Genomic DNA, 57,671 nt, shown 5'->3' on the forward strand with positions numbered 1-57,671 from the left:
ATTTTTGGTAAAAGTCCGTATCGCAGTAAGTCTTTTTTAATTTCTTCATAATCTCCGCCGTAGTGTATTAATGTATGGCTGAAATCAAAGGTAATTCCCCAATTTTCATTGTTTCCCCAGCGTTGAACAAGAGGTTCAAAATCTTTAAGATCTGAACCAAAACATCCGCCGTGAATTTCGCCGCAAACCGTTTCGATATTAACTATTACGCCGTTATCTGCGGCTATAGGTAGTACTTGTTCAAAAATTTTTCCTATTTGCAAGGTATTGTCGTCAAAAGATTTTTTTCTTCTGCCCAAGTGAATAGTGATAATTGCCGGTTTATCGGTACCAGGAGAGACGTCTTTTAGCCGGCGTAAAAATTTTATTTGTTCAATCAGTAATTTAACCCCGTCTTGCGGGTTGGCTAGATAATCAACTTGATTGCTGAGTAGACCAAAGGCGATTAATCCGTGCAGACGGAGTCCGTGCTCGCCGTTAGTTAGCGGCATCTTTTTTTCTTTAAAAAGATTGATTATTTTTTCCGCCGCGCCCTTTTTTAGCTCGATTTTTTTCCAATCCACCAGCGGTGGCGACAAAAAAAGCGTCGGTTCTACGCCGCTGATTTTATTTAAGGCTTCCCGTGCCGTTGGAAAAATATAGGAAAATGCCTTGAGATAACGATAAGCTGAGCTAGGAATGATGAAATTCATAAAATATAGTTTGATATATACTATTGTATTCTCTTAGGCGTAAAAAGCAATCAGGTCATAAGCAGGTTGACTTTTTTTGCTTTTAATCGATTCTATTGTTTAAAGTGCGTTGTGTTTTATTAGCTTAACAAATATGTTTGTTTCGTCAATAATCAGTAAAATATTAAGATATCAAGGTTTATTTAACTTTTTAAAGATAATAAAAAGGCTAATATTTATTTTTTTGAAAAATCTTATTATTTGGCGGAGATGTATTTTTGCCTACGCCGGAGCAAGCGTAATGGCGCGGTAAAATGCCGGTATTGAAAACAAAAGAACACCATCTGTATTGCAAAATGATGTTCTCTTTTATTGGCTCCATTCGTTACGACTGAAGCCAAACTATTATATTTCTCTCTTGTGAATTATATTAGTCTCTTGTTTCTAAAGGTCATACCAGATGCTGTCTTTAGATATTTTTCAAAATCCAAAGCCCGTTTTTTGTCATCAAAAGCGGAATAATAAAGCATTTTCCACGGCTTAAACTTATTGGTATGAGGAGATTTTCCTTTATTATGATCAGCTAACCTTTCATCAATATCTTTTGAAAAGCCAGTGTAAAACTGTTTTGGAAAATTTACGCTCTGGATGATGTAGACGTAAAACATTTGATTTGATTATTACCTATTGGCCGTGCCATCCGTAGCTCGCGACAAGAATAGCAGTGTAAACGTCAACAAAATACAGCCCTCCTTCGCTCTTCGAGCTACGGAGGATATTCTTCGCTCTAGTGAGCGAAGAATGGTGGACCCTACCGGGCTCGAACCGGTCACCTCTTCCATGCCATGGAAGCGCTCTACCAAATGAGCTAAGGGCCCCCACACCAACCTTAAACCGTCGGTAATTTGTTAAGAATAATGATTTTAACAAAACGACGTTTTAGTACTTTGAATAGTCTAATCAAAGTTGGTTTGGGGGCAAGCCCAAGAATAAATTAAGGATAAAAGTTAATCAACGAACCAAATGCTTGTCCGCCGCCTGTCTACGCGAAGTTCGCCGCGGCGAACGAAGGCAGGAAGCCCGAATGTAATGAGGGCGAAGGTGGAAGCTAATGGCCCAAAACTAAATAAAAAATTAAAAATCAAATATCAAAAATATTGTACGATGACAGTATTTTAGCAAATTGGACGAATAATGCAACAAGGTAGTTATAGTATAAGAAAACTGAATTAAAACAGCTTCGGTATTTATTTTAAATATTTTACGACTCTTGATTTTGTTTAATTTTAGATATTATTTACCACAACCACCATTTACCATCTACAAATTTGTTTCACGTGAAACATTTTTTCTTCTTAGCGAATTTGACTGGATAAAAAGATGGTAGTAATATATTATTGTCTGAACGGCTAAATTTCCTCGACCATCCTTGAGAGAGAACAGTTTTGAACAAACAGCCAGACCAGGCAGCCAGCATTTTTTTACTGCCGTTCAGACGTCAGTCAATCAGTCGGGTCTCACATGGGACCCGACTTTTTATTTTTTGCCACTACCCTTTTTATTGCTAAGGTGGCTTACTCCTTTTTGCCTCAAAAGACAAGAGGTCTAGGGAAAGGGGAGTAGTGGTAAAATATAAGAAAGTACCATAATTTTTGACAAAATCATCTGAAAAAGATAAAATAATAGCATGATTTATTCGTCGAGCAGCCATTTTTAATAGCTGCCGCAACCTTTTTGGCAACGTGTATTGGCCACGTTGGACGAATAGATTATTCCGTGAGGGGCATCCGCCTTACCGCGAAGATGATCGTTTAACGACGGAACGACCATACAAAACGACTACCAAACCTAGCCGGCCAATATAAGCAATGTCTTTTGACGCTCAGCTTTATATACGACTAGCCAAGAATGTAGTACGTCGTTCACCTACCCAATAGAACGCTTCGGCGTTCTTTTTAATTCCTTACAGGAAACCCCGCATGACCAAAGCGCCCCGAAGCTGGGCGCGAATGGAGTGCGGTGAGGACGTTGTTTACAACGAAAAACGGGGGTATTCCCCCACTGTCTTTTAAATAATTTTGACCGTGCCATTCGTAGCTTGCGACAAGGGAAAAGAAATAAGTAACTTATAGCTCTCCTTCGCTCTTCGAGCTACGGAAGACATTCTTCGCTCTAGCGAGCGAAGAATAGTGGGCATACGTGGATTTAAACCACGGACCTCTGTCGTGTGAGGACAGCGTCCCGCCCGCTTTGTCTAGCGATAAGTAATAAACTTGTTATATTTTAGAGGCAAAAAATGATATTCTGGTGGGTTCGACAGGATTTGAACCTGTGACCTCTGTCGTGTGAGGACAGCGCTCTAACCAACTGAGCTACGAACCCTCTAATTAATAGACGAAGCTAGGCGGGCGGGTATAACCAGCTGAGCTATATGTCCCGCGATAAATAAAAAGTAATTAGACAAGTTAATTATTCTTGTTCCGGGAATTTATCGGGAAAAAGACTGAAAAAAGATACTTCTCCGGTATTTTTGTTAATTTTAACACCTGGTTTCTCTAATATTTCTGATCTTGGCATATTGATCTGATGACTACTTAAAGCAACTTTTATACCTGCAGAGATAATATCACCCGCATTAAATAGCCTTATTTGGCAGTCAGAAATTTTTAAGCCGTAACTTTTAAGCCTGTATTTTAGCTGATTAATTAAATCTTCAGTAATTCCATTTTCGAGATTTAGCGAAAGATGCAACATTCCGGCTATTTTCCTTTCAGGTTTAGCCAATGTTATAATGGCACAAGATATTGGCAATGCTTCTAGATAATCGATATTATCTTTTTCTCCAATAATGTCTAAATCGTCGGTAAAAACCTCTCGTGATTTTATTTTCTCAGAAGAACAACCAATGTAGTTCTGCTTTTCCGGGTTTTTACCGGTTTTTTCTTGGTATAGCCTATCTGCTTCCAATATCCCCTTTGCCAGACATTCAAAAACAATCTTTCCGCCGGCGGAGTTGTCCCGATAAATAAATTTTTTTAATTCTTCGGTATGGTTTGCTTTTGGTTCAAATTTTTCCATAAATTTAGATATTTGGTGGACCTAGGCAGAATCGAACTGCCGCTTCTACAATGCGAATGTAGTGTCATACCACTAGACCATAGGCCCACGGTAAGTAAAAAGTTAAAAGTAAAAAAATACAGCACTCTCCCCTTTTTACTTTTTAATTTTTACTTTTAAAATTCGCCCACGGAGGGAATTGAACCCCCAACCTTTTCCTTAGGACGGAACCGCTCTATCCATTGAGCTACGTGGGCATAAAAACGTCCCCGAGAGGACTCGAACCTCTGTTACGGGCTTCGGAGGCCAGCGTCTTATCCATTGGACGACGGGGACAAATTAGTATATGGGTCTTGGTGTTTAGGTCTTAGAGCGAAACATTTGGTATTTGTATTTTTCCTATATACTATATACTAAGACCTCCATACTAATTTTTGTTTCACGTGAAACATTTTTGTAGATGGTACGCGATGCTTGGTAGAAATAAACTCTAAAATTAAACTAATTCAAGTGTCGTACAATGTATTACTAAACTTTAGAAATTTTTAATTTGCTTTTTGATAAAACTAACAACGGTGGTATAATTCTAGCTGATAATCTACTTAAAATCAATCTTTTATGGAAATAATTCTTGGAATCATAATACTCGCGCTTTTATTGGCCATTGGCATAGTTGCCTATTTGTATAGTAAAAAAGGACAAATTACCACACCGCCTGCCGATCAGAACAGTTTATTACTAATTCAGAACCAACTCAATGAATTAACTCGGACAATCGATAGTAAAATAGGAGAGTCGTCAAAAATGATGAACCAGTCGGTAATTACTCAGTTTTCCGAGTCGCAAAAATTGATAAAAGAAATCACCCAAGAGCTTTCTCAAGTAAAAGAAACTGGCAAAAGAGTGGAAGGCTTTGCTGATCAGTTGCAAAGTCTGCAAGATATTTTAAAAAATCCAAAGCAGCGCGGAATACTCGGAGAATATTATCTGGAAGCTGTGCTGAAAAATGTTTTGCCGCCGGGCAGCTATCAGATGCAATATAAGCTTGGTAAAGACGAAGGTGGAAAAGATTTGATTCCCGATGCCGTAGTTTTTGTCAAAGATAAAATCATTCCGGTTGATTCCAAATTTTCTCTAGAGAATTATAATCGCATCGTCGAGGAAAAAGATTCGGCAGAAAAATCTCGTCTAGAAAAACTTTTCGTCAACGATCTTAAAGAACGTATTGTCGAGACCGCAAAATATATTCAGCCAAGCAAGGGGACTATGGATTTTGCTTTTATGTTTATTCCGCACGAAGCGATTTATTACGATTTGATTGTAAATAAAATCGGCGCTCTCAAAGAAGATACGGAAAGTCTGATCCAGCGCGCTGCGTCGAAATATAAAGTAATTATTGTTTCGCCAACATCTTTTTTAGCTTATCTGCAAACGGTTTTGCAGGGACTGAAAGCCATGCAAATCGAAGAGCAAGCAAAAGATATTGTGAAGCGCGTTGGTGACCTGACAGTGCATCTGAAAAAATATGCAGAAAAATATGACAAGCTTGGTCGGTCGCTCAGCACGGTAGTAAATCAATACGATGATGGCGCTAGTGAGTTTAAAAAAATAGATAAAGATTTGATTCGTATTAGCCAGACCGATGAAGCATTGGGATACGAGCCGTTGAAAATAGATAAACCGAGAGGGGAGTAAAAAAATATAAAATTTTTATAAAAAAGAAGGGACGGAAATATTTCCGTCCTTTTTGTTGTTATTGGTCGAGATTTTTTTGTGCTCGACATTTGTTGGTGGTCGGTCGTATCCGGCTAATTTTTTCGTTTTGTTTTCTTACGGTGTGAAGACGTGTCTGCATTTTGGGCAGGTCACGTTGTTGTTATTGTTGATGTCGTTGTAAGCTTTTACAGCCTTACTCCCGCCAAGCCGATAAAGCTCGGCTATTTGAGCGCGTTCTTCAGCGGCATTATTGTTTGAAGGAGAGGCGTAAGGATCTCCTCCGATAATCACGCCAATAATAAACAATATAAACGCGATGAGCAGTAACATTCCTTCGCTAGGCATTTTAACCTCCATAAATGAAGTAGCATCTTTTTAATGTTCCAGATTATAAATAATATCGTTTTATACACTTTAGTCAATAGCAGATGGCAATATTTACATACATTACTGGTTTATCTTGACTAATTCTAGGTAATTATCTATACTGACAACACTTGATTGGTCTAACGACTAACCACTAACGACTAACCACTAATGACTAACTATGCCTATTAAACAAGCAGCCAAAAAGGCTCTGCGACAAACTATCACCAGAACCAGTCGTAATTTAGACGTAAAAAAGAAATTGGAATTTTTGGAAAGAAATATTAAAAAAGCTTTTGCCAAAAATAATTTAGAAGAGGTAAAAAAAGTCTATAAGGAATTACAGCAGGTGGTCGATAAAGCGGCAAAAAATAAAGTTTTTCACAAAAGCAAGGTTGATAGAATGAAATCTCGTTTGATGAAAAAGATCAACGCTTTGAAAAAATAAATGAATTTAAAAAATCCGGCGCTAAGCCGGGTTTTTTTGTGTACCAAGGTGGGGTGACGCTCCGTTGTCATCCTGAGCCTGCGAAGGATCCCTCTTTATAACCCATGTACGGGAAAAACAATCTTCACGTAATCATCGACGGTTACGTTTTAATATTCGCGTTTAGCTCTTTTCCGGAGGGATCCTTCACTTCGTTCAGGATGACAGTAGGGTTTATCCTGGGCGTAGGTGAGGGATTTGGAATGACAGCTAACTCATTATTTTCGCTAGCAACAAATCAAAAAGCACCACACTGTCGGCATAGCTGGTTTTTATTTTTATATCCGTTTCCAGTAAAAGAGAGTAAATATTTTTTAGTTTATCCAGGGAAAAATTTCTGATTTGTGCCAAAGCTTTTTGTGCGACAAAAGGGTGAATTTTTAGTTGCGAAGCGATTTGTTGTTTGTTTGTCGATCCCAAATCTTTAATAAGCAGCAGAATACGAAATTGACGAATCAACATTGAAAGTAAATAAAGCTCATTGGCGCCGGAGTTTAGTTGATCATCGAGTAGTTTGTGAGCAAGACGGTGGTTTTTATTTGCTATGGCATCAATAAAGTTAAAAATATTATCATCAAACTTGCTTTTAACTAAGGTAACAACGTCATCAGCTTCGATGGTTTTTTTGTTTTTGAAAGCGATCAATTTGTCTATTTCCGAGTTAACCGTCCACAAGTCGTTACCTACCATCTCGGAAAGTTTGACGATTGCTTCTGAGGAAATAGCACCGCCACGGCGTTTGGTTTCCAGATGAATCCAGTTGCGGAGATCGCTGTCACGCAGCGGATCAAAGCGCTGAGCGTATTTTTCTTTGTTTAGTCTTTTGAAAAGCACGGTGCGTTCGTCCGGTTCACCTGGTTCCCAAAAAACAATGATATTGTCTTTGGTTAAATTTTCTTTTTCTAGTACTTCGATTACTTGCCGACCGACTTCCTTATTTTTATTTTGACCAAGCAGACCGCTAACTACGATCATGCGTTTGCGCGCTAAAAAAGGCGGCGTGGCAATAGCCGAATTAAACTCCTCAACTTTCATTTTGGCGCCATCGATAAAAGTCAGGTTGAGAGATGACTCGTCAACGTCTTTGAGGAATTTTTCCTTTAGCTCGGTTAATTTGTGATGGCTGCGATAAGTATCGGGACCATATAGGAAGAAGATCATAAAATTGGTAGTTGGTAGATGGTAGCTAGGGACTAGATTAGTCTAGCCCAAATAGTAGGGGAAGGCAATTTATCCTAAGAGTCGTTCCGGGTTTTTTGTGATCAAAAAGGACGATCAGAATAGTCGCCCTTCCTCTATACTCTATGCTATTCTTTCCGTTTCTCCCCAGTTATCACCAACTTCCACATCAACCACTATTGGCACGCGAAGCTTGTAAACATTTTCCATAGTGTCGCGCACCAGCTTGGCGACTTTTTTTACCAGCACGTCTTTGACTTCAAAAACCAACTCGTCGTGAACCTGTAAAACCATTTTTACTTCATTTGGCGCAAATTCTTTTTTGATTACCTTATCAATTTCAATCATGGCAAGTTTGATCAGGTCAGCAGCGGTTCCTTGAATCGGTGCGTTGATTGCCATACGCTCTGCCGCGGCGCGAATTTGTCCAACGCCGGAATTGATGTCTGGAATATAGCGAACGCGACCAAACAGCGTTTCGACATAGCCTTCTGCTTTAGCGAGGCGAATAGTCTCTTCTAGATACTCTTTGACTCCGGAAAAGCTTTCAAAATATTTTTCGATAAATTTCCGCGCTTCATCAACAGAAATCTTGGTTCGCCAGGACAGACCGTAAGCGCCCATGCCGTAGAGAATGCCAAAGTTAACAGCTTTAGCATTGCGGCGCATTTCTTTAGTTACTTTTTCCAGCGGCACATCATTAATCGCCGCCGCGGTTGCTTGGTGGATGTCCTTTCCTTCTTCAAAAATTTTCAACATCTTTTTATCTTTAGCCAGTGACGCCACGATGCGCAGTTCGATTTGCGAGTAATCAGCTTTGAGTATTTTATAGCCTTCTTCTGCAATAAAAGCGCGGCGGATTTTGCTGCCGAGTTCGGTACGGATAGGAATGTTTTGTAGATTGGGGTCAGATGAAGAAAGGCGACCGGTAGCAGTCACGGTTTGATTGAAACTAGTATGAACGCGGCCGGTTTTTTTGCTGATCAGTTCGGGAAGAGCGCGGGTATAAGTGGATTGCAATTTGGCTAGCTCACGGTGATCAGAGATATAGTCAATAATTTTGTGGCGACCGCTCAGTTTTTCCAGCTCCGGCGCGGCGGTAGAAATACCGGTTTTGATTTTCTTTATGCCTTCGCTGGAGATTTTGAGCCGGTCAAAAAGCACTTCTTTTAACTGTAGCGGCGAATCGATATTAAAGCTGATGCCGGCTATTTTGTAGATTTCTTTGTCGATTTTTTGCCGGTCTTCTTCCAGTTGTTTATCGAGCTTATCGAGAAATTTTTTGTCGATTTTTACGCCAGTGGTTTCCATTTTGGCTAAAATTGGTATCAACGGCATTTCGATTTTTTCCATCAGACCAAGAATGTTTTTTTTCTCTACTTCGGAATACAATTTTTCAAAAAGTTGAAAAGTGTAGTCGGCATCTTCCGAGCAATAGTCGGCCACGCGGTTAACATCGACTTGTTCCAGGGTGATTTGTCCTTTGCCCTTGGGACCAATCAGCGCAGTGATGGGAGTCATCTGATAACCGATTTCGGTAAAGGCTAAAGTATCCAGGTCGTGAGCGCGACTACCGGGATTTAGCAGGTACGAAGCAATCATAGTATCAAAATAAACCCCGCCAACTTCGAAGCCGGCTTGTTTTAAAATCTCGATGTCATATTTTAGGTTATGACCAATCTTTTTCACCTTGTTGTCTTCAAGTACGGCGCGCAGCTCGCGGCTCGCAGCTCGCGGCTGCTCGTTAAAAACTAGATAATAAGCCTCGCCTGATTTCCAGCAAAAGCCGATGCCTAAGAGTTTTGCGGTTATCGTGTCTAGACTAGTAGTTTCGGTATCAATAGCGATAGTATCTTGTTTTTTTAGTTCTTTGATAAAGCTTTCGTAGCTTTTTTCATCGGCAACGAGGTGATAGCCTTTGCGGATTTTGAAATCGGCACTAGGAGCTGGGAGCTGGGAGCTAGGAGCTCCAAATAAATCGCCTTGTTTGGTTTCCGCCACTGCTTTGCCGCTGATGTCTGGTAGGCGAGATAAAAGAGATTTAAATCCAAGATGCTGAAAAAGATCAAAAACTTTTTTCTGGTCAGGCGGGACAACTTTGTTCTCGTTGAGCCTAAAATCTATCGGCGCGTCGAGTACGATCGTTGCCAGATGCTTTGACATCTTGGCATCTTCCTCGTGTTCGACTAGTAAAGCGCGATAACGATCTTTGATTTTTTTATCGCCTTTTTTAGCTGCTGCCAAAACTTTTTCCAGTGTGCCAAATTCCCGCAGCAATTCAACAGCGGTTTTTTCGCCGATACCTTTGACCCCGGGAATATTGTCCGAAGCATCGCCGCGAAGCCCTTTGTAGTCAATCATTTGGTATGGTTTCAGACCGTAGCGTTCTTTTACCGCAGCAGCGTCATAAATCACAGTATCGTTAACTCCGCGTTTGAGAGTAAAAACTTCCGTGTCGTCGTCGATTAGCTGCAGTGTGTCCATATCGCCGGTGACGATAATGCTTTTGACCTTACCTTCGGTTTTATGACAAATGGTGCCGATCAGGTCGTCAGCTTCAAAACCATCAAGTTCATAAAGCGGAATATTGAAAGCTTTGGCTAAATTTTTGACGATTGGGATCTGGGCGTAGAGCTCGTCTGGTTGTTTGGTGCGCGTTGCTTTGTACTCTTTATATTCTTCGTGACGAAAAGTCTTTTTGGCTTTATCTAAGGTTAAGGCAATATAGTCTGGTTTTAGCTCTTTGTAGATTTTAAATAATATCAAAGCAAAGCCATAAACGGCGTTTACTAGTTGGCCGTCTTTGCTGGTGAGTGGTGGCAAAGCGTGAAATGCCCGGTGGATCAGGGCGTTACCATCGATGACAATTAGTTTTTCTTGTTTCATAAATATGATGGTAGGAGGCTAGGATAATAGGAGGCTAGGATTAGTTGTTGGAACGACACGCCCTCTGGGCGTGTTATCGTGCACGATGCTTTAAACGTAAGGCATGAAATATGTAACATGAAACAATCTTAAATAAACTTTCGTTTCGTGTTTCATGTTATGTGTCTTATTTTACCATTTATTGCTGAATAAAAAAACCGTTAGAAAACTGACGGTTTTTGGGAGACCATGACCGGATTTTCTCCCTTCGGGAGATGTCCCCTCCAGAGGCGGGCAAGCCGCAGGGACAGAACCGGTGAGGTCTTAAACTAGACGGGGTGAAAAAGGCCTGGACCGGATTTGAACCGGTGATAAGGGTTTTGCAGACCCTTGCCTTACCACTTGGCGACCAGGCCATAAAAGAAACAAACGGTAAATTGTTAATGTTTTGTCTCCCTTCGGGAGATGTCCCCTCCAGAGGCGGGCAAGCCGCAGGGACACAGACCCTTGCCTTATCCGCCGCGGCGGACGACGTGACCGAACAAAAACAGTTTAACAAAAATATATTTAAAAATCAATGTTTTTCTAAAATATTTTGTATAAAGAAAAAACCGAGCTAAGTGTGACACTTGCTCGGTTTTTTAAAATGGTTGATTAGGGCTTTAACGACTTCCGTCGACCAGCCCTTTTTTTAGTATCGACCCAGCCCTATTGATCAGGCCGGGAGCGATACACTGGGAAAACATTCTGAACGACTCACCGCGTTGGCGGTGGTCGAAAAATCGACGAAAAAGCTGGGTTGTCCCTCCTTCGGTGAGTATCGTCGGAAGGACGAATCGTTCGCCGTTTTTTTCGACGAGGATCATCCAATCTTCCTCGCCGTATAATTGTTGGACATTGAAACCGATTGGTTCCAGGGCGGTTTTGACCGCGGTCAAAACTTGTTGGTAATTCCAACCGGCGAGACTTCCGGCGCGCGTCATAATTTCTTTTTCCAAATCATCGATATTGATTTGGTTATCCGATGCCGGATGATTGGAATCGGATGATGAATTATGGGGGTAGCTGTTGTAGCCGTAATCGCCGGGATTCTGGACGGCATCGAAATTAATGAACCCGCCGCCCTTTTTTTGCTTTACGCCATTATTTTTGTTGTTCTTAGTCTTCGCAACAAAAATAGCGACTAAGGTTACGATCACTCCGCCCAAGAAAAGAGCGAAGTAGATCAGTGGGGAGTCTTTTTTTGGATTGACGATCGAATCTATTGCCGCTTGGCAAGCGGCAATTTTAGACTCGCGATCGGCTTTTCGGGCTTTCCATGCCTCAAACTGACCGCTATATTTTTCGTTTTCCGTCGTCACCGCTTCCGGGACGATATAGGAGATAGAAAATTCCTCTACGTCTTCCAACGCGGTGAAGACAAAGTTAATGCCTTCCGGATCGGAAGGTAGTTTTGGCTTAATCGGTTGATCTTGCGCTTTTGCGCGGATCACGCCGGTGCAGCCGACCTCGCCATTTGCCGTGATCTCCATTTTTCCGGTGCAAACCCTCCCGGTTGCACTGTAGGAGATATTCTTCATTTCCGGCAGTTGCCAGAAATTGTAAACTTCGCCCCTTTGCATACTGACGGTTTCGGTTTCCTTGGAAACAGGCTTGTACCCCGTCAGCAGCTTTTGTGGCTCAGGATCGTTCACCTGAGCGATTGTCAAAGCCTCGATTTTTCTTTGTACCTCTTCGATTTTGTCGACGGCGTGGTGAACCCGTCGGAGAAACATCTCGTCCGCCACGTTCGGCGCACAAGATTTTAGAATACCGCTTCCAAGGAGGAGCAGCGCCATCAAGATGGCAAAACCGCTCCACTTGCCTGTTTTCAACGATCCTCGGACAGCGAGTCCGATGATGACGACCGCGACAACCGGGACGAGGTTCGTCCAGGTCAGCCAGCCGACCATGAACGGTACGGCAATCAGGGCGACGGTCGCCATGATGGCGATCATTTTCCAATTTTCTTTCAGTTGCTCGACCAGCTTATCCAAGCCGGTGTTACCTTCGGCGGTATAGCCGAGGTTGTTGCTCTTTTCATCAATCGGCGGCTTGGTCGGCCGCGGAGCTGGTTTTTGTGACATTGTCATTGTTCACTCCTTCCTGTTAAGAAGACTTGTCAGGAGACTTCCCACTTTTTTTGCCGCCGCTGTTTACCGAAAGTTCGGCGCCAAAACCCTTGAAGTTGACATCACCGAGCAGTAACGCCAGGGCGAGTGCCTGCGGGTAGGTGATATTTTGGATCGACCTTACGTACTGCTCCAAAACTTCTTTGTCGCGGAGCATGGCTTCTTGTTCGTCGATCGCCTTCTGAATGGCGGGCGACGCCTTCACATTTTGGATCACCACTGAAGTAGCTTTGATGCCAAAACGATCCAGCCCTTCGACGCTGGGAAGCGCTACCCACTCCCAGGAATATTCACTCTGCGGTTCGACATCAACCTCTCCTGTGGAGGTCTGCATTGTTTTCAGCGCGTAATAACCTCCCCAGTTGATGATCTCCATTAGCTGACGCGAGAATTCTTTTTTTTCTTCTCGGGTCAGATGCATGGCGGCGTTGAGCGCCAAATCACCGAAAATGAAATTGATTGCCGCTTCCACCTTTTGCTGGATGATTTCTTGAAATTCATCCTTGGAGAGCTCTGTGAGAAACGACACGGCGCTGTCTTTAACAATAGCCGGGTCTTCTCCGTCACGGTTGATCTCAAACGTGGTGGAGAGGTTTATGAATACTGTTGGCGTACCACCAATCACGCCTCTTTCGACAGCGGCCATAATTTTATCGATCAGAGTCGGGGGAATCGTATCGCCGATATTTTTTTTCAGACCTTCGGTGATCTCGGCGAGGTTCGGCAAAGCCGTGTTTGTTTCAAACGCCGGAACGTCAACCGGCAACTTACGCAGGTTGACTGTTCCAATGTGCATGTCGTGCCATTTCAGGACGACAAGACTTGTCTTCGGTCCGAGGATAAAACGAAGACCTCGTCTTTTTCCTCTTTCGAGGACCGTTCCGCTTAGTGCCTTTCCCAGCACCACTAAATGATTATCTTTGACTTGGCAAATCAGGGGGATTGGCCCCGTCATGCCGGCTTCCCAGATGCCGAAGAGCGGCTGACCTAAAAATGTCGTAGACAGGGCGTTTAGCCAGCTCACGATTTTTCTGTAGATAGATTGGAACATTACGTTCCTCCTTTCGAAGAGAAGAGTAGAAGTAATCTTGTTTCCGTCTTGCTCGTAGCAAAACGGGGTTATTTCCGTTGTTTTGTTCTTATATAGACACTGAATTTTCAATGTTCAGAATATATAATCATAGCATATTTGGTATTTTTTGTCAACAGAAAGAAGGTGTATTTTTTGTAATTAAAAAATGGCTAGAAATAGCCATTTTATTAAGTTTTTATTGATTTTAGATAGAGCCGATCATTCTTAAGAAAAAGGTAAGTAAGGCATAACTGGAAAAAACAACCAAAATACCGACTATTGACCACATCATAATATCACGACCTCTTTTAACTTTTTCTTCGTTTCCGCCGGAAAATATCCAGAAAAAACCGCCGATCACGAACATTAGAAAGGCAAGTCCGCCAATAGGGATGATGGCGGCGCGAGCAACGCGAGCGGCTATTTCAGCAATATTCACCGAATCAATATCAGCCGCGGTTAAATCTTTTTGGACTTTTATGTCATCTTCCTCGTTTGGATTTAGCGGGTTGGGAATTTTAATTCTATCGCCAAAACCAGTTTGTTGTTCAGAATTACTTTCTTCAGAATTACTTTCTTCACTATTATCCTGAGCAAAAACTGGTTGGGCAAAGTAATTAAAAAAATAGATAGCAATAATCAAAACGCAAATAATTGAGATAAATTTTGGTATGATTCTTTGCATAAAAGCCTTGTTTTTATAGGTTTTTTAGCTTGCTATATTATATCACGATAAGGACAAAAAACAAAAAATCCTGCGTTTTTGCAGGATTTTTTAAAAAAGACAGTTTATTTAATCTTAGAGAAGTTCAACTTTTACATACTTTACGCCAAAAGCTTTGGCCGCTTCTCGGGTTTTCATCCAGATGTCCATTCTCTGGGTATAGCGGGCGTTCATTCTGTCTTGAACGGTAAAGACGCGGTCACCGAATAATTCCGGCATACGGATTTCTGAACCAAAAGGGAGAAAGTTGGCAGCAACCACGTTTTCTTGGTTGTTTTCACAAAGGTTAAAGCCATTTGCGGTAATACACGGGGTGCTGTCACATTGATCAACGGTGCTGGAATAAGCAGTAATAGTGATCCAAATGGTTTTTTTAGCTTCTTTGTCCATAGCCATAGGTAAAGACTTACTATTAAGATCAACTTTTGCTTCCGGAAAACGAAGGTCGGTTGTTGCAGTAGTTCCTTCTATTTCAGAATAGTTTTGATTTTCAAGGCTTTGAGCTAAAGTTATCTGAGGAAACATAAATTCTACCAAGAAAATAGCTAAAACCGTCATTTCCAGCCATTTACAGTTTAAATGCTTGGCTAATTTTAGGGAATTTTTTACAAGTTTCTTCAAATTATGCATATTGTTGCTATTAATAGTATTATAAAAACCCGCATCTTACGGGTTTTTGTTTTTATTAATCTAAGATTATAGCATAACTAAGTTATGCTGTCAAGAGTGTAGTAAATCTTAGCAAGCCAAACCGATTCGGTCAAGGGTTTGTTTCGGCATAAACAAGATATTGCTTTTTTCCTCTTTGTGTATTAAACTTCTAGCACCGAACGTTGATTAACTGAAAAAATTTGCTATAATTTGTTTGTTTTTAAGTGTTGGGGCATGTAGCTCAGATGGTTAGAGCGCGTCACTGATAATGACGAGGTCGGAGGTTCGATTCCTCCCATGCCCACTTTGCCGAGGTAGCTCAGTGGTACCTGCCTGCCGGCAGGCAGGGAGCGAAGGATAAAAAAATATGCAGTATTTTATTTATGTTATAAAAAGCAAAAAGGATGGTCGATTGTACGTTGGAATGACATCCGATCTTGAAGAAAGGTTGTTTTATCATAATGCCGGTTATCAATTTTCGACAAAAGGATATAGGCCGTGGGAAATAGTATATTCAGAAAGAGCGGCTTCTAGATTGTTGGCTAGACAGCGAGAAAAATATTTCAAGAGTGGTTGCGGAAAAGAATTTTTAAAAAGTTTTATTTGAGCCGAGGTAGCTCAGTGGTAGAGCGAAGGACTGAAAATCCTTGCGTCGGCGGTTCAATCCCGCCCCTCGGCACCACTTCATTTTTATGTATTACCTATATTTACTAAAAAGTAAAACTGACAATAAATGTTATATTGGTTCTACAAACGACTTAAAGAGGAGGCTGGAATAACACAATAAAGAATTAGTTGTTAGTACAAAATCGAAAAGACCATTTGAACTTTTGTATTATGAGGCTTACAAAAACGAAAAAGATGCTAGACTTAGGGAAAGCAGGCTTAAGTTGAAAAGCAGGGCATATGAACAATTAAGGAAAAGATTAAAAAATAGTATAAAAGAAAGTGAAACTGCTGTGTAGTTGGAAGGAGCGTCCGCCCTGGGCGGATGAGACCAGCGAGTTTGAGTCCATTATTGGTCAACAATTTATTTATCGGGGTGTAGCTCAGTTGGCTAGAGCGCGTGCTTTGGGAGCATGAGGCCGCAGGTTCGAGTCCTGTCACCCCGATTTTCAGAAATATTATGGATGACCTAGAAAAAGAAATAGACCTGATCAAAGAACGCAACAAAAGAGTAGAATCGGATAAAGCCTGGGAACTAAGTTTTTTTAGAAAACTAGTTATTGCTATTTTGACTTATATCCTGATCACTCTTTTTTTCTTAGCTGCCGGAATAGAAAAGCCGTTTGTTAATGCGCTAGTGCCAACAGTTGCTTTTATTTTATCTGGTTTATCTTTGGCATTTTTTAAGAAAATTTGGTTAAAATATTTTTATAAAAAATAATCGCGCGGGTATCGTATAGCGGTTATTATCTCAGTTTTCCAAACTGATGATGCGGGTTCGACTCCCGCTACCCGCTGATAAAAAATAACCAATAATCTGGTTATTTTTTATTTTTAGTGTTACTGTTGAGTATATGCTTCAATATCTTATTTTTATAGCCGCTATCGTTCAATTGATGGGATCTCTCTTGTATGTTAAAGAAACTCTTAAAGGTAAAAATAAGCCAAACAAAATAACCTGGCTAATCTGGTCATTGGCTCCTTTTATCGGCACTGCCGCAGCTATGAGTAACGGAGTGGGTTGGGCGGTGTTGCCTGTTTTTATGTCGGGGTTTGGCCCATTTTTAATATTTATATCATCTTTTTATAATCCGCAATCTTATTGGAAGCTAGGGTTTTTTGATTATGTTTGTGGGGCGCTAGCTATTCTTGCTTTAGTCTTGTGGGCAATAACAAAGCAGCCGATAGCGGCTATATTATTAGCGATAACCAGTGATGTTTTGGCGGCCATACCAACGGTTATAAAAACTTGGCGGTATCCAGAAACCGAAACCGTACAGCCCTACATTACCAGTTTGTTTGGTGCTCTGACCGGGTTTTTTGCTATCAAGGTTTGGATATTATCAGCCTATGCTTTTATCACCTACCTAGCTCTGCTAGATAGCTTTGTTGTGATTATGTATTACTATCGTTTAAAAAAGAAGGCTTCTTATGCACAGAATCAGTAAGTATAAAATCACCAGCAAAAATATTGATTCGACGGCGGGTCGCGTGCTTAGCGACAAAGATTTTCTAAAAGTAATGTCGGAGTACGAAAAGACTTTAGTTGTTCCAGATAAAGGAAAAAAGGGAGTTATTCTTTGTCCAGTCGGGCAGGTGGGTGCGGGTAAAACTACGGTGGTAAAGCCGCTGGCCAAAAAGCTTGGTTTGTTGCGAATCTCTATGGATGAGATCCGCCGGATATTACTGCGCGATGGATTTAACTTAGTGCGAACCAAAGAAATGTTTTTGCAGTTGATGCTTAAGTATTTGGATCGTGGCTATGATTTTGTTGTTGATGCGGATTGTTCGCGAGATGTGAGTTTGATAAAAAAGATTGCCAAGGATTACGGCAAAAAAGTCATCTGGATCCACGTGAAGCCGCCGGAAAAGTATATTTTAAACAAACTAAAAAATTATAAACACTCTTGGCTTTTCAAAGATTCGGCTGAAGCGATCGCTTGCTACCGCGCTCTCAAAAATATCCGTCGTGGTGTAGAAAAGAGAATAAAGTTTTTTTATACTTTCGATCCGTCAAAACCGGATCTAAATAAACAGGTTGAAAGATTTTTAGTAAAATTGAATAAAGAGTCGACCGTGGGTCGATAGTCTCCGTAGGGGCGATTCATGCCTGCCCGCCTCTGGAGGGAATCGCCCCTACCATGACCAACACCCAGAACATGGCTAATAAAAAATCCGTGTCTTACTGACACGGGTTTTTTATTTAACAACCAAAATGTGATAGAAACGCACTAACTGTAAAGTTGATTAACCGCTCGACCAAAATTTTTACCTTAATAAAAAGGTAAAAACGTCTCTCCTTAGAAAGGAGGTGATCCATCCACAGCTTCCGCTACGGATGCCTTGTTACGACTTCGTCCCTGTTATCGATCCTACCTTTGTCCGCGTTCGCGAACTTTGGGTATTACCGACTCCCTTGACGTGACGGGCGGTGAGTACAAGACCCGAGAACGTATTCAACGCGCCATGGCTGATACGCGTTTACTAGCGATTCCGGCTTCATGAGGTCGGGTTGCAGACCTCAATCCGAACTAGGACCGGTTTTGATGGGATTGGCTCCGCCTTTCGGCTTGGCGACCCATTGTACCGGCCATTGTAGCACGTGTGTAGCCCAGGGCATAAGGGCCATGCTGATTTGACGTCATCCCCACCTTCCTCCCACTGTACGTAGGCAGTTTTCTGTGACAAATATAACACAGAATGAGGGTTGCGCTCGTTTCCCGACTTAACGGTACATCTCACGACACGAGCTGACGACAACCATGCAGCACCTGTCACCGAGTTCCCGAAGGCACTTCCGCATTTCTGCAGAATTCCCGGGATGTCAAGCCCTGGTAAGGTTCCTCGCTTATTGTCGAATTAAACCACATGCTCCACCGCTTGTGCGGGTCCCCGTCTATTCCTTTGAGTTTTAAGCTTGCGCTCGTACTCCCCAGGCGGGGCACTTAACGCGTTAGCTATTTTATAGCGACACTGAAAGGGTCGATACTTCCAATGTCTAGTGCCCATTGTTTACGGCGTGGACTACTGGGGTATCTAATCCCATTCGCTACCCACGCTTTCGTCTGTGAACGTCAGGAACGTTCCAGCTAGCTGCCTTCGCATTTGGTGTTCTTGCTGATATTAACGGATTTTACCCCTACACCAGCAATTCCGCTAGCCTATACCGTCCTCTAGTTTGTTAGTTTCAACAGCAATTCTTTGGTTGAGCCAAAGGATTTGACCATTGACTTAGCAAGCCGTCTAGAGACGCTTTACGCCCAATAAATCCGGATAACGCTCGAGGTCTCTGTATTACCGCTGCTGCTGGCACAGAGTTAGCAACCTCTTATTCGCAAGGTACCGTCAAATTATTCGTCCCTTACAAAAGTAGTTTACAATCCGAAGACCGTCTTCCTACACGCGGCGTCGCTCCCTCACACTTTCGTGCATTGGGGAATATTCTTGACTGCAGCCTCCCGTAGGAGTCTGGGCAGTGTCTCAGTCCCAGTGAGGCGGGTCGTGCTCTCACACCCGCTACCCGTCGTTGCCTTGGTGAGCCATTACCTCACCAACTAGCTGATAGGCCATAGGCCCCTCTCCAAGCGATAAATCTTTACACGAGAATGACTTTTGTCCCCTCGTGACAATTGGGAATTATCCCCGCTTTCGCGGGGTTATGCCCATCTTGGAGGTAGGTTACCAATGTGTTACGCACCCGTTTGCTATGGGTCTAAACCCATCCAACTTGCATGCCTTAGACACGCCGCCAGCGTTCATCCTGAGCCAGGATCAAACTCTCAATAAAGAGTTTTTAATAAAAGCTCTAGAAAAATTTTAGGTTTTTTTAATGAAAGCCCAAAAAAACATTATACGAGGGCAAGGTTTTTACGCCCTGCCAATAAAAGATCAAATAGAAATAGGCGATTAACCACTATAAAGTGGTGGTTTCTATCACACTTCGATTGTCAACGACCTTTTTCGTTTTTTCTAAATTTAGCTAACGAAAAAACAGTGCCGGCCAAATCAGCTCCCCCACTTCCTACGCCATTTTTTATAAATCTGGGTAGAAAGTTGAGCCGTTATTTTCACTCCTCTAAGGCTCTGGAGTGAAAAGTGGGGGATACTCAGCCATCACTGTTTTTTCACTACTTATCACTCCTGCTAACAAGCGGGGGGACAGTATAGGTCCAAAATTGAATTGTTATGTATTTTGGAGGAACTTTTTAACCTTAAAATTTAGGTGGTGTTATTATATATCATCCATAAATGTTGTCAAGGGGAGAACGAGGGATGGAGAAAAGGATTTCTTGGATATATATATATTCTGTATCCGGCACCATGTTTTCTCGGTTTTCTTAATCTTTTTGACTTTTAGTGCTAATTTTACTATATTAACCCGTGTGGGATAAAACCGCTACGCCTAGTAGGTCTGGCGACCCGCACTTTGACAATCCTAATCTACTGCTCTGAAAGTCGGAGCAACGGAAAAAAGGAGAGGAAAATGGATCAAAAGAAGAGGCTACGTAGTTTTGGCGTTCTGATTTTATACAACCCTTGGACCGGCAAGCAAAACGAGTTGATTGAACTGAACGATAAAGCCTGGGAAAAAGTAAATGACAAAGATTGTTTTACTTTTTCCGTGTATGGTTCTTGCGATGAGAATTGGTCTCAACAAGAAAGCCATGGTCGTTCTTTGTTCACCATCGTCATCGACAACAAAAACGACAAATCTTCGTTAAGGGATCCCGAAGAGGTTCTTAATAACCTCGATACTATTGTCGGATTGATGAGCAAATATCGTTTCTTTGAAAACGATATCGGCACCAAGGTGGTCAAGGAGTTTGTTTCTTTGGTTATTCCTGTGTTTGGTAGCGCGGTGAAGCGTTGGCTTAAAGCCGGCATTGACGATATTAAGGATGATGAAGTTAGTGACCTTTATGGTTTGGCTGTCGTCCTGCGGAACATTTTAGAACTTCATCAGGAAAGAAATACCGGTGGGTTAGTTGCAACTAAAAAAGCGATCAACGCCATCGAAATGTTTTTCCGTGGCATCTCGGAGGAAGTCAAAAAAATGTTGGAAGCGGAGCCGGTCGGATTGGTTATGCGGGTTCGCGGCGAGGAAAAACAAAATTCCAAGCCTCCACGAAAATTGCAACTCGGTGATCAAATGTATTGGAATCAAATGAGCCGAAAGATTGGTTTTAGACGTGGTGATGACCGACTGTGTCTTGATTCTGACGACGATGACAATATTACCATTCCTGTCAGTATACAGGAAGAGGAAGAGTTTTATCGTTTGGCGCGGATGATCGCCTCAACTCATCGTTTGAAGGTGAATATTATTCCGCAAAATTTGCCGTGGTATTTTGTGGTTGAGTTCGTCGCGTCATAAAAAAAATATCAGTGCATATCTGTAACGCTTAGCGGCACTGTGGTGAGCATTTCTTTGCTCGCACTAATTTAGTGTTCCGCCAGCCGTCGCAAATGATGGATTGGGACAAGTTCGATTAACAACATTCAACAAAACCCCGTTAGAAACGACGGGGTTTTTAAATATTAGAAAAATTTAATCTTGGATATTATAGGGTCAAAATAGGCCCTATTTTTATTTTTTGCTTATCCCTTTTCGCCACTCGGCGATTTTTTTGTGGTCACCGGAAAGGAGGATTTTTGGCACACGCCATTTTTGTTTGCCGGCAGTAAAAACTCCCGGGCGAGTGTAATGAGGATATTCTTTGTAGTTTTTGTCGCCAGAAAAGGTTTCTTCTTTCGTCGATTCGTGTTTACCTAGCACACCGGGGATCAGTCGTGTCGTTGCTTCGATCACAGTCATAGCTGGTATCTCTCCGCCGGATAGGACATAGTCGCCAGTTGAGATTCTTTCATCAACTAGTTTTTTGATTCTTTCATCAAATCCTTCATAGCGGCCGCAGAGCATTATTATTTGATCGTAGGTCAAAAACTTTTGCGCCATCTTTTGGTCAAACTTTTTTCCGGCTGGGTCAAACATTATGACGTGTGTTTTTTCGGCGCGTTTAATCTTTTTTAAAGTCTTATAAAAAGGCTCAACCATCAGTAGCATTCCCGGACCGCCACCATAAGGTCGATCGTCGACAGTATGATGTCGATCGGCAGTAACCTCGCGAAGATTGTGGATCCGAATTTTCACCTTCTTTTTTTTCTGGGCGATCTTAAGAATCGACTCGTTGATATAAGAATCGAAGATACGGGGAAATATTGTGATAATATCGAAAAGCATAAATAGGATGATAAGAGGTTAGGAGGGTAGGATGTTAGGATGTTAGGAGGGTAGGTGAAATAGTTTAAAAATATTTAATAATTTTTTTTAGATCTATTTAATCTACCATTAGCTATATTCTAGACGCTTTAACTAATAACTGCAAATTCTATGACAACCAAATCGTTTCGTGATTTAATCGTCTGGCAAAAAAGCTTCGAGCTAACTAAAGAAATCTATCAATTAACCAAATTATTCCCAAAAGACGAGCTATTTGGCTTAACCTCTCAGATTAAGAGAGCGACCGTTTCTGTCCCCTCCAACATCGCTGAAGGGTGCGAAAGAGGCTATAAGCAAGAATTGCTTAGGTTTTTATTGATTGCCCTCGGTTCTGCCGGCGAATTAACAACTCAATTATTGATTGCTAGAGATTTGAAAATGGCAGAAAAAAAATATTTTATAAAATCCGAAGGGCTACTATTAGAAACGACTAAATTATTACATTGTTTTATCCGCAAGCTTAAATCTTAACATCCTATCCTTATATCCTCCTAACATCCTATCCTCCTATCTTCCTGTAAAAAACAAAAACCGCCGATTTTTCAACCGACGGTTTTAGTATCTAAAAGTTCAAAATTTAGATTCTCAGATTGTCAACGTCAGAAGTGTCAATATCGACATGATCATTACGATCGTTGCGATTGTCGCTTCTGCGAACGTGGGTAGAACCCTCTGGTTCGTTGATTTTCAAGTTAACGCGAGCGTTGTTTTTTGCACCGACAATTTTGAGAAGAGTGCGGATCGCTCTAGCAGTTTGACCCTGGCGACCGATAACATAGCCCATATCGGCTGGGTTGATGGACAGGGTGATAAGAACACCGCGTTCATCGATTGTGCGCACGGTCTTGACGTCTTCCGGGTGTGATACGATTGATTTGACCACATCCTCGACAAACTTTTGATCGAGTTCCATAGTTTCTTCATTTACTTTATTAAACAACTCGGTTAGTTACCCAAAAGGGACTTAACCGTAATTAGCTATCATTATAGCAGATAGATCCATTTTGTCAATAATTTAAGGTAAAAATGTTTAAATTTACTTGATTTTTTTCTTTAAATATGCTAAAATTTAAAAAGATAAAATAAATTATTTTTATGCCAAATAAAGAGAATAATTCCCTTTTTAGACCAGTAGGAAAAGAGAAAAAAAGGACAGCCGAGCAAGAAGTTGCCTTAGAGGTTTTGTTGGAGTTTTTACTTGTAAAACATGCTCATAAAGTCAATGAGGGAAGCAAAGGTGTTATTTATCACCTCAATACTACCGAAGTGGCGGCTGACATTATGGCTTCTTTGGAAAAAACAGATACCAGGCTAGAGTCAGAGGAGGCTCTAAAAGTTTTGAAAATATACAATCCAGGAGAAGGGGTGGAAGAGTTTGCTATGCAGAGTATGGCTTACGAGATAGTTGAAACAGCGAGGCAAATGGGTATGACTGATTTGGCGTCGGTTCCCAAGCCAATACTTTTTAAAAAACTAAAAATAAAGTCAGAGGATCAAAAGATGTTGGAAGGTGACGGTATAGAGTTTGATGATGATGGTGATGTGGAAATGATAGTAATGGATTTTATTCACGGAGAGGATCTAGCGACTATTTATTATAAAGCAGTGGTCTGGGATCGACTACAAAAAGAATACCACGCAAAAGGAGCAAGTCCCGACAGCCCAGAGTATCAGACAGCAAAGCAGGCTTTTGACGATATTTGTCGTAATGGTTTTGATCGGATCAGCCAAGAAGCCACCGCCAATCTTTTTAATCAGACCAGAGCGCTCGATTCCAGTGGTGTAGAAAGAGAAAACACCAAAAGGCTCTGGGATAAATTGCGTGAGATAAAATTTTCTTTATCTGGTGATATTCCGCGACAGATAGAGCGGACTATTCGGCTTTTTGAAGCCTGCGGTTTTGAATACCTCGATGGTCATCAGAGAAATTTTATGGTTTCTGGTGATATCCGTTCTTTGGGCGGACCGGACGCACCGCAGACATCTATTATTGACTACGGCAAAGCGGTAAAAAGAAATCAGCCCATATCTACTATGCCTGATAGATACAAAGATCAGGTGATGGGGCAAGAAGTTTCTTATCGTGATCCGCATAGTATCGTGACAGAGATAAATATGATCAACAAGGTAATCACGGCTAGTCCGGAATCAAATAAACAAGAAAGAATAAAAGAAGTCAGAGGTCTGATTGATACGGAAAAGAAAAGCGCTAGACACAAAAATTTGCTAGCCGCTATCAGTGCCCAAGGAACCGAAAAGTCAGTGCCGGCTATTGAGCAATTAGCAAGAAAAGCACATCCGGACAAAGATTATGGGGTTGGTTTGTGTACCGCAGTTTTGTCTTTGATAGAAAGTGGCGAACTGTCGAAAGCAGAATCTGTTGCTTATCTGCAGGATGTTTTGGAAGAAACAACGATAAAAGAAATAATTGGCTCAGCTTTTTTACAAGGCAAAACCAGGGAAGATCTGGTTGTTGAAATGCAAAAGATAGAGCAAAAAGAAAAGAAGGCGGTAAAGTCCGGTAAAGAATTGTCGGAAAAAAGTAAAAAAATGAAACAAGTTTTAAATAAAGTCTTGCCATATCTGGAAGAAATAAAAGCCGAGGTTGATGATTTGCGAGGCGTGCCGGGACAACTAACTACTGAGGTTAAAAACAACTTTAGGGTGATTGGTCAGTTCTTGACGCTACTTGATTCTGGTGACACCCAAGCAATCGAAAGACAGCATATTTTTTCATTGCAGGATAGAGAAGTGATTGAGCAAGTAGCAAAAAAGTTTTTGTCGATAACTTAAAAATATCTCTGTTTTTTAGATAAAAAAGAAAACCGCTCGCCTAGGCGAACGGTTTTTGATTTGGATTTAATCCAGGATTTCTATTGGCGACCGACCAATAGTCTTGCCGCCTTTGCCTTTCCACTGCAGTTTGTTTCCTTCACAGGAGACACAAACGACTAACCCTCGCTCTTTGGCCTTTTTTTTCAGTAAATCGAGTTGTTTTTTTTGGGCAGTGGTCAGGACAATTCTTTTTTTGGACTCCTTTTTTTTCTTGATTTTTTGCATGTTCATGATGTTTTCCCTCTCTTGACCCCATTAATCCAAATAAAAAATATTGAGCTAAGGTATATTAGGATAAAGATAATAATTTGTCAAGGTAATGACAAGAATTGACTAGATGCTATTTTGATAAAAATAAAAACCGGCAACCTCGATGAGGCTGCCGGTATGGATGTTTGTGTCCAGAGGTTATTTTTTGGTTTTTTGTTCGAATACCGACCAGGCGAAAATTTGCGCTAGGTCGTCCTGCTCTACCGGTTCCAGAAAGCTTTGTTCAAGCCAAGCCCTTGTCGTAGCAAGATCTGTCTCGAGATTTTTTGCTACCGGCCGGACAAAGGTGTGGCGCTCCAATGCTTCTCGGAAGATAGTGATCACTCCGAGCAGTCGATGAACGATCTGCATCAAGCCGCTCGCGCGTTGACTTAATTTGCAAATCATTTCGTTCTTTTCCGTGACCGTTTTTGTGAGCTGCTCATTACGAGTCAGTTGACTCGCGAGTTGCTCCTTCAATTCGGCGTACGTCGGCCCACCATCTTGGGGCTTGTCCCAACTTGCGCCGGGGATCGCCGCGCCGGAACGGATGTCGAGCACCAGCTCGGCCATGGTTTTCAGCTCTTCGGGCTTGCAAGCTCCTTCGATGGTAAACTCAAAGTAGCTCACCGCCGCCTTGCCGCTGGTGTGTCCGATTTCCAGCGACACTTCCAGTTTGACCCCGTCTTTTTGGTAGATGCCGCGCTGGCGACAGCCGCCGCTAAGCAGACTGGTTTCGGTCCATTTGATTCTGACCGAAGCACTCATAACCGCCGCCAGCAGCTCTTCCGGCACTCGACCTTCGAGTATATCTAGCAACTTGAGGTCGACGTGATAAGTCTCGCCTTGATTAAATTGTCAAAGGCGAATTCCCGCAATTTCTTTCTTGTCCTTATTGCCGGGAACTTCTTTTGCTTGGGTAGAGTCAACAAACAAGCGAATAACCATGGTACACTTCCTTTCTGCCAACTTTTGGTCCGGTGGGTCGGTGGTCCGCCCATCCGAAGTTGGTCAGTAAATTGGGAACGATCAATTCCTCACACTATGTGAGAGAATACTAAACAATATCATATTTTATAAATATTGTCAATAGTAGCTCGTTACCAATGCTTATAAATAGCAAAAACCCCTATATTTAGGGGTTTTTGATAGGAGTAGTGTGGAAATAGTTTTTTAGGCAGTAGCAGCTGGTTCTTCTGGTTTAACTTCTGGAGCTGAAGCGGCTTCAGCTGGTGCAGCAGGCGCTTCTGGGGCAGCCTCTGGAGTAGCAGTAGTAGCAGGCTTTGGAGCGGCTTCAGCTGGTTTCTCGGTCTTTACTAAACGAAAGGCTTTCACCTTTTTACCTTCGACAATTTTTTGGTCAACCAAAAGATTGTGAACCGTTGGAGTGGGTTGGGCGCCTTTACTTAGCCAATATTTGATTCTTTCAGTATTAAACTGGATAGTTTTAGGATTGGTTCGTGGATTATAAGAACCGAGATACTCGATAGCCTTGCCTAGATTGTCTTTGGCACGGTCAAAAATAGCTAAACGGTAAGTTGGACGTTTTTTCGCGCCAAATCTGGCTAAACGTATTCTAATCATAGTATAAAATAAAGGGTTTTATTTAATAGTCACGGTTGAGCACAATGACGGTAGGAATAGAATAACAAAACGGCTTAATTTAGTCAAGGACGTAAAGTAGGGGGTGTGGCATCTTGTCAAAAGCGTATTTTAATCATGTGTTAGACATTTCGTATCTTGTTTATAACTTTTTGAAATATTGACCTAAGCGGTATGCGGGCGGATAATTTATTAATAAATGGTAATTTTTAATTTTACGAAAAGATATGGATTTTCCCGAAAGCCAGAAGAGTTCTATTGCTAATAGCTCGACGCTAAAAAAAGTAATGTCCAAAGACGCAGCGTCTTTAATCGCTGAAATCGATAATTTGCGTACTAAGATAGACGCGGCAAAGGTTTTTCTAGCGGAGAATGAAAATATCGATCCGGGTGTGATTAATGTTACCGAAGCGGAAATCTCCCGTTGTCAGGAGCGAATATATTTTTTGGAGCGAGAGGTGGAAAAGTTTGACCGTGATAGCGGGCTGAAGAAAAACCAAAAAAATAATCAGCAAGATTGAAAAATATAAATTAGTTAAATAAAATCGCCTGGTAGTTATCGGGCGATTTTTTTTGTTATCATAAAAAATCTCGCCATACAGCGAGGCGTTGTTACTTTGTGGGTCATGGTTTTATTATTTTGCCCATTGTTCACCTTCTTCCAGTTTCACTGAAAGTAATTTTGAGATTCCGTCATCACCCATGGTGACACCATATAAAACATCTGCCCGACGCATGCTGGCGCGATTATGGGTAACTACTATAAATTGGGTTTGCGCTGCTAATTTTTCCAAAATAGCCGCTAGCCGTTCGGAGTTGGCTTCGTCAAGAGCCGCATCGACTTCATCGAGTACAACGAACGGAGATGGATTGCAGGCAATAATAGCACAAATTAAAGCAATAGAAGTCATTGCTCTCTCACCACCGGAAAGAGTGTTGAGACTGGCTATTTTTTTGCCTGGAGGACAGGCCTTGATATCTACTCCGCCATATTCGTATTCAACGTTGGTTTTCTTATTATTTATTTTCACTTCTTGTTCGTTTTCGGTTTCCTGTTCATCGTCGTCATCTTTTGGTTTTACTTCAAACATTATTTTTTCCAGAGAAGCGCGACCGCCGGCAAAAAGAATAGTAAAGTATTCCCCAAATTTTTCATTAATATTTTTGAAAGTTAGATCAAAGCGCTTGTGAATGTCTTCATCAAGTTCTTTTATTACTTTTCTAAGAGAGTCGATAGCTTTTATTAAATCGTCATATTGCGTCTGCAAAAATTCAAAGCGTTCTTTAATTTCTTCATATTCTTTGAGGGATTCCTCGTCCAGACCGCCGATGAGTTCGAGTTGATGCTTAACACGCTGGATTTTTTCGTAGTTTTCAGCCACTTCGCTTTTTGGCAGCTCGGTTCCTTGGTTGCGGATTTCTGTTCTCAGTTCTTCAACAGCGACTTCGCGTTCAATCTCGTTTTCCAGATCTTCCTTACGGGTTTCTAGTTTCGCCAGCTCTACTTTGATGTCGTTGAGTTCTATAGAAATAGTATTGATTTCGGTTTGTTTGCCGGAAAATTGTCGCTGCAATTCGAAAAACTTACCCTTTTTTTGTTCTTGAGATTTGTTATGGTCGGTTATTTCCGTTTGCACTGTTTGTAATTCCTTTTCTATCGCGTCAATTTCGCTGTTTACCAGTTCCAATGTTTTAATCAGCTCGTCATCAATTTCAATTTCTTCTTCATTAGGTTGTTTTACTTTTTTGAGCAATTTTTTGAGTCGATCGATTACCGTTGTCGTTTTTTCTTTGGCGTGACCAAGGTGTGACAGCTCTGTTATCTGATCAAGGTGATCTAGCAGTTGGCTGTGCAAATCAAGCAGTGCTTCTATTTCTCGCGCCATTTCTGTCGCAGAAATTGGGATGAATTCTCTTTTAGCTTCTTGTTTGGCAACATTGATTTTATGTTGCAGCGAAAGTTGTTTTTCCCGCAATGCGTTTTTTTTATCGAGCGTAGCGCTAAACTTTTTTTGCAAAGCAGCAAAAATTTCCTGACCTGATTCTTCTTGCTCTAGGGAATCAAGCTGTCTTTGGATGGCAGCGATTTCTTTTTGTTCTATTTCTATTTTTTTATTTAGTGTCAAAAATTGTTCATGATAGTTTTTCCATTGGTGAGAAATTTCGAAATATAGCGCGCCGTAATATTGTTTTTGTAATCCGTGCAATTCTTGTTCCACCTCTTCGCGTTTTTCCAAACGTTTGACCATGCGGCCGAGTGAGCGGTAGCGCGGACCAAGCTCGCCCAGGGTGATTTCGGTTTGTTTGAGATTATCCTCGGTTTTTTCCAGTCGAGAGATGGTTTGGTCTTTTTTGATCTGGTATTCTTTTACTCCGGCTGCCTCATCAAAAAATTCTTTACGCTCGGCTTGCGAGGCGACCAGAAAATGGTCAACCATGCCTTGTCCGATAACACTGTAAGTGCGTTGACCAAAGTTGGCTTTAGCAAGAAGTATTTGGATATCTGCGAGACGAACCTTTGTTTTATTAAGTAAATATTCTGATTCGCCGTCGCGGTATAGCCGGCGGGTGATTACCAGCTCCGAATAGTCTATTGCCGCTGAACCGTCTTCATTGTTTAAATAAAGAGAAACCTCTGCCATACCCATACGCGCTTTGCGATCTGAACCAAAAAATATGACGTCTTCTGATTTTTTCCCGCGCAAAGTTTTCATTGACTGTTCACCGAGTACCCAGCGGATGGCGTCGGCGATATTGGACTTACCGCTGCCATTGGGACCGACGACGGCAGTAATGCCTTTACCCTTGCCGTTGGCCGAAGGGAATTCTAAAATCGTCCGCCCAGCGAACGATTTAAAACCTTGGATTTCTAGTTTTTGCAGATACATAAAAGCTGTTTTATTATACAATATTGTAAAAAGAAAAACAAAGGTTTTAGCGGATAATTTGGGATTTTATCTTGACGTAATTTATAAAAAGTGTTAAGTTAAGATATTGAATTTTGACAATAAATTAATTACCAAAAGCCAATAGAGTTTCGAATCTCGGAAAGGAGATATAGATGACAACGGATAAAATCTTCAGAAGGCTTTCGAAATTATTACCCGCCTCTCATGAAGACCTGGTTTCTTTAGCGCAGAGGTGGAAAAAAAGCATGGTACGACAAGAAATAAAGAAAACCGTGCGTAACAAAGGAGAGGGAAGCTTTTCCATGGCTATAAGGCATGTAGATGTTTTATGGTCAGAAAATACTAAAACTGCGGCTGCAAAGAAGGCTGCCGCGCAAGACATTCATTCTTGTTATCCTAATATCGGATTAGTGTTCAGGGTTTTGTTTTGTTTCGCGGCTTTATGTATTATACCTATTGCGATATATTTAGAGTGGAGCTTGAAGGTATCCCTGATCTCTGTTTTTTCGTTTGGATTTTTTGCTTTCGTGCAAAGACCTATTGCCTATCTTTTTGAGTGGCGTGCTGCCAGGAAGGCATTGCTGCAGGAAAGACTTGATGCCGCCGGCGACGTGGAGGACGTCGTCGTCGATTATGCAAAAGATATAATCAGTAAAGAAGAATTTTTGATGATTGGCGCAGAAAGCCGATATCAGAAATTGTTTGATAAGTTGCAAAGCGCTCGCAACCAAATCGGTGCTCTTCTTGAAGAATTACGTTTGGTTGTGCAAACCGGAGAGACTTATTGTGGCAGTCGCGTGGAGCAAGCGATCAAGCGCGCCGAGGCTATTATTTCCAAGCTCGATGACAATATCAATGATTTACAAAAATGGCGCGACGTAGTGGCAGCGCATTTTTCGGATTGTTTGACGCGAGCGAAAAAAATGTCCGGACCGCTCCACGAATATCGCTTGCTCAAACAAGTCGATAAGCTGGAGCTTGTCGGCGAACGCTTAGCTTTTGATACCGCTGAGTTTATTTCCAGCTCAAGTGCAGAGCTGGTTCAGCGGCTTAGCACTGCGGAAGGGTTGATCATGCAGACGTATGACGATGTTAATGTTCGTAATCTTGTTGAGAGCACGAAGTTACATTTGGTGAATATCGAAACTTTTCCGATGTTGGAAATCGACGGTGCGGTGAACCGTATCGTTGAAAGCGGCAAAAAGATTAACTTCTCATGAATTATTTACTCCCTGATAGTTATTGTCAGGGAGTTTTTTTATTGGTGATTAATAGCCGGAGGGCATTAATTAGTGTCCTGATTACTAGATTATCGATCTTCGGTTAATAAATTATTGACAAAAATCATTATATTTGATAAACATAGTTAATGTTCATTACATATAAATTAAGCGATTTAATAATCGTTTTTGCCGTAAAAGGAGGAATGGTAAAATGAAAGTGGCTATCATTATCAGTAGGGAGCTGCGAGAGGATGTCGAGGCGTTTTTTGCCAGGCTTTCGCCACCACCGGACGACATTTTGGAGGTATTTGGTTTTTCTCTTGATAACATGCCGACCGAGCAGGAAGTTCGGAGAGCTTACGGCGAGATGGTAAAAAAATATCATCCCGATGGCTTTTTCCAGTTTCAAGATAAAGAAATTTTGGAGAAGACCGACTATATTTTTCGGATTATTCGGGGTGCTTACGAGCGTCTCGATACCATGCAGAAGATCATTGATTATCAGGAACAAGCCGCGGCGGGTGCTGTCAAAAACGCAAAAAGTCAGCGACTGCAGCGAGACTTGCAAGGTATTATTGCCTTTGACAAGGCAATGGGATGTTTGAATTATAAGGACTACCGCAGCGCTGTTGAGTTTTTCAAAATCGCTTTGGACATCAATCCGTCCGATCAGGATCGGATGAGCTATTACGCTTGGGCGTTATTTAAACTGTCTTTGCAAATCAAAGAAGATGCAGCTCGCGCTGTTGCTGAAGGAAGAAAGATTGACAACAAAGAAGATTTCGTCGAGATGCAGGCGAGGTCGCGGGATCTTCTAAATCAGGCAGTGGAAAGAAATAAGAAAACCGCATCCATCGCTTATTTATTCCTGGGGCATATTTATTTGTCCGAGGGACTGATCGAGATGGCGGAGACTAATTACCACCTGGCTTTAGCGCGCAATCCGAATTTAGCGGAGGCGATTCGCGTTTTGCGCAATATCGACATCAAGCGCCGTCAAAAAGAAGCCGAAGCCCTGGAAGCTTCAAAGGGTATGTTTGTTCGTTGGTGGAATAAGCTGCGAAAATGGCTTGCCGCCAAAAAGAAAAAAAGTCCCATTTTTCAGGTAAAAAACGGCAAATAATATTAAAATCCCCCCGGTATCATATAATACAGGGGGGATATTTTTTAAATAAAAACCGCTCCTTTTTATTTGGGGCGGTGATTAGGCTATAATATAAACTGTTTAGCAGCAACCGCAGCGCGCTTTCTTTTTGTCAGCCACGCTTTTTTTGCGGCGGACATTGATAACCATACCTTTTTTTAGCTGTTCGCGTCGAGCGCGGGTAACGCTATTTCCTTTTCCTCGTGCCATAAATATAAAGTTAGTTTATTACGTGTTTTTAGTTTAGCAGATAATCTGGTTTTGGGCAAAAAATTTTATTTGTTGACAATTTTTAGTCTTAGTGGTAAAAGGTTTTATCGTGTTGATTCACAATAAAAGCAAAGGAGGGCAGGAGTGGGAAGGATGACTGTCAGTGTCGCAAGAATTCGCTGGCTGGATTTGTGGCGCCGGCTGAAAGCCAGCGGCGAGGCAGAGCGTTTTTTTTTACCAGATAACCAGAGCTTATAATGGTTCGGGTCGGACATACCATAATTTACAACACGTTCTGAACTGTTTGGTCCAGCTCAACTCTGTTCCCAAAGGAGATTTTTCGGTAGAGGAGATTGAAGCTGGTTTGTGGCTTCACGATATTGCCCGCAGCGAAGAAGAGAGCGCTGCTATTGCCAAAGCAATGTTGTCTCAAATGGGCATGCCGTCGGATTTTTATGACAACGTTGCCGGTGATATCGCGGCAACTAAACACGGGCAGCTGTTATTTCAAAAACCAGAGCAGCGTTTGATCGCCGATATCGACTTGTCTTCATTGGCGACTCCTTGGCAATATTTCGTTGCTAATGCCATATTGTTGCAAAAAGAATTTGGCAATCAGTCGCCAAGTCAATTCTTCGAACAAACGCGGAATCTTTTCCGGGTATTATTGACTCGGACAAGCATCTATGGCACGGATTTTTTCTTCAGCAAATACGAGGATCGTGCCAAAAAAAATATCCAAACCGCTTTTGCGGAAATGGAGAAAAACAAATTACCGCAGTTTTGGAAGGCGTAATCATTCTCAAACCCTGTCGCATGGCAGGGTTTTTTTATAAAAAAATCCCCGCTTGGTTGCGGGGATGGTGTTGTTTAGAAGAAAAAGAATTTGAGTAAACTCCAGGCAACCAGAACGGCGATTATGATGCCGGTAGGGCGGACGTGGAGGCCAGTGGTTTTCGGATATAAAGCATTTTTACCTCCTTTTAATTTTTCAAAAAACATTATGCTATTTAACGTCATATTGCTAAAAAAATCAATGAGCGGAATGTTTTTTAATCCTTGATTTATTATTAAACCCGTGTTAAACTGCAATCAATACAGGTTTCGGACCTTTCCCACATCTCTGCTTAGCGGAGATAATTTGGCATAATTTAGCCAAATTAAGGTGTTCGAGGATATTTTTTAATATTTTTCGAGACACCTCGAAATTTTTTTTATCCCCAGTTTAATAAAATTTAATCAAAAGTTTAATAAATTATTAATTCCAATGTTTTATGGTAGAAGTGCAAGATGAAAAAATGCTTAAGCATTATGAACTACTGTATATCATACCGGCAAAATATACGGTAAATGAGTTGCCAGCCGTTAATGATAAAATTAAAGCGATTTTATCTGAATATGGTTGCCAAATTACCTATGAAGAAGACATGGGTAAGAAAAAACTGGCTTATCCAATCAAGCAAGTTTATCACGGTTACTATTTTGTTACCGAGTTTAATTTGAATCCAGATAAGCTCAAAGGGCTAGATACTTCTTTGCGGTTGTTCCCGGATGTTTTACGTCATTTGGTTGTTATTAAAAAAGAAAAGACTGCCGAAGAGATAGCTAAGGAAAAAGAACGCCGCGCCAGAGCGGAGGAAGTAGAGGTTGAACAGCTAAAGGAAAAAATTGATGCCGAAAGAGTTGTCGTGCCGGAGAAAACAGACGTCGAAAAGTCAAAAAAAGACGACAAACGAGGCAAGGTAAGTATCGAAGACCTTGATAAAAAGTTGGATGAGTTGATTGATAATACGATTTTATAAATCAATTTTTTACACCCTCCTTTGTTTAGGCATCGGAGTGTAAACTAACCAACAAAAAATATGAGTCTTAACAAAGTTATGATCATCGGAAATATTACCCGAGATCCAGAATTAAAAACAACTCCCCAGGGAACTTCCGTCGCTTCATTTTCCGTAGCTACTAACCTGACCTGGAAGGATTCTAGTGGTCAGCGTCAGGAAAAAGCCGAGTTTCACAATATTGTTGCCTGGAGAAAGCTCGCCGAGATTTGTGGTAAATATTTGCACAGGGGAAGTAAAGTATATATCGAAGGCAGACTTCAAACTCGCGACTGGCAAGGTCAAGATGGCGTGAAACGCTATCGTACTGAGATTATCGCTGACAATATGGTGATGTTGGATCGCAAGGGTGCTAATACGGATAATTCTCCTTTTGCCGGTTCTGGCAAGGAGGAGGTCACTCCGGAAGCAGACGGCGGAGAGATAGTCGAAGAAGAAATAAAAGTAGAAGACATTCCATTTTAAGTAAAACGTAATTAACCTATGAATAACAATAGACGCCAACAAAATCAACAACAGGATCAAAAAGACAAGGAATGCTATTATTGTTCCAATAACTACGAAGAAATCGACTATAAAGACGCTCAGTTGATTCGCCGTTTCACTTCGTCTTATGGTAAAATAGCTCCCCGTCGCCGCAGCGGTGTTTGCGCTAAACATCAGAGAAAACTGGCGATGGCGATCAAGCGAGCAAGAGTAATGTCTTTATTGCCTTTTGTTAATAAATAAAATTTTAAATAGCAAAACTGCTAGTTTTGTCGCAATTTCGCGCAAAGGAAACTTTTGCGCGGTTTGCGTTAAAAAAAGCTGCCGGCTTTCTTGATTGTCGGCATAAGCAAGATATACTATGGCAATATCATCTCTAAACGACATCAAAAAAGGAAAAGTATTGGATATTGATAATCAACCTTATCTTGTTGTTGAGGCAAATTTTGTCCGTATGCAGCAACGAAAACCGGTAATGCAGACTAAGCTAAAAAGCCTGATCACTAACAAAGTGATTGAAAACAATTTTCATCCCGGTGATCGTGTTGAAGAGGCCGATTTAACACATCGTCGATCCGGTTATCTTTATTCTGATCCGGATCATGCTTATTTTATGAATAATGAAACATATGAGCAGTTTGGTATCAGTCTGGAACAAATGGGCGATCAAGCCAGGTTTCTCAAAGAAGGAATGGAAGTAGACGCTCTTTATTACAACGGTGAGCCGGTGTCGGTAGAGTTGCCAGGAAAAGTAAATCTGAAAGTAGTTCAGACGATTGACGGCGCTCGTGGAGACACTGCTCAAGGAAAAGTAACAAAACCGGCAACTATGGAAACTGGATTTGACGTAAATGTCCCTTTGTTTATCAAAGAAGGCGATGTGATTAAGGTTAATACCGAAACGGGCGAATACCTGGAGAGGGTAAACGAATAAGAAGAGACAAGAATTAAGAGTTTTTATAAAAAGGCGTCCAACGGGGACGCTTTTTTGTTTTAGAAAGATTTAATCTTTGCTATGTTATATTGCTAACATATGACGAACGGTAATTATTACGTTTATATTGTGGCTAGTAAAAGCGGTACGTTATATATCGGTGTTACAAACAACCTTGATCGTATAATCGACGAACATAAACAAGGAATTAATCCCGGCTTTACCAGAAAGTATGGTTGTAACAAACTAGTTTATTACGAACGTTTTTCTCAGATTAAAGAAGCTATTAATTACGAGAAGGTTTTAAAAGGTTGGAAGCGTTACAAAAAAGAGGTGTTAATTAGATCAATGAATCCTTCTTGGATTGATTTAAACGTGGAAGAATAAAATTGTCATTCTGAGTCCTTCGCCTACGCTCAGGATAAACTCCGTGAAGGATCCCTCCAGAGAAGAGATAAACACAGGATATCAAACAAAACGTAATCGTCGATGATTGCGTTAATACTATTCTTTTTCCCTAGCGGGTAATTAAGAGGGATCCTTCGCAGGCTCAGGATGACAACGAAACGTCCAACGGGGACGTCTTTTTTAGATCCAGGATATTACTTGACATTTTTCTTTTGATATGGTAAAAAGAATAATCGATTTTTGACAACAAAAACACAAATGCCGTAAAAGGAGGAATGGTAAGATGAGCAAGACGATGAAAATCGCGGTCGCGTGTTTCATTGGCGCTTTTTTGGGCGCCATGATTTCTCTGGAACTGGCCGCTCGTTTCGAGTTCGGTCAGTATCTGTGGATTATCGGCACAGCTGTCGGCGCTGTAGTCGGCTACATCGGCTACGATCCCAAACATTTCTTCTATTCGATTCCCAAGGCGGTGATCAGCACTGCCAAAGAAGTGAATTTCAAGGATATGGTGTTACTTCCGATCGGCAAGGTTTTGACTATCGTATTGGTCGTGGTCGTGATGCTAGTGCTTATTGGTCTTCTTGTTATGTTATGGACGTCGAGTGGGTTGTCGTATGCGGTGTTTTTAAATTACGCAAAGCACGCATTCGGCACCGGCGGAATTTTTGACGTCGCCGTAATTATTACAGCGATGCTCGGAATGGGGTGCGCCATGCACATGCACAATAAGGATGAATCTGCGGGATGGTGGGACTTTTTTTCGATTTTCTGGATGCCTATTAAAGTGAGCGCGCCCGTTGTCCCTTTCTATATGATTTATCTCTTGGTGAAACACGCCAAGACGATTTGGCGGGCGGTCGTGGCGACTATGAAATTCGTCGGACTTTCCTGTAAGAAGCTTTTCATTGCCGTTCACTCCGATCGGCGGTTGCTCTGTTTGGTCGACTCGGCCATCGGAGCGACTATTGGATACTTTGTCGGCAATGCCATCATCGGCGCTGTTGCCGGCATGGTAATCGGTCTGGTCAACTACCAGATCGTGTCGATCTGGATCCTGAAACTGGTTCCGGATACGGCGGAAAAGTAACCTCAACAACAAGCAAAAAGGCGATACCGGATGGTATCGCCTTTTAAAGTATCGATAATTTTATTCGGCTTGTTTTTTTCTCACTTCTAACCAGATTTTTTCTCTGATTTCGTCCATGAGTTTGGCGTTTTCCCGCAGATACTGTTTGGCGTTTTCCCGACCGACGCCTAGTTTATTTATGCCATAGTTAAAAGTGTTTCCCACCTTGGTAATCACTTTATATTCTAAACCAAGATCGATCAGATCACCGGATAGAGAAATTCCTTCGTTATACATAATATCAAACTCGCAAGTGCGGAAAGGTGGAGCAACCTTATTTTTTACTATTTTACATTTGACCCGGTTACCCACCACTTCTTCGCCTAGCTTGATTTGCGCCGCACGATGTACTTCGATTCGGATGGAGGAATAAAATTTTAGCGCCATACCGCCGGTGGTGGTTTCCGGATTGCCAAAAAATACGCCGATTTTTTGCCTGGTCTGGTTGATAAAAATCAAAACAGTCTTCGTTTTGCTGATTATAGCAGTTAGCTTACGCAAAGCTTGAGACATTAGTCTTGCTTGCAGTGCCATGTGCTGGTCGCCCATACTGCCTTCGATTTCCGCGCGGGGAGTGAGCGCGGCGACCGAGTCGACAACAATGACGTCAACACCGTTGGAGCGAACCAGCGTTTCCACTATTTCCAGGGCTTGCTCGCCTGATTCTGGTTGGGAGATAAAAAGTTCGTCGATATTCACTCCTATTTTTTGGGCATAGCTGGGGTCAAGAGCGTGCTCAGCGTCAACAAAAGCAGCGACGCCGCCGAGTTTTTGTACTTCAGCGATAACATGTTGAGCTAGAGTGGTTTTACCAGACGCTTCAGGACCATAGATTTCTATGATTCTACCACGGGGTACGCCGCCAACGCCTAGGGCAATATCTATTGATAAACATCCGGTAGGTACTACGTCGACCTGCATGGCTTTGGCTTCGCCAAGTTTCATGATTGATCCGTCGCCAAATCGTTGTCTGATTTGATCAATAGCTTCTTCGGCTAGATGTTGTCTATTGGCTTGATTGTCAGTTGATTTTTTGTTTGTCATAGATAGTTTTTATCAATATTAATCGTTCATTAATATTGTATATAGGCCCAGATTAAATATTTCTAAACTAATTTTATGGTATTAATGGTGTGTTTTGTGTTGGTAGTGCGGCATCAACGGGTTGGACGCGGTCTGTCGGCATGGTGGTTTCCGGTGTCGGTTGCTCCTCGACCATAACACGGCGAATAACAATACTTTCTTTGCTCCTTTTTTTCTGAGATTTTATCTCGATATTATTAATACCTGTTTGCAGGTCTAGCTGTTTGCGAAAATAGCCGTTTTGATCCGCTAAGATTTCCTGACCATTAATAGTCAGCTGAGCTTCGGGGACGGTTTGTCCTTCTACTGTAATAAAATTATCTTTACTGATCAAGTCTTCTGTCGGAGACGATATGGACAGAAATGGCGGTGAAAAAATAGAGTTTATTTCCCAGCCGAGATAGATAACGCAAGCGATAGCTAACAAAATGATGGCACCAACGCGAATGGTTTTTGGCGTGATAATTATTTTTTGCATCTCTTGGGTTTTTGGTTGAATAACAATTTCCGGAGTTTGACCTATTTTTTTAGTAATCTCCAGCTCACGATCTGCTAGTTTTAAAACATTTTTTACATTAAGATCTAGATATTGGGCATAGGCTCGAGCAAAGTTTTTGATATACACTTCACCGGGCATTTTTTCGTATTCAGCGTTTTCTAGCGCCAGCAGGTACTTTTTGTTTATTTTCAAAACCTTTTCAGCTTTTGCCAGATCAACATTTTTACTTTTTCTGGCAGCTGAAAATATTTCTGCCACTGTTTCGTATTGGTTTAGTTGTTTGGCGGAAAAATTCATCATAATTATTTAACAAATAAAAAGAGGGGTCGCCCACTTTTTATTTTTATTTTTTGTATTTTTAGTTCAGCTAAATCAATTCGTTGTCATCGGGATTGGCTTCGGGTGTTTTTGTTTTTTTTGGTTCCTCACTTTCTTCATCTGCTACATCATCTTCAATAGCGGATTCAATTTCGTCGTCAGCCTCCTCTATTGATTCTTCTTCACCTATTTCATCGTCATTCTCTTCTAATTCCTCGACTTCTATCTTTTCTTCTTCGGCAGCAAAGCCCCCAGAAGAAGAATATTCTTCGTCTGGATAGTCATCTTCTTTGCTGACCAATATTTCTCTGGGTTTAGCTCCTTCGCCTGGTCCGATAATACCCTGCTGTTCAAGCAGATCAAGAATTCTCGCGGCGCGAGCGTAGCCTATTTTTAATCTTCTTTGTAAATATGAGGCAGAGGCTTTTCCGGCGCGAATAACCAAATCTTTCGCTTCATCGAGAAGTTCGTCGCCGTCTTCGTCATAATTAAAATTTCCGCCGCTGGAAACTTTTTCGGTAATAGTGGTGTCGTATTCTACCTCGCCGTTTTGTCCTTTTATGTATTCAACAATCCGGCGGATTTCGTCGTCAGAAACAAACACGCCCTGAATACGTTTCGGTTTGGATAAGTTGGCAGAAATAAATAGCATGTCGCCGCGACCAAGCAATTTTTCAGCTCCGGCATGGTCGAGAATGGTTCGTGAGTCAGTACCTGAAGCAACGGCAAAAGCAATGCGGCTGGTAATATTGGCTTTGATCAGACCGGTGATAACATCAACAGACGGTCTCTGGGTTGCTAGTACCAAGTGTATGCCGGTCGCACGGGCAAGTTGAGCCAGACGAATGATATATCCTTCTACCTCGGCGCCAGAAGTTTGCATCAGGTCGGCTAATTCATCTATTACTATCACCAAATACGGCATTTTTTCTTTGCCGGCTTTATTAAAAGAATGAATATCTCGATGTCCGGTTTTGGCGAGGATTTCAAAGCGACGGTCCATCTCTGAAATCGTCCATTTGAGGGCGTTGATGGTTTTTTTTACGTCGGTGATTACCGGGGTCATCAGATGAGGAATACCATTATAAACCGGCATTTCTACCCTCTTAGGATCGACTAAAATCATCCGTAAAGTATTCGGACTATTTTGATAGAGCAAGCTGGTGATAATAGAATTAACGCAAACGGTTTTACCACTGCCGGTGGCGCCGGCAATGAGGAGGTGTGGCATGGTGTCGAGATTTGCTACCCAAGCGGATCCGGCAACGTCTTTACCTAGCGCCACAGAAAGATTTGATTTGCGAGTAGCAAATTCTTTGGAAGAGAGAACTTCTTTTAGTCCTACCGTAGCAATGGTTTGGTTTGGTACCTCAATACCGACATAAGATTTTCCGGGGATTGGCGCCTCGATACGTATCGGGTGAGCGGCAAGAGCCAGGGCAAGATCATTGTGCAGGGTAGTGATCTGAGAAAGCTTTACCCCCTCGGACGGTTTTAAAGTGTATTGAGTAACGGTTGGACCCACGCTTACTTCACCCATTTCAACTTCAATGCCAAAGTTTTGTAAAGTTTTGTGAATTCTTTCCTGACTCATTTTGATATCACCGGCGGTTGGTTTTTCTTTTTGATCGGCAAGCAAATCAAGCGGTACGTCTATCTTTTTGTATTTTTTACCAAATAACGGTTTTTGTTCGTCTATTTTTTTTGTTGCAAAAGATTTTTCCCTGAGTATTTCTTCTTCGGTTTCGACCTTTTCCGGTTCTTGGTTTGGTTGATTTTTTGTTTCTTTGTTTTCTTCTACATCCTCTTCATATTCTTCCTCATCATTTCCATAAGTGGTTTCGTCATCGGTAGGTTTTTGCTGCCACTTACCGCGTAGTCTGGAGATGAGAGAATTAAAAAAGATGCTTTTTTCCGCCAGTGACTGGAAAGAAGTGTTAAAAGTAATCATAACAGCAATAAGCATTATCGCTATCAGTACTACTAAAGTCGCCCAAAAACCCATAAATTTCTGTAGCGGCCAGGAAAGGAATAGCCCCAAATATCCACCACCGCGACCAGTGGAAATAGTTTCAATCGCTTGATCCAAGGGGATATTGAGGTGAAGCAGACCGTTAAAACTCAGACTAAATAAGATTAGTCCAAAATAATTGATAAAACTGATGGCATAGCGGGAAGGCAAGACCATTAAATATGTCAGCATCAGAAGAATTAAAGGGAATATCCATGTTGCCCAGCCAAAAAGATAGGTGAGAATATTTCTGATATATATTCCCAGCACGCCGGCAAGATCAAAAAGACTAAGGATGGAAATAATAGATAGGGCTAATAAAAAAATAATAAAAACACCGCGTTTGGTTTCCGGGCTTAATAGCGGAGCGTATTCATTATCGTCGTAATAAGTATTGTTGTTTTTGTAGCCGTGTTTTAGATTTTGATTTTTACTGCCTTTTGGTCTTCCGACTTTGTGTTTTCTAGACATAATTAATAGGTCTAATTGGAGTGTGAATTTAGTGTATTTTTTACTCATTTATCATAGCATATTTGAGGTAAAATTGACAGATTTATCGTTTATTTGATAAATGCTAAAGTAGTTGTCGATCAGGTAATAGTTGACATAATTATTTTTTGTGGTAATATTTGTTAATACTTTGACAAAATAGCAATCTTTTCTTGCGCTAAAACATTAATTTTTCTAAGGAGGAAGGTGAAAAATGGCAAACAGCAGTTCAGTTCTTTTGTTGGTTATTTTTATTTTTACGCTCATTGCTTGCTCTCGCCTTACAAATCAGTTCAAAAGATTGAAATGCAGCATTTCCGCTGTTGTCAGTCCGGAGCAGTCAAAAGAGATTTCTGATTTAGCGGGAATTTGCGTGGCTTACGGTGTTATTATTGGATTTGGAATGTGCGGGTTGTTTATCTTGGTAAAATTATTTTAACAACTTAATTTGCAGCGAAGGTTCTTCGAAACCTTCACTAGTAAAGGGGGTCTTAGATGGCAGATCTTTGGTGGTTGTGGGAAACGCTGATGATAGTTTGTTTTTGTCATCTTATTGTGCGTTTTTTAAATTCTTTCCCTGATGTTGGTCAGCCACAGGAGAAGGCTGTTTCCAACAATTCCGGTGACGTCATTGCGGGAGCGGCAAAAAGCAGTCCCGGCAATTTTAAGCTGGTTGTCAAAAAGCATTTTGTCGTCAGTACTTTGGGTGTATTTTTTGCACTGCTTATGATCATCTCGCTGTTTTTGAAGGTACTCAATATTATTGCTACGTAGACGTTTTTTAAAAGACTCTCTCATTCAGAGGGTCTTTTTCCTTGACAAAAAAAATCCAAAGAATTATTCTTTGGTAGTCGGTTGACAATCAAATAAAAAGGGGGGCGATATGGAGATGATTGCTAGTTTGTGGATTGTCTGGTTTGTTCTTCTCGCTGTTTGTTTGGTCGTAATTATTGCCCGGGTTTTATGGGCGATGGTAATGATCAAAACAGCGTCGGATTATCCTGATGATCACGAATCGATCAAGGTATTCGAGCAGATAATTGTCCGCGGAAGAACGTCCATGATACTTTATTGTTGCACTGGAGGATTTTTGATGCTGTTACTGGTTTCCTGGTTTTATTTTACTACCAGTTAAAAAGAAAAAACATTGACCCTTGTGCAAAGGGTCCTTTTTCTTGACAAAAATGGATTCCAGCGGTATTATTTGAAATTAAAAAATGCACTGTAAAAACCAAAAGGAGGTTTTGTGGAATCATTTACCGGATCGCTAGCTGGTCAAGCCGTGGATTTGCTGAGGCACCACGAATTGACTATTACCACTGTGGAGTCTTGCACCGGTGGTGGCGTTGTTAACGCCATCACTAATATTCCGGGCGCAAGCGAGGTTTTACAGCGAGCCTTCGTTGTTTACTCTAACGGAGCCAAAATTGACATGGGAGTGCCAGTGGAAACCATCAGGGAATATACGGTGTATTCCATGCAGACAGCGTTGGCTATGGCTCGCGCCGGGCTGCAGGTGGCGCTGGAGGCCGATATCAGTGTCGGTATTACCGGCAGTATATCACGTGTTGATCCTGCTAACACCCAGAACTCCGTACCCGGTCGTATTTATATCGCCGTTGTTGGGGTAAAAAGCGGAATTCAGATTACCCGGCAGCGAGAACACGATTTTTCCGATCAAGGGGATCGGGAAAAAATCAAGGAAGCCGCGATCCAGGCGGCATTAAAAATGATTAACGCGGTTATTTTGGATATAGCCGACCTACAATAAACAGCAAACACCCGTTTTCGATATTTTATCGGAGGCGGGTTTTTTTTCTGATAACAAAATCCCGGGGAGTTACCCTCGGGATTTTGTGGTGTATATCGGAAATTATTATTTTGGTTGTACTTGTTCAGTCGTTTCAGTTTCCATTGGCGGCAGGGCTTGTTTGATACCGTAGCCGGTACCAGCCGGAACCATGCGACCGATGATAACGTTTTCTTTTAATCCTTCCAGTCGGTCGATCTTTCCGGTAACCGCGGCGTTGATTAGAACCCTGGCTGTTTCTTGGAAGGAAGCAGCGGATAGCCAGGAAGAAGTGGACAGAGACACTTTGGAAATACCAAGAAATAATTCATCAAAAGTTGTTGGTTTTTTCTTTAACAGTTCAACTTCTTCATCGGCTTCCAGCACCTCGGCTAGTTCGGCGATCGATCCTGGTAAAAGTTCGGTGTCGCCAGCATCACGGACATAAACGCGAGAAAACAGTTGTTTGATGATAATCTCGACGTGTTTGTCGTTTAAACGCTGACCTTGGGAAGAGTAGATATGCTGGATTTCTCGCAACATATACTTTTGGACGGCGATTTTACCTTTATGTCGATACAGGGAATGTAGGTCAAGGCTGCCGTCAGTAAGGCGATCTCCTTTGGTTACCAGGTCGCCGTCTTTGATGACAATAGTGTATTCGACAGGAATTAAGTATTCTGCCGCCTTAGCAACTTCGCCGGTTACTTTTATTTTGTTCTTTTCTATTTTTACCGTTCCGCCATTTTTGGCAAAAACTTTTTTGCCGTCAGCGGTGCTGATCAGAGCTGACCCTTTTTCTACAGTATCATTGTCTTTTACCAACACCTCGGCGTTTTTCCCGGCTGAATATTCAGCTTCCTCGTATTCGTTGTAGTTGATGCGAATCATTTTTTGACCGAATTTGCCGGACAAAACGACTTTACCGGTCGGGTCGGTAATAGTGCGAGGAGTTTCTTCGATAGAAATCACGCCGTCTTCTTCAGCAACAAAGGCTTTGTGCTTAGGAGTACGTGCTTCGAAAAGTTCTTCAACCCTTGGTAGACCTTGGGTAATGTCTTTACCTGCGACACCGCCGGTGTGGAAAGTTCTCATGGTTAGCTGAGTGCCAGGTTCACCGATAGATTGAGCGGCGATAATTCCGACGGCGGTGCCTTTCTGGACGAGGTGGTTGTAGCCCAGATCATAGCCGTAGCATTTTTGGCAAATACCTTTTTTTAGTTTACAAGTCAGCACCGAGCGGACGTTAATTTGATCCAAATCAAGCTTATCTAATTCGCGAGCGATCTCTTCGGTGATAAGCTGTCCTTTTTCGACAATTACTTTACCGCGAGCGCCTTTGATCGTTTCCAGACATGTTCTGCCCCAGACGCGTTCGCTGATGGTTTCGCCCATTTCCGTACTTTCTTCTTTGGTGATTATCACGCCTTCGTCATCGCCGCAGTCGTCTTCTTTAACTACTACATCCTGGACGACATCAACGAGACGACGAGTGAGGTAACCGGCATTAGCGGTACGCAAAGCGGTGTCGGATAAACCTTTGCGAGAACCGTGAGTAGAGATAAAAAATTCGAGAACATCAAAACCTTCTTTAAAGTTTCCTTTGACTGGCAGTTCGATGATTTCACCGGCTGGGTTTGATACCGGACCTTTCATACCGACCATTTGGGTCAGCTGACCGACGGTGCCGCGAGCGCCGGAATTGATCATGGCAAACACCGGACCGGATTTAGCTAGTTTAGCGATAGATATCTGTGCGATTTGATCTTTTACTCCCATCCATATTTCAATTATCTTATTTCGCCTTTCACGATCGGTGAGTAATCCTTGTTGGTATTGTTCCTCGGTTTCATTAACCAGTTCGTCGCCTTTTTTGATAAGATCTTTTCTTTCTTCTACTAACGGCAAATCGTTCATGCCCCAGGAGTAGCCGGACTTGGTTAAATATTTGTAACCCATGCGTTTGATTTGATCCAGAAAATCGATGGTAATTTCTGGCAGCTGCGTTTCCAAAATCAAAGCGATTATTTTGGTAATGGTTTTGCCGTCAACAGTTTGATTGTAGTAAGGCAGTTTGGCAGGAATGATAGAATTGAAGATGACTCGACCGATAGTAGTGTCGATTATTTCCTCTTCTCGTTTTTTAAACCTGTCTTTTATCTTGATTGTTTCCCGCAAGCCGATATGGCGCATCTGATAGGCGCGTTTTGCTTCTTTGGCGGAAGAAAAAGACTTTATTTTCTTTTTATCATCTATCGGATCTTCATTGGTTAAATAATAAATACCAAGTACTATGTCTTTATTTGGTTTGGCAACTGGTTTGCCGTCGGCCGGTTTGAGCAGGTTATTAGCCGAAAGCATCAGATTAGCAGCTTCTTTTTTTGCTTCTTCGGTCAGCGGAACGTGAACAGCCATTTGGTCGCCGTCAAAGTCAGCATTAAAAGCGGAGCAAACTAGCGGATGCAGCTGGATAGCCTTACCTTCGATTAAAATTGGTTGAAAAGCTTGGATGCCCAGGCGGTGAAGAGTCGGAGCGCGGTTTAACATCACGTGCGCTTTGCTGGTAATGCCTTCGAGGATGTCCCAAATTTCCGGACGATCAGATTCGATAAATCTGTTTGCCGAACGAATGTTATGGACATATCCGTCCTTGATCAGACGGCAAATGACAAACGGTTTGAAGAGTTCCATTGCCATTCTTTTTGGCAGACCACATTGATATAGTTTTAGTTCAGGACCAACCACAATAACCGAACGACCGGAATAGTCGGTTCTTTTGCCTAGTAAGTTTTGGCGGAAACGACCCTGTTTTCCTTTTAATATGTCAGCGATGGATTTGAGCTGGCGTTTTTGACCGGTCGAAGCGACGACGGTTTTACTGTGACGGGCGGAATTATCAATCAGCGCATCGACGGCTTCTTGCAACATGCGTTTTTCGTTGCGAACGATCACTTCCGGAGCATTGAGATCGTTGAGGCGTTTGAGACGATTGTTGCGGTTGATGACACGACGATAAAGGTCATTGAGATCGGATGTAGCAAAACGACCGCCGTCTAACGGAACCATCGGGCGCAGGTCGGGCGGGATGATGGGAATCGCCTTGAGAATCATCCAGTCGGGATCGATATTGGTTTTTTTCAGGCTGCGTAGCAGTTTGATTCTTTTTATCAGCTTGTCTTTTTTTGCTCCTTGAGCATCTAGCAGTTCTTTGTCGATTTTTTCAATCAATGCGGGAACATCGATTTCTTGCAGTAGGATATCTATGGCTTCAGCGCCGATCGCGGCAGTAAACATCGGACCGTATTTGAGAGACATTTCCTGATAATCATGCTCGGAAATTATTTTCATCTTTTTAATATCTTTGATCTCCTTTTCCGTTTCTTCATATTCTTTCTGCAGTTCCAGCAAATCGTTGTCACGAGCGGCGTTTAGTTTGGAAATAGCGTCGTCAATTTCGCTCTCCTTTTTGTCTCTCATCTCGTTTTTTATTCGTTCGACGTCTTCAAGGAATTTTTTTTCGATGTCTTTTTTGGCATCAGTAAATTCTTTTTTCAGCTGTTCCGATGTTTGTTCTTTGATGCTTTCATCTACCTGGGTAATGATAAAACTGGCAAAATAAATTACCTTTTCCATCGCTTGAGGGGAGAGATTTAATACCAATCCGATTTTGCTGGGCACGCCGCGCAAAAACCAAATATGAGATACTGGAGCGGCAAGGTCGATATGACCAAAGCGTTCACGACGAACAATAGAACGAGTGACTTCGACTCCGCATTTGTCGCAGACGATGCCTTGATAACGGATTTTTTTGTATTTACCGCAGTAACATTCCCAATCCTTAGAAGGACCAAAAATCTTTTCGCAGAAAAGTCCGTCTTTTTCCGGTTTTTGGGTGCGGTAGTTGATAGTTTCCGGACGCAAAACCTCGCCGTGAGACCAGGTGCGAATCGCTTCTGGCGAAGCCAGCCTGAGGCGGATAGCGTCGAAATCGTTGGTAGAAATAGTAGTTTTAAACATATGGTTATTGCTCAAAGATTAGTGAATTAGTTTCTGTCTTTTTCTTTGGAGGATTTTCTGCCGACCTTCTCGATATTCTCAAGAGCAGAAACTTCTTTAAGCAGTTCAACGTCAAGACAAAGTCCTTTCATTTCACGGACCAAGACGTTAAAGCTTTCCGGGATATTGATTTTATTGATAGGCTCACCTTTGATAATCGATTCATAGGCTTTGCTGCGACCGGGGACGTCATCGGATTTGATAGTCAGTATTTCCTGCAACGTGTTAGCGGCACCGTACGCTTCGAGCGCCCAAACTTCCATTTCTCCGAATCTCTGACCTCCGAATTGAGCTTTGCCTCCGAGAGGTTGCTGGGTGATAAGAGAATAAGGACCGATGGAGCGTTGGTGAATTTTATCTTCTACCATGTGGTTTAATTTGAGCGTATAGTGATAGCCGACAGTGGTTTTGTTATCAAAAGATTCACCGCTGCGACCGTCGAAAAGTTGGAGTTGACCGTCAGCCGGATAGCCAGCTTTAATTAATTCTTCCTGAATAATTTTTTCGGAAATACCGTTGAGGACGGGAGTGGCAACTTTGTAGCCTAGAGCTTTGGCAGCCAGACCTAAATGAGTTTCGAGAATTTGTCCGAGGTTCATACGGTTGGCTACGCCGAGCGGATTGAGTACGACGTCAACCGGAGTACCATTTGCCAAAAAAGGCATATCTTCTACTGGAAGAACTTTGGCGATAACGCCTTTATTGCCGTGTCGACCGGAAAGTTTGTCACCGATCTGGACCTTGCGCATGTTAGCAATAGTTACTTGAATGGTTTTTATTACTCCTGAAGGCAGTTTGTCGCCGGCTTCGCGGGAAAATATTTTGACATCAATAATTTTTCCATGTTCGCCGTGTTGCAGATAGAGAGAGCTATCGCGAACGTCTCTGGCTTTTTCGCCAAAAATCGCTCGGAGTAGTTTTTCTTCGGCGGACAGCTCGGTTTCTCCTTTGGGAGTGATTTTACCGACTAAAATATCACCGGAGGAAACTTCGGCACCGATGCGAATAATACCTTCGGCATCGAGGTTTTTTAGTTTTTCTTCAGAAACATTCGGGATGTCGGAAGTAACAACCTCCGGTCCCAGTTTGGTATCGCGAATGTCGATAGAATAATTTTCAATATATATAGAAGTAAAGCGATCATCTTCGATAACCCGGCGCGAAACAATAATAGCGTCTTCGTAATTGTATCCCTCCCAGGCCATAAAGGCGACCAAAATGTTTTGACCGAGCGCCAATTCACCATGATCAACCGAAGGACCGTCGGCGATGACGTCGCCTTTTTTAACCTTGTCGCCTTTACTGACGATTGGTTTTTGGTTGATACAAGTTGATTGGTTGGAGCGGACAAATTTGTTCAAACGATATTTCCGAATATGACCTTTGTCGTCTTGGATTTCGATCACCAGTCCATCTGCACGGGTAACTTTGCCCGATTCTTTGGCGGTAATAACATGACCGGAGTCAATAGCGGCTCGCGCTTCAATACCAGTACCGACCAAAGGAGCCTCTGGTCTGATAACCGGCACTGCCTGACGTTGCATGTTTGATCCCATCAAGGCGCGAATAGCATCGTCGTGTTCCAGAAAGGGAATCAGTCCCGTAGCGATACTGACTACCTGGCAAGAAGCAGTGTCAATATAATCCACGTTATAAGTGTAATCCATTTCCGGCTCGCCGTAGCGTCGAACCTCGGTGCGTTCGTTGATAAAGTAACCTTCTTCGTCAACGGCAACAGTGGCGCTGCAAGTGATATTTTTTTCTTCCGTTAAAGCGTTAAGATAGTGAGATTCTTTGGTTACCTGACCGCGGGTTTTGGCTAAAAGTTCGGGATATTTGTTACGCATCAATTGCCAATTTTCTTTGCTGACTTCTTCGTCTTTTTTAGCTAAAATTTTGCCGCTGTCGTCTTTGATATTTTCTAGGGCAATATGACGGACGCGCATATAAGGTGTTTCGATAAAGCCGTATTCATTGATTTTGGCGTAAGAAGCCAGATGACCGACTAGACCGATGTTTGGACCTTCCGGAGTTTGTATTGGGCAGATGCGACCGTAGTGAGTAGTGTGTACGTCGCGGACATCGAACCCGGCGCGTTCGCGGGACAAACCGCCAGGACCCATCGCGGAAAGACGACGTTTGTGCTCGAGTTCAGACAGCGGGTTGGTCTGATCCATGAATTGGGAAAGCTGAGATGACATAAAAAATTCTTTGACCGAACCAATCACTGGACGAGCGTTAATCAGTTTGCTTGGCGACAGGCTTTGTGGATCCATGGTACTCATGCGATCGCGAACAATTCTTTCCATACGGGCAAGACCAATCCGGAATTTGTTTTTTACCAATTCGCCGACGGCACGGACGCGACGATTGCCCAAATGATCGATATCGTCAGGGTCGCGCTGAGAAATATTTAATTTGATAATTTCACCGATGATTGCGATCAAATCTTCGCGTCGCAAAACGCGGGTTTCTTTATCAATCGGAATATCAAAACCGAAACGTTGGTTGATTTTGTAGCGACCGACGGTGTCAAAGTCATAGCGGTCAAAGTTGAAAAACATGGCGTAAAGCAAAGATTTCGCGTTGTCCGGAGTAGCCATATCGCCAGGACGAATTCTTTTATAAATTTCGATCAAACCCTCTTCCAAATTAGAAGCGGCGTCTTTTTCGATGGTTTTTTGGATATATTTGACGTCCGGATCGGTGTCGACATCGCGGAACAGCTCTAACAGTTCTTCATCGCTGCCATAACCGAAAGCGCGCAGCAAAGAAGTGATGGCTACTTTTCTTTTGCGGTCGATTTTTACCCAGATTACGTTGTTTTGATCCGTTTCCAGTTCCAGCCAAGCGCCGCGGTTCGGGATGATTTTTGCGCCATAGAACCGGCGTCCGCGCATGTTTTCTGAAGTAAAAAATACTCCCGCTGAACGAATCAGTTGGGAGACTACGGCGCGTTCAATGCCGTTGATAATAAAAGTACCGCGATCGGTCATGACGGGGAAGTCGCCAAGATAGATTTCCTGGATCTGGTTTTTATTAGTTTTTTTGTTGCTCAGTTTTGCTTTGACGCGGAGCGGCGCTTCGTAAGAAATGTTTTTTTCTTTGGAAGTGATTTCGTCAAATTTCGGTTCGTCAAGATAATAGTCGGTAAAATAAAGTTCCAGTTCGCGACCAAAAGTGTCGCGGATAGGGGAAATTTCATCAAACAATTCTTTTAGTCCTGATTCAAGAAACCAGCGGTAAGAGTCGCTTTGAACTTGAATAAGATTTGGGAGCGGCGCGCCATCGATAACAGTGGTAAAACGTTTACGTGCTGGAAGACCCGATGTTTTTGTTATTGACATAAAAAAATCTCCCCACCCACCGTTGACCTTTTAGAGATTTGATCAATCAGGGAGGGTTATAAATATTTTTAAATTTTAATTTCTTGTGCCCACTACTCTAGATTTAATTACTTATAATAGCGGGGAGTTCAGACAATATGGAGTACAGTAAATGGAACTTAATTTAGCCACTATTGTCCCTTACGGGAGGTGTATAGCTAGTAAGTCCAAAAAGTGATAATAGTCTACCAAACATCAGTGGTGCTGTCAATAGGGTGTTTTAATGTTTGTCAAGTGGGTGCATTTTGTGGTTTTTTATCTAAATTTAAATAAAAAATTAATAAATATGCTTTTGGGGAAAAGCCAAAAATCGGTTTGGCGGTCTATTTTTGTCTACCTTATCCTTTGTTTATACACAGGATATGAACAAATCGGGGACAAAGACTCCTGTATTTTGCCGCTGTATTGACTTTCATTCTTAATATTTGTTAAGAGATCAAATCTGTTTAAGACCAGATATAAGGGTGTTTTTCGGAAGAAAATAGATAAAAAAAGCAGAAGTACCTTAACATTTGGGCAAAAAGCCCTAGTAACCAAGGAGGCAGAGATGAGTGAAAACGGAAACATTTTTGCGAAGACTTTTCTGGAACAGGCTTTCGCTCTTCCGCTTGAAGAGCTGCTGAAGTCGGGAAATCTTGTCCCGTCGGGGTGGTATGCGATTTCCCCGATGACTGACACCGAACGTCGGTTGTGGCACGCTTTTGTCTCAGCGCCAAAAGAGATCAAGAAGACTTGCAATGCGTGCGTATTCGCTGGTCTCAGGGAAGCGCGCGAAAGCGGTCGCAACTGTCCGGAGCTTCCGCGTCTGGCAGCCCTGCACGAGCAGGAAGAGACAGTCAAAGCACTTTTCTGGCGGCTGATGCAAGACCGTGTCGTTGTGGGAAGGGCTCACACGGCGCTCGCTATCAGTCCCGACGGGATGATCTATGTGCCGGAAGAGCCGAAAATGTTGGTCGGCGCGCCGGAGATCAACGGCAATCCGTTCGTTGGTACTTATTTGGACGCGGCTTTTGACACCCCGGTCGATGAGTTGATCGGTCCGAAAGATCCGGTGGCCGAAGGCGAAAACGTAATCGGCGACATGACCGAGCTCGAACAGCGACTGTTTCATTTCCTGGAACAGAAGATGAAGGAAAGCGTCAAGCTCGTCGAAGAATTTGATTCTTTGGAGAAGAGCGAGTCTCCGGCTGACCGCGATCGGTTGGATGAAGTCAATTTGCAGGGAAGCAATTTGGCGAAGAACGTCAATGTCGTTGAAAAGTTGATGCGGGAACTGATCAAGAGCCGTTTCGTTGCCACCGGCGCTGTCGCTCCCGATTTCTGGCGGACCAACACCATCGGTGTTCGTGAAGGAAACAAGGTGGTTTCTTTCGCGGACAAGGATTTTCTCGCGGAGTTTTTGAAAGAGATTGAAGCGCGCCAAAACAAAAACTGAACAACAAAAAGCGGCACCTACGGGCGCCGCTTTTTTACTTTCTTACAGGAAACCCCGCACGACCAAAGCGCCCCGAAGCGGGGCGCGAAGAGAGTGCGGGGAGGACGTCAAGAAGCTCTATATGAAGAAAATTATCTTTATAATAAAGTGATTTTTAAGTGTGAGAAAGAAGTTATTTAATGTTGTATACTTCATCTATTGACAAAAAAATAGTAATATGATATGATCCATTATCAAGTTCATTTCAAAACAAGAAGGAGACGTTTGATGGAAAAATTGTTTTTGGTGTTTTTTGTGGTTTTCGTTTTGGCTTTCGTCGCTTGCGGCGAAGTCACCGAAACTACGACCGCGGCGCCTACCGCGGGAACGCAGTCCGAAGCGGCTGCTGCGGAAATCAGCGATACCAACGACGATGACGACACCGCCGATGAATATCGGCAAGACCTGATTGCCGAGGTGGTATATCAAGAAATCGGTACGCCGGATGTAAGTTTGGCGTATCAGCAGGCAGTCGCGGTTTTTGACGCTACGCAAGTAGCCGGTCTCTTCAAGGTCGGTTCCGTTTTGGAACTGTACTTTTATGTTGAAGACTCCGGTCAGACCGCGGCGATTATCGATTACTGCCAAGTTTTGCGCAGCGGCGGAAGCGCCGAGGCGCTCAACTGCGTAGTTCAGTACGACGCTCTGGCGGGTCGTGATCTCTTTGCGGCGTTCGCGGAGGAACGCCAGTACTGGCGTTGGCGCGTTATGGAAAAATGACCATCGCCAAACAAAAATGAACAACAAAAAGCGGCACCTACGGGCGCCGCTTTTCTAATTATTCTATTTTTCTATTTACTTTTTTTAATTCCTCCCGCGCAACAGCGCGTTCATCCCAGGGGATTTTTTTGTTGTTTTTGACAACTATGGCTTGTTCGCTACCCTTACCTGTTAGTAGTACAATATCGTCTTGCGTTGCTAAAGAAAAAGCTTTGGCAATCGCCTCGCGGCGGTCCATGATTTTGAAAAGATTTTGACCTTCGATTTTGCCTTTACCTTTGGCACCGTTGGCAACTTGATTGATAATTTCCCGAGGGTCTTCGTCATAAGGATCTTCGTTGGTGACGATAACGTAAGCTGCGTTTTGCGCGGCGATGCCGCCGATAATCGGTCGCCGAGCTTTATCGCGCCCGCCTCCGGTGCCGCCCAAAACGTGAATTATTTTAGCTGCTGGTTTTTTTAGGGCGAGAACTGTTTCATACAGTTTATTCATAGCGTTTGGCTCAAAAGCGTAATCAACAATCACGCTAAAATTCTGTCCCTCGTCAATCACTTCCAGTCTGCCCGGACACGGTTTAGTTTGTGGCAGAAGCCGAGCAATATCAATCAGATTTTTTCCTAGAGAATATAAAACAGAAATCGCAGCTAGATTGTTGTAAGTATTAAAAGCGCCAAGCAGCGGTGAGGTAAATTCGACTTTACCAATATTAAATCTGCTGCCGGTGGCGCTTGCTTCAATACTGGACGCAATCAATGGCTGAGGGGAAATATTGGTTAGTTTTTCTGAAAGGGAAAAAACGATTTTTTGGTCAACTTCAAAGTTTAGAAAATCTTTGGCGTGCTCACTGTCGATATTGGCGACGATAGTGCGGGGGATTTTTTTGCCAGCGATAACTTTACTTTTTCTTTTTTCCAGATCGGCAAAAAGTCGCAGCTTGGTTGTTTTGTAGTTATTAAAACCGCCGTGAGCTTCGAGGTGTTCCGGTGTCAGGTTGGTAAAGACCAAAATATCATAAGCGATACCGACGTGGCGAGATTGCAGTATTCCTTCTGAAGAGGTTTCGACCACAGCATGAGTGCAACCGGCTTGAAGCATCTGGCGTAAAAGTTTTTGGGTTTGTAGCCGACCAAGCATGGTCATTTTTTTGTCATTGAGCCATTCCTTGTTGCCAACTTTAAAAATAGCGGTCGAAGACAGACCAACGCGGTAGCCGGCTGCTTCGAGTAGTTGAGCGGTAAGATAACTGGTCGTGGTTTTGCCGCTGGTGCCGGTAACGCCGATGATAATCATTTTATTTGCTGGAAAACGATAAACCACCGCGGCGAGTATTGCCAGACAGTAGTGGTAAAGGAAAAATATCTGTTTAGGAATAATTTCTTTGAGTAAGCGTTTCATAGGTATGGTTTTTTTAACTTCTTGTATCCTATCAATACTTGGGTTTTTAGTAAATATGTTCATTTAAGCATAAATAGTTGACAAAAATAGAGTAATATGCTAATATTTTAGAATTGAATTTTGACAAAAAAACAAAGAAATAAAGAAACAATTTCAGATATCAGAAGGAGGTGCAAGATGCTCAAAAAATTTAGCCGTTGGCTAAAATTGGCGTTTAGTCGCCGCAAAAGCAAGGAAGAGTTCCATTTTATTTTCCCGACCACGCTGCCGGAAATCATGGCAGCAACAAAGAAGTGGAAAAGTGGTCAGAGGAAGCGAGGAGATGCTTCCGAAAAGGTTCCTTTTTGGGCTGGCTATCCTTATTTGTTCTGTTGTAGTTTTTTTGTCACCGGGGGTAATCAGTAATATCTTGCACACCCTGGGCGCATCAGACGGCATGGCTACGCTCAGTGCCGTGTTTGGCGGTACTATAATCAGCTATTTCTCATGGCAGCTGGTTAAGTATCTGGTGCGTAGTCGTCAGGCAAAAAAAAGTAGCGGTAACACGAGCGAGGTGGTTACCGCGGATGATGTTCGGACCTACCTCGAGCACTTGTTGGGCGAGGAAGAAATCCGAACGATCGGTTACAGCAGCCGCTTCGCGACTTTGCGGCAACAAGTTGAAGCGGCAATACTCTTTGGTACAACAAAGAGTAAGCAGGTGAAGTCGCGAATTGAAAAGCTTGGCACTCGCGCCGGAGCGCATTTATTTGACGCCCGGGAAAAATTGAATACGGCGCTGGAAGGACTAGGTACGAGCAAAACCAAACTCGATACTTGGTATCAAGAGACGGTTGAACAACTGTCTGTCGTGAAGGCCGAGATCGCCGAGATCGTCGATGCTGTTGACGACGCGACTCTTATGAGGGAGGTTGACTCGTTTGTTCACGATCAGGCCGCATTAGAACTGGCAGTCGACAATCATGTCGAACTCTCGACTGTCGCTTTGGCGGTCAAGCTTAATCAGTTTTCCGCTTCAGTCGATACGATTATGGCTGAAGCTAACATGGACCGCCTTTTGCGCGGTCCGCAGACCGAACTGGTCAAAAACCATAAAACCATCGCCGCGGCGGTGGAAGGACTTGAAACAGCCAGGCAAAAGTTGGCGGCAAAATCCGCCGCTTAATATTAAAAATTCAAAGAGGATGCCACACGGTATCCTTTTTTCATTTTAACCAGATAAACCACCCCGCATGTGCGGGGTGAGTGCGTTTAAAAGCGTAGTTTTCGGACAAAGAGAAGCAACACCTTTATTTTGTTGACCATCTTTCGCCCTTATACCGCCTGCCTGCCGGCAGGCAGGGGCAGTCCGCCAGTTGGCGGACCCCAAACCCCCATGGTTCTAACAATTTAATATTTTTGAAATGAGGTTAAAGACTTGGTTGGCATGGGTAGTAATTTTTTTTTAAGATAATACTAATAGGTATTTTTTGATGGTTATAAAAACCCCGCGAAAATTAATTCGCGGGATTGTGAATGGTTTTTTTAACTTTTCATTGCGCCGCAAGTGCCATGGCGACGCTGTTTTAGCCGTTCAGCAACGCGATTTTCCGCTTCCGTTACAGAAGTCGGATATCGTTTGGTGATGCAGCCAAGACACAGTTCCTTTTCTGGCACGTCTAGCGCCTGCAGTAATCCAGCCATCGAGACATAATTAACGCTTGTCGCCTTCATTTCTTCCGCAATTTTGATCGGATCGCTACCATGACGGTGAGCGATCAAATGCCGCGCATCCGGCGTGTCAATGCCGTAAAAACAAGAACCGATAATCGGTGGCGAGAAAAAGAAGTAGTGTACTTCTTTTGCTTCCAGACTGAGAAGCGCCTCGATTATTTTTTTAGCGGTGTTACCCCGAACGTTGGAGTCGTCAACCACTGCAACGCGTTTGCCTTTGACAAACTGCTTGAGAAACAAGAATTTGTCTTGAATCGCGCGTTTCCGTTTTTCTTGGCTGGTTTCCTGGAAAGATCTTTTGTTGCCGACTTTAATCACCGCGCCAACCTTGAAAGGTACGCTGAGTTCGTGAGCGAACTGAGCGGCGGCAGAAAGAGCAGAGGCGGGAATGCCGATAACTACGTCGATCTTGCCGGCAAATTTTTCTTTGTATTCGTTGGCCAGGGTCTGACCCAGGCGTTCACGAACTACTTCGACCACTTGTTTTTTGAACGCCGAGTCCGGTCGCGCAAAATAAATGTACTCGAAAAAGCAAAAGGCCGAAGTGTCGACGCTTTCCGGCTTGTGGCGGTAAACTTTCAAGTGCGGAGCGGAGGAAACAAAAACCATTTCTCCCGGACTGATTTCTTCAATCTCGCAGTAGTCGGTGCCAAAGGCGTGAAAAACGCTGGTTTCGGAAGCAAACATCACTTCACGTAATACGCCGTCTTTGTACCTTTTAGCCATTGTCAAAGGTCGAATTCCTGCCGGATCGCGAAAAGCCAATAATCCGCGCGGCAGCAAAACCAGGTTTGACCAGGCGCCGACTTGTTGCTTATTGACCGCTTCGACAGCGGCAAATAATTTTTTGGCGTATTTGTCGTGAGATCTGGTTTGAGCCACTCGCCGTTGTCGCATTTCACGCGACAATAATTCGTCGGTGATTTCGATATCGAGCTGCGTTTGGAAAATTTTTCCATCCGAATGAAAAAGTTTTTTCCGCAACGAAACCGAAGAAATCAGGTCGCCGTTTCCGCAAATAGCCGTACCTTGACCGATGTATGGCTGGATATTGCGTTGTAGGGAAGCCAGATCATCGCTACCAGTTGTGGCGTAACGAGTATGAGCAATGCCAAGTCGTCCGGGAAAATCCTGATAATTGATATTGAAGTACGCCACTTCAGGTGGCGCCACTGCGCCAATCTCAAAAAGTCTTCCTTGGCAAAATGTTACCGCCCGCGTCGATCTGTCGCCCCGATTTTGCAGACGTCCGGCTGCTTGAACTAATCGGGAGATGACTTGATCACGACCGATTATTCCCACAACTCCGCACATATCGCCCTCCTTTTATTTGTAGTCGTAGGCACGCAAGTTGGTTGTTATTGATAAAAAGAACGAGAAGCAATATCTTATCTCCAAAGAGGCTTTGTGTCAAACAAGAAAAAAGATAAAAAATAAAAAAAACGCCTTTTCTCTTGTGTCGAGAAAAAGCGTTAAAGACCCGACTGATAGACCAACATTTTAGCCCCCTGATTTTCGTGGTTTTAGATCACGATCATTTCCGCTGCTTCGAAGAGTGTTATTTTTTTCTTCCGGAAATGATTGATAACGCATCGTACTTCGGGTAGAGCCAAATGTTGGCATTTTTTAACTCTACAGATGCGATCGATTTCGTGCATCAGCCAGTTTTCATCTCCTTTCTTGTCTGTTTGCAAAAATTTTATCAACAAATCTCGTACTTTTTCTTCCGGACCCACTTTTTTGTTTATGGGTTTTTCTTTGCGCGGTTTTTTCACTTTTATCACCCCCTTTCAGCGCAGATGAATTGTGTGTACTTTTAGTATACCGCCTCTTGAGTTAATGGTAAAATATGATATATACTG

52 protein-coding genes, 10 tRNA genes and 1 rRNA gene (1 of these 63 only partly in view) are annotated in these 57,671 nt (G+C 42.5%); 31 read left to right on the plus strand and 32 right to left on the minus strand.

The features are described 5' to 3' along the window. The 8 genes from WC310_02430 to WC310_02465 form a co-directional block, all read right to left on the minus strand. Positions 1 to 692 carry the 5' portion of a TIM barrel protein gene (locus WC310_02430; GenBank protein MFA5358658.1) on the minus strand. It extends 31 nt beyond the left edge of the window, so the window shows 692 of its 723 coding nt (coding positions 1-692); its start codon is at positions 690 to 692; the stop codon falls past the left edge of the window. Between the two features lie 404 nt (positions 693 to 1,096). Next, positions 1,097 to 1,339, minus strand: coding sequence for a GIY-YIG nuclease family protein (locus tag WC310_02435; GenBank protein MFA5358659.1), 243 nt, complete (start codon positions 1,337 to 1,339; stop codon positions 1,097 to 1,099). A gap of 134 nt (positions 1,340 to 1,473) precedes the next feature. Next, positions 1,474 to 1,549, minus strand: a tRNA-Ala gene (locus tag WC310_02440). A 1,427-nt stretch (positions 1,550 to 2,976) separates the two neighbouring features. Beyond that, positions 2,977 to 3,053, minus strand: a tRNA-Val gene (locus tag WC310_02445). An 87-nt stretch (positions 3,054 to 3,140) separates the two neighbouring features. Further along, entirely contained in the window at positions 3,141 to 3,749 is a 609-nt protein-coding gene (locus WC310_02450) for a hypothetical protein (protein ID MFA5358660.1), read from the minus strand. A 13-nt stretch (positions 3,750 to 3,762) separates the two neighbouring features. Continuing rightward, positions 3,763 to 3,836, minus strand: a tRNA-Ala gene (locus tag WC310_02455). Positions 3,837 to 3,912: 76 nt separating this feature from the next. Then, positions 3,913 to 3,985 (minus strand) — tRNA-Arg (locus WC310_02460). A 7-nt stretch (positions 3,986 to 3,992) separates the two neighbouring features. Then, a tRNA-Arg gene (locus WC310_02465) sits at positions 3,993 to 4,064 on the minus strand. Between the two features lie 282 nt (positions 4,065 to 4,346). On the opposite strand from WC310_02465, the gene WC310_02470 reads away from it, so the two are divergent. Continuing rightward, complete coding sequence (locus WC310_02470; protein MFA5358661.1) at positions 4,347 to 5,423, plus strand: DNA recombination protein RmuC; 1,077 nt, start codon at positions 4,347 to 4,349, stop codon at positions 5,421 to 5,423. Positions 5,424 to 5,558: 135 nt separating this feature from the next. Here the strand turns inward: WC310_02470 and WC310_02475 are convergent, their stop codons facing one another. Then, positions 5,559 to 5,801 (minus strand): hypothetical protein, encoded by a 243-nt coding sequence (locus tag WC310_02475; GenBank protein MFA5358662.1) that lies wholly within the window; start codon positions 5,799 to 5,801, stop codon positions 5,559 to 5,561. Positions 5,802 to 5,991: 190 nt separating this feature from the next. Between WC310_02475 and rpsT the strand changes: the two genes are divergently transcribed. After that, positions 5,992 to 6,258 (plus strand): 30S ribosomal protein S20, encoded by a 267-nt coding sequence (gene rpsT, locus WC310_02480; GenBank protein ID MFA5358663.1) that lies wholly within the window; start codon positions 5,992 to 5,994, stop codon positions 6,256 to 6,258. A gap of 249 nt (positions 6,259 to 6,507) precedes the next feature. On the opposite strand, the gene holA is transcribed toward rpsT, so the two are convergent. From holA to WC310_02515, 7 genes are all read right to left on the minus strand, one after another. Beyond that, positions 6,508 to 7,458 carry a DNA polymerase III subunit delta gene (gene holA, locus WC310_02485; protein ID MFA5358664.1) on the minus strand — a complete coding sequence of 317 codons (951 nt, stop codon included), beginning with the start codon at positions 7,456 to 7,458 and terminating at the stop codon, positions 6,508 to 6,510. A 141-nt stretch (positions 7,459 to 7,599) separates the two neighbouring features. After that, positions 7,600 to 10,362 carry a DNA polymerase I gene (gene polA, locus WC310_02490; protein MFA5358665.1) on the minus strand — a complete coding sequence of 921 codons (2,763 nt, stop codon included), beginning with the start codon at positions 10,360 to 10,362 and terminating at the stop codon, positions 7,600 to 7,602. Between the two features lie 324 nt (positions 10,363 to 10,686). Continuing rightward, a tRNA-Cys gene (locus WC310_02495) sits at positions 10,687 to 10,757 on the minus strand. Between the two features lie 246 nt (positions 10,758 to 11,003). Then, positions 11,004 to 12,473: a hypothetical protein gene (locus tag WC310_02500; GenBank protein ID MFA5358666.1), complete on the minus strand. Its 1,470-nt coding sequence runs from the start codon at positions 12,471 to 12,473 to the stop codon at positions 11,004 to 11,006. A 16-nt stretch (positions 12,474 to 12,489) separates the two neighbouring features. Further along, complete coding sequence (locus WC310_02505) at positions 12,490 to 13,467, minus strand: SPFH domain-containing protein (GenBank protein ID MFA5358667.1); 978 nt, start codon at positions 13,465 to 13,467, stop codon at positions 12,490 to 12,492. 322 nt (positions 13,468 to 13,789) lie between these two features. After that, positions 13,790 to 14,269 carry a hypothetical protein gene (locus WC310_02510; protein ID MFA5358668.1) on the minus strand — a complete coding sequence of 160 codons (480 nt, stop codon included), beginning with the start codon at positions 14,267 to 14,269 and terminating at the stop codon, positions 13,790 to 13,792. A 114-nt stretch (positions 14,270 to 14,383) separates the two neighbouring features. Continuing rightward, entirely contained in the window at positions 14,384 to 14,938 is a 555-nt protein-coding gene (locus WC310_02515) for a hypothetical protein (protein ID MFA5358669.1), read from the minus strand. A gap of 251 nt (positions 14,939 to 15,189) precedes the next feature. On the opposite strand from WC310_02515, the gene WC310_02520 reads away from it, so the two are divergent. The 8 genes from WC310_02520 to WC310_02555 all read left to right on the plus strand — a co-directional run bounded on the left by WC310_02520 (position 15,190) and on the right by WC310_02555 (position 17,713). Further along, a tRNA-Ile gene (locus WC310_02520) sits at positions 15,190 to 15,263 on the plus strand. Between the two features lie 63 nt (positions 15,264 to 15,326). Then, the gene (locus tag WC310_02525) at positions 15,327 to 15,566 is read left to right on the plus strand and encodes a GIY-YIG nuclease family protein (GenBank protein MFA5358670.1); all 240 of its coding nucleotides are present in this window, start codon (positions 15,327 to 15,329) and stop codon (positions 15,564 to 15,566) included. Then, a tRNA-Phe gene (locus WC310_02530) sits at positions 15,567 to 15,641 on the plus strand. 356 nt (positions 15,642 to 15,997) lie between these two features. Further along, a tRNA-Pro gene (locus tag WC310_02535) sits at positions 15,998 to 16,071 on the plus strand. Between the two features lie 14 nt (positions 16,072 to 16,085). After that, positions 16,086 to 16,346, plus strand: a complete 261-nt coding sequence (locus WC310_02540; protein MFA5358671.1) for a hypothetical protein — start codon at positions 16,086 to 16,088, stop codon at positions 16,344 to 16,346. A gap of 4 nt (positions 16,347 to 16,350) precedes the next feature. Further along, positions 16,351 to 16,422 (plus strand) — tRNA-Gly (locus tag WC310_02545). Positions 16,423 to 16,479: 57 nt separating this feature from the next. Continuing rightward, complete coding sequence (locus tag WC310_02550; GenBank protein MFA5358672.1) at positions 16,480 to 17,073, plus strand: hypothetical protein; 594 nt, start codon at positions 16,480 to 16,482, stop codon at positions 17,071 to 17,073. Further along, positions 17,057 to 17,713: an AAA family ATPase gene (locus WC310_02555; protein MFA5358673.1), complete on the plus strand. Its 657-nt coding sequence runs from the start codon at positions 17,057 to 17,059 to the stop codon at positions 17,711 to 17,713. Before WC310_02550 ends, WC310_02555 begins: the two co-directional genes overlap by 17 nt. Before the next feature lie 216 nt (positions 17,714 to 17,929). On the opposite strand, the gene WC310_02560 is transcribed toward WC310_02555, so the two are convergent. Further along, positions 17,930 to 19,412, minus strand: a 16S ribosomal RNA gene (locus WC310_02560). 696 nt (positions 19,413 to 20,108) lie between these two features. Here WC310_02560 and WC310_02565 point away from each other — a divergent pair. Continuing rightward, positions 20,109 to 20,999 carry a hypothetical protein gene (locus WC310_02565; GenBank protein MFA5358674.1) on the plus strand — a complete coding sequence of 297 codons (891 nt, stop codon included), beginning with the start codon at positions 20,109 to 20,111 and terminating at the stop codon, positions 20,997 to 20,999. A 213-nt stretch (positions 21,000 to 21,212) separates the two neighbouring features. Here the strand turns inward: WC310_02565 and trmD are convergent, their stop codons facing one another. After that, entirely contained in the window at positions 21,213 to 21,866 is a 654-nt protein-coding gene (gene trmD / locus WC310_02570; protein MFA5358675.1) for a tRNA (guanosine(37)-N1)-methyltransferase TrmD, read from the minus strand. 150 nt (positions 21,867 to 22,016) lie between these two features. On the opposite strand from trmD, the gene WC310_02575 reads away from it, so the two are divergent. Continuing rightward, positions 22,017 to 22,376 (plus strand): four helix bundle protein, encoded by a 360-nt coding sequence (locus tag WC310_02575; GenBank protein MFA5358676.1) that lies wholly within the window; start codon positions 22,017 to 22,019, stop codon positions 22,374 to 22,376. Between the two features lie 106 nt (positions 22,377 to 22,482). Here WC310_02575 and WC310_02580 read toward each other — a convergent pair whose 3' ends face one another. Next, a complete protein-coding gene (locus WC310_02580; GenBank protein ID MFA5358677.1) occupies positions 22,483 to 22,818 on the minus strand; it encodes a KH domain-containing protein in 336 nt (111 codons plus the stop codon). Between the two features lie 182 nt (positions 22,819 to 23,000). Between WC310_02580 and WC310_02585 the strand changes: the two genes are divergently transcribed. After that, positions 23,001 to 24,698: a hypothetical protein gene (locus tag WC310_02585; GenBank protein ID MFA5358678.1), complete on the plus strand. Its 1,698-nt coding sequence runs from the start codon at positions 23,001 to 23,003 to the stop codon at positions 24,696 to 24,698. Between the two features lie 66 nt (positions 24,699 to 24,764). Here WC310_02585 and WC310_02590 read toward each other — a convergent pair whose 3' ends face one another. The 3 genes from WC310_02590 to rpsP form a co-directional block, all read right to left on the minus strand. Continuing rightward, positions 24,765 to 24,971, minus strand: a complete 207-nt coding sequence (locus WC310_02590) for a hypothetical protein (protein ID MFA5358679.1) — start codon at positions 24,969 to 24,971, stop codon at positions 24,765 to 24,767. A 177-nt stretch (positions 24,972 to 25,148) separates the two neighbouring features. Further along, positions 25,149 to 25,784 (minus strand): hypothetical protein, encoded by a 636-nt coding sequence (locus tag WC310_02595; GenBank protein MFA5358680.1) that lies wholly within the window; start codon positions 25,782 to 25,784, stop codon positions 25,149 to 25,151. Between the two features lie 378 nt (positions 25,785 to 26,162). Beyond that, a complete protein-coding gene (gene rpsP / locus WC310_02600; protein ID MFA5358681.1) occupies positions 26,163 to 26,573 on the minus strand; it encodes a 30S ribosomal protein S16 in 411 nt (136 codons plus the stop codon). A gap of 245 nt (positions 26,574 to 26,818) precedes the next feature. Between rpsP and WC310_02605 the strand changes: the two genes are divergently transcribed. Beyond that, positions 26,819 to 27,112: a hypothetical protein gene (locus WC310_02605; protein MFA5358682.1), complete on the plus strand. Its 294-nt coding sequence runs from the start codon at positions 26,819 to 26,821 to the stop codon at positions 27,110 to 27,112. Positions 27,113 to 27,226: 114 nt separating this feature from the next. Here WC310_02605 and WC310_02610 read toward each other — a convergent pair whose 3' ends face one another. Next, positions 27,227 to 29,479: an AAA family ATPase gene (locus WC310_02610; GenBank protein MFA5358683.1), complete on the minus strand. Its 2,253-nt coding sequence runs from the start codon at positions 29,477 to 29,479 to the stop codon at positions 27,227 to 27,229. Positions 29,480 to 29,652: 173 nt separating this feature from the next. Between WC310_02610 and WC310_02615 the strand changes: the two genes are divergently transcribed. Together WC310_02615 and WC310_02620 are read left to right on the plus strand one after the other, a co-directional pair. Next, positions 29,653 to 30,720, plus strand: coding sequence for a hypothetical protein (locus WC310_02615; protein ID MFA5358684.1), 1,068 nt, complete (start codon positions 29,653 to 29,655; stop codon positions 30,718 to 30,720). 214 nt (positions 30,721 to 30,934) lie between these two features. Continuing rightward, on the plus strand, positions 30,935 to 31,846 hold the full coding sequence (locus tag WC310_02620) for a hypothetical protein (GenBank protein MFA5358685.1): 912 nt from the start codon (positions 30,935 to 30,937) through the stop codon (positions 31,844 to 31,846). A gap of 102 nt (positions 31,847 to 31,948) precedes the next feature. Here the strand turns inward: WC310_02620 and WC310_02625 are convergent, their stop codons facing one another. Next, positions 31,949 to 32,077 carry a hypothetical protein gene (locus WC310_02625; protein MFA5358686.1) on the minus strand — a complete coding sequence of 43 codons (129 nt, stop codon included), beginning with the start codon at positions 32,075 to 32,077 and terminating at the stop codon, positions 31,949 to 31,951. A gap of 304 nt (positions 32,078 to 32,381) precedes the next feature. Between WC310_02625 and WC310_02630 the strand changes: the two genes are divergently transcribed. From WC310_02630 to WC310_02660, 7 genes are all read left to right on the plus strand, one after another. After that, positions 32,382 to 32,873 carry a hypothetical protein gene (locus tag WC310_02630; protein ID MFA5358687.1) on the plus strand — a complete coding sequence of 164 codons (492 nt, stop codon included), beginning with the start codon at positions 32,382 to 32,384 and terminating at the stop codon, positions 32,871 to 32,873. A 478-nt stretch (positions 32,874 to 33,351) separates the two neighbouring features. After that, entirely contained in the window at positions 33,352 to 33,879 is a 528-nt protein-coding gene (gene rpsF / locus WC310_02635) for a 30S ribosomal protein S6 (GenBank protein MFA5358688.1), read from the plus strand. A gap of 60 nt (positions 33,880 to 33,939) precedes the next feature. Continuing rightward, positions 33,940 to 34,383: a single-stranded DNA-binding protein gene (locus WC310_02640; GenBank protein ID MFA5358689.1), complete on the plus strand. Its 444-nt coding sequence runs from the start codon at positions 33,940 to 33,942 to the stop codon at positions 34,381 to 34,383. Positions 34,384 to 34,401: 18 nt separating this feature from the next. Next, complete coding sequence (rpsR, locus tag WC310_02645) at positions 34,402 to 34,647, plus strand: 30S ribosomal protein S18 (protein ID MFA5358690.1); 246 nt, start codon at positions 34,402 to 34,404, stop codon at positions 34,645 to 34,647. 118 nt (positions 34,648 to 34,765) lie between these two features. Then, positions 34,766 to 35,338, plus strand: a complete 573-nt coding sequence (gene efp / locus WC310_02650) for an elongation factor P (GenBank protein ID MFA5358691.1) — start codon at positions 34,766 to 34,768, stop codon at positions 35,336 to 35,338. A gap of 99 nt (positions 35,339 to 35,437) precedes the next feature. After that, positions 35,438 to 35,725 carry a GIY-YIG nuclease family protein gene (locus WC310_02655; protein MFA5358692.1) on the plus strand — a complete coding sequence of 96 codons (288 nt, stop codon included), beginning with the start codon at positions 35,438 to 35,440 and terminating at the stop codon, positions 35,723 to 35,725. A 304-nt stretch (positions 35,726 to 36,029) separates the two neighbouring features. Further along, entirely contained in the window at positions 36,030 to 36,836 is an 807-nt protein-coding gene (locus WC310_02660) for a hypothetical protein (GenBank protein ID MFA5358693.1), read from the plus strand. Positions 36,837 to 36,896: 60 nt separating this feature from the next. Here the strand turns inward: WC310_02660 and recA are convergent, their stop codons facing one another. The 3 genes from recA to WC310_02675 all read right to left on the minus strand — a co-directional run bounded on the left by recA (position 36,897) and on the right by WC310_02675 (position 41,257). Continuing rightward, a complete protein-coding gene (recA, locus tag WC310_02665; GenBank protein ID MFA5358694.1) occupies positions 36,897 to 37,919 on the minus strand; it encodes a recombinase RecA in 1,023 nt (340 codons plus the stop codon). Positions 37,920 to 37,992: 73 nt separating this feature from the next. Further along, positions 37,993 to 38,757 (minus strand): helix-turn-helix domain-containing protein, encoded by a 765-nt coding sequence (locus tag WC310_02670; protein ID MFA5358695.1) that lies wholly within the window; start codon positions 38,755 to 38,757, stop codon positions 37,993 to 37,995. A gap of 67 nt (positions 38,758 to 38,824) precedes the next feature. Continuing rightward, the gene (locus WC310_02675) at positions 38,825 to 41,257 is read right to left on the minus strand and encodes a DNA translocase FtsK (GenBank protein ID MFA5358696.1); all 2,433 of its coding nucleotides are present in this window, start codon (positions 41,255 to 41,257) and stop codon (positions 38,825 to 38,827) included. A gap of 232 nt (positions 41,258 to 41,489) precedes the next feature. Here WC310_02675 and WC310_02680 point away from each other — a divergent pair, with 232 nt between their 5' ends. From WC310_02680 to WC310_02695, 4 genes are all read left to right on the plus strand, one after another. Continuing rightward, the gene (locus WC310_02680; protein ID MFA5358697.1) at positions 41,490 to 41,714 is read left to right on the plus strand and encodes a hypothetical protein; all 225 of its coding nucleotides are present in this window, start codon (positions 41,490 to 41,492) and stop codon (positions 41,712 to 41,714) included. Between the two features lie 56 nt (positions 41,715 to 41,770). Further along, positions 41,771 to 42,049, plus strand: a complete 279-nt coding sequence (locus WC310_02685) for a hypothetical protein (protein ID MFA5358698.1) — start codon at positions 41,771 to 41,773, stop codon at positions 42,047 to 42,049. 109 nt (positions 42,050 to 42,158) lie between these two features. Next, positions 42,159 to 42,410, plus strand: a complete 252-nt coding sequence (locus tag WC310_02690) for a hypothetical protein (GenBank protein MFA5358699.1) — start codon at positions 42,159 to 42,161, stop codon at positions 42,408 to 42,410. Between the two features lie 111 nt (positions 42,411 to 42,521). Beyond that, entirely contained in the window at positions 42,522 to 43,046 is a 525-nt protein-coding gene (locus tag WC310_02695; GenBank protein MFA5358700.1) for a CinA family protein, read from the plus strand. Between the two features lie 105 nt (positions 43,047 to 43,151). Here the strand turns inward: WC310_02695 and rpoC are convergent, their stop codons facing one another. Together rpoC and WC310_02705 are read right to left on the minus strand one after the other, a co-directional pair. After that, on the minus strand, positions 43,152 to 47,081 hold the full coding sequence (gene rpoC / locus WC310_02700; protein ID MFA5358701.1) for a DNA-directed RNA polymerase subunit beta': 3,930 nt from the start codon (positions 47,079 to 47,081) through the stop codon (positions 43,152 to 43,154). Between the two features lie 26 nt (positions 47,082 to 47,107). Further along, positions 47,108 to 50,467, minus strand: a complete 3,360-nt coding sequence (locus WC310_02705; protein ID MFA5358702.1) for a DNA-directed RNA polymerase subunit beta — start codon at positions 50,465 to 50,467, stop codon at positions 47,108 to 47,110. Positions 50,468 to 51,053: 586 nt separating this feature from the next. Here WC310_02705 and WC310_02710 point away from each other — a divergent pair. Both WC310_02710 and WC310_02715 read left to right on the plus strand, forming a co-directional pair. After that, complete coding sequence (locus WC310_02710; protein MFA5358703.1) at positions 51,054 to 51,941, plus strand: hypothetical protein; 888 nt, start codon at positions 51,054 to 51,056, stop codon at positions 51,939 to 51,941. A gap of 222 nt (positions 51,942 to 52,163) precedes the next feature. After that, positions 52,164 to 52,700, plus strand: coding sequence for a hypothetical protein (locus WC310_02715; GenBank protein ID MFA5358704.1), 537 nt, complete (start codon positions 52,164 to 52,166; stop codon positions 52,698 to 52,700). 58 nt (positions 52,701 to 52,758) lie between these two features. On the opposite strand, the gene murE is transcribed toward WC310_02715, so the two are convergent. Next, entirely contained in the window at positions 52,759 to 54,096 is a 1,338-nt protein-coding gene (murE, locus tag WC310_02720) for a UDP-N-acetylmuramyl-tripeptide synthetase (protein ID MFA5358705.1), read from the minus strand. A gap of 177 nt (positions 54,097 to 54,273) precedes the next feature. Here murE and WC310_02725 point away from each other — a divergent pair, with 177 nt between their 5' ends. Continuing rightward, on the plus strand, positions 54,274 to 54,501 hold the full coding sequence (locus WC310_02725) for a hypothetical protein (GenBank protein ID MFA5358706.1): 228 nt from the start codon (positions 54,274 to 54,276) through the stop codon (positions 54,499 to 54,501). After that, positions 54,479 to 55,261, plus strand: a complete 783-nt coding sequence (locus WC310_02730) for a hypothetical protein (GenBank protein MFA5358707.1) — start codon at positions 54,479 to 54,481, stop codon at positions 55,259 to 55,261. The genes WC310_02725 and WC310_02730 overlap by 23 nt, the downstream gene beginning before the upstream one ends. Positions 55,262 to 55,620: 359 nt before the next feature. Here WC310_02730 and WC310_02735 read toward each other — a convergent pair whose 3' ends face one another. Together WC310_02735 and WC310_02740 are read right to left on the minus strand one after the other, a co-directional pair. After that, positions 55,621 to 57,123, minus strand: a complete 1,503-nt coding sequence (locus WC310_02735; protein ID MFA5358708.1) for a phosphoribosyltransferase family protein — start codon at positions 57,121 to 57,123, stop codon at positions 55,621 to 55,623. 209 nt (positions 57,124 to 57,332) lie between these two features. After that, positions 57,333 to 57,584 (minus strand): hypothetical protein, encoded by a 252-nt coding sequence (locus WC310_02740; GenBank protein MFA5358709.1) that lies wholly within the window; start codon positions 57,582 to 57,584, stop codon positions 57,333 to 57,335. Positions 57,585 to 57,671 lie beyond the last annotated feature (87 nt).

This window comes from Patescibacteria group bacterium, assembly GCA_041653535.1.
GTDB lineage: Bacteria > Patescibacteriota > Patescibacteriia > JACRDY01 > JACRDY01 > JBAZFH01.

Coding starts and splice junctions, on each gene's coding strand:
- rpsT (MFA5358663.1), top strand. CDS start 5,992: ATGCCTATTAAACAAGCAGCCAAAAAGGCTCTGCGACAAACTATCACC.
- WC310_02450 (MFA5358660.1), bottom strand. CDS start 3,749: ATGGAAAAATTTGAACCAAAAGCAAACCATACCGAAGAATTAAAAAAA.
- WC310_02640 (MFA5358689.1), top strand. CDS start 33,940: ATGAGTCTTAACAAAGTTATGATCATCGGAAATATTACCCGAGATCCA.
- WC310_02585 (MFA5358678.1), top strand. CDS start 23,001: ATGCCAAATAAAGAGAATAATTCCCTTTTTAGACCAGTAGGAAAAGAG.
- WC310_02610 (MFA5358683.1), bottom strand. CDS start 29,479: ATGTATCTGCAAAAACTAGAAATCCAAGGTTTTAAATCGTTCGCTGGG.
- WC310_02605 (MFA5358682.1), top strand. CDS start 26,819: ATGGATTTTCCCGAAAGCCAGAAGAGTTCTATTGCTAATAGCTCGACG.
- WC310_02625 (MFA5358686.1), bottom strand. CDS start 32,077: ATGGCACGAGGAAAAGGAAATAGCGTTACCCGCGCTCGACGCGAACAG.
- WC310_02590 (MFA5358679.1), bottom strand. CDS start 24,971: ATGAACATGCAAAAAATCAAGAAAAAAAAGGAGTCCAAAAAAAGAATT.
- WC310_02705 (MFA5358702.1), bottom strand. CDS start 50,467: ATGTCAATAACAAAAACATCGGGTCTTCCAGCACGTAAACGTTTTACC.
- WC310_02735 (MFA5358708.1), bottom strand. CDS start 57,123: ATGTGCGGAGTTGTGGGAATAATCGGTCGTGATCAAGTCATCTCCCGA.
- WC310_02580 (MFA5358677.1), bottom strand. CDS start 22,818: ATGGAACTCGATCAAAAGTTTGTCGAGGATGTGGTCAAATCAATCGTA.
- WC310_02525 (MFA5358670.1), top strand. CDS start 15,327: ATGCAGTATTTTATTTATGTTATAAAAAGCAAAAAGGATGGTCGATTG.
- WC310_02500 (MFA5358666.1), bottom strand. CDS start 12,473: ATGACAATGTCACAAAAACCAGCTCCGCGGCCGACCAAGCCGCCGATT.
- WC310_02660 (MFA5358693.1), top strand. CDS start 36,030: ATGAGCAAGACGATGAAAATCGCGGTCGCGTGTTTCATTGGCGCTTTT.
- WC310_02470 (MFA5358661.1), top strand. CDS start 4,347: ATGGAAATAATTCTTGGAATCATAATACTCGCGCTTTTATTGGCCATT.
- WC310_02615 (MFA5358684.1), top strand. CDS start 29,653: ATGACAACGGATAAAATCTTCAGAAGGCTTTCGAAATTATTACCCGCC.
- rpoC (MFA5358701.1), bottom strand. CDS start 47,081: ATGTTTAAAACTACTATTTCTACCAACGATTTCGACGCTATCCGCCTC.
- WC310_02725 (MFA5358706.1), top strand. CDS start 54,274: ATGCTCAAAAAATTTAGCCGTTGGCTAAAATTGGCGTTTAGTCGCCGC.
- efp (MFA5358691.1), top strand. CDS start 34,766: ATGGCAATATCATCTCTAAACGACATCAAAAAAGGAAAAGTATTGGAT.
- WC310_02550 (MFA5358672.1), top strand. CDS start 16,480: ATGCTTCAATATCTTATTTTTATAGCCGCTATCGTTCAATTGATGGGA.
- WC310_02575 (MFA5358676.1), top strand. CDS start 22,017: ATGACAACCAAATCGTTTCGTGATTTAATCGTCTGGCAAAAAAGCTTC.
- WC310_02565 (MFA5358674.1), top strand. CDS start 20,109: ATGGATCAAAAGAAGAGGCTACGTAGTTTTGGCGTTCTGATTTTATAC.
- recA (MFA5358694.1), bottom strand. CDS start 37,919: ATGACAAACAAAAAATCAACTGACAATCAAGCCAATAGACAACATCTA.
- WC310_02680 (MFA5358697.1), top strand. CDS start 41,490: ATGGCAAACAGCAGTTCAGTTCTTTTGTTGGTTATTTTTATTTTTACG.
- WC310_02555 (MFA5358673.1), top strand. CDS start 17,057: ATGCACAGAATCAGTAAGTATAAAATCACCAGCAAAAATATTGATTCG.
- WC310_02710 (MFA5358703.1), top strand. CDS start 51,054: ATGAGTGAAAACGGAAACATTTTTGCGAAGACTTTTCTGGAACAGGCT.
- WC310_02505 (MFA5358667.1), bottom strand. CDS start 13,467: ATGACGGGGCCAATCCCCCTGATTTGCCAAGTCAAAGATAATCATTTA.
- rpsR (MFA5358690.1), top strand. CDS start 34,402: ATGAATAACAATAGACGCCAACAAAATCAACAACAGGATCAAAAAGAC.
- WC310_02540 (MFA5358671.1), top strand. CDS start 16,086: ATGGATGACCTAGAAAAAGAAATAGACCTGATCAAAGAACGCAACAAA.
- WC310_02690 (MFA5358699.1), top strand. CDS start 42,159: ATGGAGATGATTGCTAGTTTGTGGATTGTCTGGTTTGTTCTTCTCGCT.
- WC310_02515 (MFA5358669.1), bottom strand. CDS start 14,938: ATGCATAATTTGAAGAAACTTGTAAAAAATTCCCTAAAATTAGCCAAG.
- WC310_02685 (MFA5358698.1), top strand. CDS start 41,771: ATGGCAGATCTTTGGTGGTTGTGGGAAACGCTGATGATAGTTTGTTTT.
- murE (MFA5358705.1), bottom strand. CDS start 54,096: ATGAAACGCTTACTCAAAGAAATTATTCCTAAACAGATATTTTTCCTT.
- WC310_02510 (MFA5358668.1), bottom strand. CDS start 14,269: ATGCAAAGAATCATACCAAAATTTATCTCAATTATTTGCGTTTTGATT.
- rpsF (MFA5358688.1), top strand. CDS start 33,352: ATGGTAGAAGTGCAAGATGAAAAAATGCTTAAGCATTATGAACTACTG.
- polA (MFA5358665.1), bottom strand. CDS start 10,362: ATGAAACAAGAAAAACTAATTGTCATCGATGGTAACGCCCTGATCCAC.
- WC310_02670 (MFA5358695.1), bottom strand. CDS start 38,757: ATGATGAATTTTTCCGCCAAACAACTAAACCAATACGAAACAGTGGCA.
- WC310_02715 (MFA5358704.1), top strand. CDS start 52,164: ATGATCCATTATCAAGTTCATTTCAAAACAAGAAGGAGACGTTTGATG.
- rpsP (MFA5358681.1), bottom strand. CDS start 26,573: ATGATTAGAATACGTTTAGCCAGATTTGGCGCGAAAAAACGTCCAACT.
- WC310_02475 (MFA5358662.1), bottom strand. CDS start 5,801: ATGGAGGTTAAAATGCCTAGCGAAGGAATGTTACTGCTCATCGCGTTT.
- WC310_02435 (MFA5358659.1), bottom strand. CDS start 1,339: ATGTTTTACGTCTACATCATCCAGAGCGTAAATTTTCCAAAACAGTTT.
- WC310_02620 (MFA5358685.1), top strand. CDS start 30,935: ATGAAAGTGGCTATCATTATCAGTAGGGAGCTGCGAGAGGATGTCGAG.
- WC310_02655 (MFA5358692.1), top strand. CDS start 35,438: ATGACGAACGGTAATTATTACGTTTATATTGTGGCTAGTAAAAGCGGT.
- holA (MFA5358664.1), bottom strand. CDS start 7,458: ATGATCTTCTTCCTATATGGTCCCGATACTTATCGCAGCCATCACAAA.
- WC310_02675 (MFA5358696.1), bottom strand. CDS start 41,257: ATGTCTAGAAAACACAAAGTCGGAAGACCAAAAGGCAGTAAAAATCAA.
- trmD (MFA5358675.1), bottom strand. CDS start 21,866: ATGCTTTTCGATATTATCACAATATTTCCCCGTATCTTCGATTCTTAT.